This is a genomic window from Tardiphaga sp. (assembly GCF_041424195.1).
Taxonomy (GTDB): domain Bacteria; phylum Pseudomonadota; class Alphaproteobacteria; order Rhizobiales; family Xanthobacteraceae; genus Tardiphaga.
In genome coordinates this window covers 56,665-111,459 of the sequence record NZ_JBGMOE010000046.1, presented here as the reverse complement: position 1 = coordinate 111,459, position 54,795 = coordinate 56,665, and the positions used below count along the sequence as shown (strand labels likewise).

General features: G+C 61.5%; 57 protein-coding genes and 1 tRNA gene (2 of these 58 cut by a window edge). 33 read left to right on the top strand and 25 right to left on the bottom strand.

Annotated features, from left to right (window positions below):
* Positions 1 to 156, bottom strand: the start of a protein-coding gene (locus ACEK02_RS07175) for a DUF1036 domain-containing protein (protein ID WP_371421102.1). 453 nt of this gene lie to the left of the window's left edge; only the first 156 of its 609 coding nucleotides appear in the window; its start codon is at positions 154 to 156; its stop codon lies beyond the left edge, outside the window.
* 179 nt (positions 157 to 335) lie between these two features.
* Between ACEK02_RS07175 and ACEK02_RS07170 the strand changes: the two genes are divergently transcribed.
* Together ACEK02_RS07170 and ACEK02_RS07165 are read left to right on the top strand one after the other, a co-directional pair.
* Positions 336 to 638 (top strand): DUF1244 domain-containing protein, encoded by a 303-nt coding sequence (locus tag ACEK02_RS07170; RefSeq protein WP_371421101.1) that lies wholly within the window; start codon positions 336 to 338, stop codon positions 636 to 638.
* 188 nt (positions 639 to 826) lie between these two features.
* Positions 827 to 1,102: a DUF2312 domain-containing protein gene (locus tag ACEK02_RS07165; RefSeq protein ID WP_068728829.1), complete on the top strand. Its 276-nt coding sequence runs from the start codon at positions 827 to 829 to the stop codon at positions 1,100 to 1,102.
* Positions 1,103 to 1,270: 168 nt separating this feature from the next.
* Here the strand turns inward: ACEK02_RS07165 and ACEK02_RS07160 are convergent, their stop codons facing one another.
* From ACEK02_RS07160 to ACEK02_RS07140, 5 genes are all read right to left on the bottom strand, one after another.
* On the bottom strand, positions 1,271 to 2,920 hold the full coding sequence (locus ACEK02_RS07160) for a DUF882 domain-containing protein (protein ID WP_371421100.1): 1,650 nt from the start codon (positions 2,918 to 2,920) through the stop codon (positions 1,271 to 1,273).
* Between the two features lie 284 nt (positions 2,921 to 3,204).
* The gene (locus ACEK02_RS07155) at positions 3,205 to 5,394 is read right to left on the bottom strand and encodes a murein L,D-transpeptidase (RefSeq protein ID WP_371421099.1); all 2,190 of its coding nucleotides are present in this window, start codon (positions 5,392 to 5,394) and stop codon (positions 3,205 to 3,207) included.
* Positions 5,395 to 5,707: 313 nt separating this feature from the next.
* On the bottom strand, positions 5,708 to 7,210 hold the full coding sequence (locus tag ACEK02_RS07150; RefSeq protein ID WP_371421098.1) for a sigma-54-dependent transcriptional regulator: 1,503 nt from the start codon (positions 7,208 to 7,210) through the stop codon (positions 5,708 to 5,710).
* Positions 7,211 to 7,272: 62 nt separating this feature from the next.
* Complete coding sequence (locus ACEK02_RS07145; protein WP_371421097.1) at positions 7,273 to 7,923, bottom strand: TerC family protein; 651 nt, start codon at positions 7,921 to 7,923, stop codon at positions 7,273 to 7,275.
* A 123-nt stretch (positions 7,924 to 8,046) separates the two neighbouring features.
* Positions 8,047 to 8,388: a hypothetical protein gene (locus ACEK02_RS07140; protein WP_371421096.1), complete on the bottom strand. Its 342-nt coding sequence runs from the start codon at positions 8,386 to 8,388 to the stop codon at positions 8,047 to 8,049.
* A gap of 215 nt (positions 8,389 to 8,603) precedes the next feature.
* On the opposite strand from ACEK02_RS07140, the gene ACEK02_RS07135 reads away from it, so the two are divergent.
* The 9 genes from ACEK02_RS07135 (at position 8,604) to ACEK02_RS07095 (ending at position 15,205) form a co-directional block, all read left to right on the top strand.
* Positions 8,604 to 8,837 carry a helix-turn-helix domain-containing protein gene (locus ACEK02_RS07135; protein WP_371421113.1) on the top strand — a complete coding sequence of 78 codons (234 nt, stop codon included), beginning with the start codon at positions 8,604 to 8,606 and terminating at the stop codon, positions 8,835 to 8,837.
* On the top strand, positions 8,834 to 9,271 hold the full coding sequence (locus tag ACEK02_RS07130) for a hypothetical protein (RefSeq protein WP_371421095.1): 438 nt from the start codon (positions 8,834 to 8,836) through the stop codon (positions 9,269 to 9,271). Before ACEK02_RS07135 ends, ACEK02_RS07130 begins: the two co-directional genes overlap by 4 nt.
* A 25-nt stretch (positions 9,272 to 9,296) precedes the next feature.
* Complete coding sequence (locus ACEK02_RS07125; protein WP_371421094.1) at positions 9,297 to 11,207, top strand: M3 family oligoendopeptidase; 1,911 nt, start codon at positions 9,297 to 9,299, stop codon at positions 11,205 to 11,207.
* Between the two features lie 144 nt (positions 11,208 to 11,351).
* A complete protein-coding gene (locus ACEK02_RS07120; protein ID WP_315843852.1) occupies positions 11,352 to 11,576 on the top strand; it encodes an AbrB/MazE/SpoVT family DNA-binding domain-containing protein in 225 nt (74 codons plus the stop codon).
* A gap of 12 nt (positions 11,577 to 11,588) precedes the next feature.
* Complete coding sequence (locus ACEK02_RS07115; protein ID WP_371421093.1) at positions 11,589 to 11,981, top strand: type II toxin-antitoxin system death-on-curing family toxin; 393 nt, start codon at positions 11,589 to 11,591, stop codon at positions 11,979 to 11,981.
* Between the two features lie 118 nt (positions 11,982 to 12,099).
* Positions 12,100 to 12,252 (top strand): aa3-type cytochrome c oxidase subunit IV, encoded by a 153-nt coding sequence (locus tag ACEK02_RS07110; protein WP_092145749.1) that lies wholly within the window; start codon positions 12,100 to 12,102, stop codon positions 12,250 to 12,252.
* A gap of 82 nt (positions 12,253 to 12,334) precedes the next feature.
* The gene (locus ACEK02_RS07105) at positions 12,335 to 13,465 is read left to right on the top strand and encodes a Re/Si-specific NAD(P)(+) transhydrogenase subunit alpha (protein ID WP_371421092.1); all 1,131 of its coding nucleotides are present in this window, start codon (positions 12,335 to 12,337) and stop codon (positions 13,463 to 13,465) included.
* Positions 13,466 to 13,476: 11 nt separating this feature from the next.
* The gene (locus tag ACEK02_RS07100) at positions 13,477 to 13,791 is read left to right on the top strand and encodes a proton-translocating transhydrogenase family protein (RefSeq protein ID WP_371421091.1); all 315 of its coding nucleotides are present in this window, start codon (positions 13,477 to 13,479) and stop codon (positions 13,789 to 13,791) included.
* A gap of 10 nt (positions 13,792 to 13,801) precedes the next feature.
* Positions 13,802 to 15,205 (top strand): NAD(P)(+) transhydrogenase (Re/Si-specific) subunit beta, encoded by a 1,404-nt coding sequence (locus tag ACEK02_RS07095; RefSeq protein WP_371421090.1) that lies wholly within the window; start codon positions 13,802 to 13,804, stop codon positions 15,203 to 15,205.
* A gap of 78 nt (positions 15,206 to 15,283) precedes the next feature.
* On the opposite strand, the gene ACEK02_RS07090 is transcribed toward ACEK02_RS07095, so the two are convergent.
* On the bottom strand, positions 15,284 to 15,664 hold the full coding sequence (locus ACEK02_RS07090; protein ID WP_371421089.1) for a VOC family protein: 381 nt from the start codon (positions 15,662 to 15,664) through the stop codon (positions 15,284 to 15,286).
* 170 nt (positions 15,665 to 15,834) lie between these two features.
* On the opposite strand from ACEK02_RS07090, the gene ACEK02_RS07085 reads away from it, so the two are divergent.
* The 3 genes from ACEK02_RS07085 to ACEK02_RS07075 all read left to right on the top strand — a co-directional run bounded on the left by ACEK02_RS07085 (position 15,835) and on the right by ACEK02_RS07075 (position 18,247).
* Positions 15,835 to 16,935: a calcium:proton antiporter gene (locus ACEK02_RS07085; RefSeq protein ID WP_371421088.1), complete on the top strand. Its 1,101-nt coding sequence runs from the start codon at positions 15,835 to 15,837 to the stop codon at positions 16,933 to 16,935.
* A 20-nt stretch (positions 16,936 to 16,955) separates the two neighbouring features.
* Positions 16,956 to 17,243 (top strand): cupin domain-containing protein, encoded by a 288-nt coding sequence (locus ACEK02_RS07080; RefSeq protein ID WP_371421087.1) that lies wholly within the window; start codon positions 16,956 to 16,958, stop codon positions 17,241 to 17,243.
* Positions 17,244 to 17,407: 164 nt separating this feature from the next.
* Positions 17,408 to 18,247 carry a hypothetical protein gene (locus ACEK02_RS07075; RefSeq protein ID WP_371421086.1) on the top strand — a complete coding sequence of 280 codons (840 nt, stop codon included), beginning with the start codon at positions 17,408 to 17,410 and terminating at the stop codon, positions 18,245 to 18,247.
* A gap of 84 nt (positions 18,248 to 18,331) precedes the next feature.
* Here ACEK02_RS07075 and ACEK02_RS07070 read toward each other — a convergent pair whose 3' ends face one another.
* Entirely contained in the window at positions 18,332 to 18,991 is a 660-nt protein-coding gene (locus tag ACEK02_RS07070) for a tetratricopeptide repeat protein (RefSeq protein ID WP_371421085.1), read from the bottom strand.
* Between the two features lie 170 nt (positions 18,992 to 19,161).
* Positions 19,162 to 19,458: a 30S ribosomal protein S21 gene (gene rpsU, locus ACEK02_RS07065; protein ID WP_371421084.1), complete on the bottom strand. Its 297-nt coding sequence runs from the start codon at positions 19,456 to 19,458 to the stop codon at positions 19,162 to 19,164.
* Between the two features lie 284 nt (positions 19,459 to 19,742).
* Here rpsU and aqpZ point away from each other — a divergent pair, with 284 nt between their 5' ends.
* The gene (gene aqpZ / locus ACEK02_RS07060; RefSeq protein WP_371421083.1) at positions 19,743 to 20,465 is read left to right on the top strand and encodes an aquaporin Z; all 723 of its coding nucleotides are present in this window, start codon (positions 19,743 to 19,745) and stop codon (positions 20,463 to 20,465) included.
* A gap of 25 nt (positions 20,466 to 20,490) precedes the next feature.
* On the opposite strand, the gene ACEK02_RS07055 is transcribed toward aqpZ, so the two are convergent.
* The 6 genes from ACEK02_RS07055 to ACEK02_RS07030 form a co-directional block, all read right to left on the bottom strand.
* Entirely contained in the window at positions 20,491 to 21,588 is a 1,098-nt protein-coding gene (locus ACEK02_RS07055) for a 5-(carboxyamino)imidazole ribonucleotide synthase (protein WP_371421082.1), read from the bottom strand.
* 8 nt (positions 21,589 to 21,596) lie between these two features.
* Positions 21,597 to 22,085 carry a 5-(carboxyamino)imidazole ribonucleotide mutase gene (gene purE, locus ACEK02_RS07050; protein WP_371421081.1) on the bottom strand — a complete coding sequence of 163 codons (489 nt, stop codon included), beginning with the start codon at positions 22,083 to 22,085 and terminating at the stop codon, positions 21,597 to 21,599.
* Between the two features lie 420 nt (positions 22,086 to 22,505).
* Complete coding sequence (locus tag ACEK02_RS07045; protein WP_068728784.1) at positions 22,506 to 22,757, bottom strand: hypothetical protein; 252 nt, start codon at positions 22,755 to 22,757, stop codon at positions 22,506 to 22,508.
* Positions 22,758 to 22,815: 58 nt separating this feature from the next.
* Positions 22,816 to 23,088, bottom strand: a complete 273-nt coding sequence (locus tag ACEK02_RS07040; protein WP_371421080.1) for an EamA family transporter — start codon at positions 23,086 to 23,088, stop codon at positions 22,816 to 22,818.
* Positions 23,089 to 23,093: 5 nt separating this feature from the next.
* Positions 23,094 to 23,450 (bottom strand): EamA family transporter, encoded by a 357-nt coding sequence (locus tag ACEK02_RS07035; protein WP_371421079.1) that lies wholly within the window; start codon positions 23,448 to 23,450, stop codon positions 23,094 to 23,096.
* 114 nt (positions 23,451 to 23,564) lie between these two features.
* Positions 23,565 to 23,771: a YdcH family protein gene (locus tag ACEK02_RS07030; protein ID WP_068728782.1), complete on the bottom strand. Its 207-nt coding sequence runs from the start codon at positions 23,769 to 23,771 to the stop codon at positions 23,565 to 23,567.
* A 248-nt stretch (positions 23,772 to 24,019) separates the two neighbouring features.
* Here ACEK02_RS07030 and ACEK02_RS07025 point away from each other — a divergent pair, with 248 nt between their 5' ends.
* Positions 24,020 to 24,205, top strand: a complete 186-nt coding sequence (locus ACEK02_RS07025; protein WP_371421078.1) for a YdcH family protein — start codon at positions 24,020 to 24,022, stop codon at positions 24,203 to 24,205.
* Between the two features lie 169 nt (positions 24,206 to 24,374).
* On the opposite strand, the gene ACEK02_RS07020 is transcribed toward ACEK02_RS07025, so the two are convergent.
* Positions 24,375 to 25,478 (bottom strand): NAD(P)/FAD-dependent oxidoreductase, encoded by a 1,104-nt coding sequence (locus ACEK02_RS07020; protein WP_371421077.1) that lies wholly within the window; start codon positions 25,476 to 25,478, stop codon positions 24,375 to 24,377.
* A 190-nt stretch (positions 25,479 to 25,668) separates the two neighbouring features.
* On the opposite strand from ACEK02_RS07020, the gene ACEK02_RS07015 reads away from it, so the two are divergent.
* The 4 genes from ACEK02_RS07015 (at position 25,669) to ACEK02_RS07000 (ending at position 31,290) form a co-directional block, all read left to right on the top strand.
* Positions 25,669 to 28,335, top strand: coding sequence for an EAL domain-containing protein (locus ACEK02_RS07015; RefSeq protein ID WP_371421076.1), 2,667 nt, complete (start codon positions 25,669 to 25,671; stop codon positions 28,333 to 28,335).
* Positions 28,336 to 28,400: 65 nt separating this feature from the next.
* Complete coding sequence (locus ACEK02_RS07010) at positions 28,401 to 29,567, top strand: ABC transporter ATP-binding protein (protein ID WP_371421075.1); 1,167 nt, start codon at positions 28,401 to 28,403, stop codon at positions 29,565 to 29,567.
* The gene (locus ACEK02_RS07005) at positions 29,564 to 30,475 is read left to right on the top strand and encodes an ABC transporter permease (protein ID WP_371421074.1); all 912 of its coding nucleotides are present in this window, start codon (positions 29,564 to 29,566) and stop codon (positions 30,473 to 30,475) included. The genes ACEK02_RS07010 and ACEK02_RS07005 overlap by 4 nt, the downstream gene beginning before the upstream one ends.
* Positions 30,475 to 31,290 carry an ABC transporter permease gene (locus tag ACEK02_RS07000; RefSeq protein ID WP_371421073.1) on the top strand — a complete coding sequence of 272 codons (816 nt, stop codon included), beginning with the start codon at positions 30,475 to 30,477 and terminating at the stop codon, positions 31,288 to 31,290. Before ACEK02_RS07005 ends, ACEK02_RS07000 begins: the two co-directional genes overlap by 1 nt.
* Positions 31,291 to 31,298: 8 nt before the next feature.
* On the opposite strand, the gene ACEK02_RS06995 is transcribed toward ACEK02_RS07000, so the two are convergent.
* On the bottom strand, positions 31,299 to 33,227 hold the full coding sequence (locus ACEK02_RS06995; RefSeq protein ID WP_371421072.1) for an AsmA family protein: 1,929 nt from the start codon (positions 33,225 to 33,227) through the stop codon (positions 31,299 to 31,301).
* A gap of 265 nt (positions 33,228 to 33,492) precedes the next feature.
* Here ACEK02_RS06995 and ACEK02_RS06990 point away from each other — a divergent pair, with 265 nt between their 5' ends.
* The 3 genes from ACEK02_RS06990 to ACEK02_RS06980 all read left to right on the top strand — a co-directional run bounded on the left by ACEK02_RS06990 (position 33,493) and on the right by ACEK02_RS06980 (position 36,110).
* Positions 33,493 to 34,197, top strand: a complete 705-nt coding sequence (locus ACEK02_RS06990; protein ID WP_371421071.1) for a CoA transferase subunit A — start codon at positions 33,493 to 33,495, stop codon at positions 34,195 to 34,197.
* Between the two features lie 28 nt (positions 34,198 to 34,225).
* Positions 34,226 to 34,876 carry a 3-oxoacid CoA-transferase subunit B gene (locus tag ACEK02_RS06985; protein WP_371421070.1) on the top strand — a complete coding sequence of 217 codons (651 nt, stop codon included), beginning with the start codon at positions 34,226 to 34,228 and terminating at the stop codon, positions 34,874 to 34,876.
* Between the two features lie 169 nt (positions 34,877 to 35,045).
* Complete coding sequence (locus ACEK02_RS06980; protein WP_371421069.1) at positions 35,046 to 36,110, top strand: AI-2E family transporter; 1,065 nt, start codon at positions 35,046 to 35,048, stop codon at positions 36,108 to 36,110.
* 5 nt (positions 36,111 to 36,115) lie between these two features.
* Here ACEK02_RS06980 and ACEK02_RS06975 read toward each other — a convergent pair whose 3' ends face one another.
* The 3 genes from ACEK02_RS06975 to ACEK02_RS06965 all read right to left on the bottom strand — a co-directional run bounded on the left by ACEK02_RS06975 (position 36,116) and on the right by ACEK02_RS06965 (position 41,398).
* Positions 36,116 to 37,756, bottom strand: coding sequence for an ABC transporter permease (locus ACEK02_RS06975; RefSeq protein ID WP_371421068.1), 1,641 nt, complete (start codon positions 37,754 to 37,756; stop codon positions 36,116 to 36,118).
* 148 nt (positions 37,757 to 37,904) lie between these two features.
* Complete coding sequence (locus ACEK02_RS06970; RefSeq protein WP_371421067.1) at positions 37,905 to 38,921, bottom strand: Fe(3+) ABC transporter substrate-binding protein; 1,017 nt, start codon at positions 38,919 to 38,921, stop codon at positions 37,905 to 37,907.
* A 170-nt stretch (positions 38,922 to 39,091) separates the two neighbouring features.
* Positions 39,092 to 41,398 (bottom strand): TonB-dependent receptor, encoded by a 2,307-nt coding sequence (locus tag ACEK02_RS06965; RefSeq protein ID WP_371421066.1) that lies wholly within the window; start codon positions 41,396 to 41,398, stop codon positions 39,092 to 39,094.
* A 363-nt stretch (positions 41,399 to 41,761) separates the two neighbouring features.
* Between ACEK02_RS06965 and ACEK02_RS06960 the strand changes: the two genes are divergently transcribed.
* From ACEK02_RS06960 to ACEK02_RS06950, 3 genes are read left to right on the top strand one after another with little or no spacing between them, the layout of a single operon-like run.
* The gene (locus ACEK02_RS06960; RefSeq protein ID WP_371421112.1) at positions 41,762 to 42,427 is read left to right on the top strand and encodes a response regulator transcription factor; all 666 of its coding nucleotides are present in this window, start codon (positions 41,762 to 41,764) and stop codon (positions 42,425 to 42,427) included.
* Positions 42,424 to 43,758, top strand: a complete 1,335-nt coding sequence (locus ACEK02_RS06955; RefSeq protein WP_371421065.1) for an ATP-binding protein — start codon at positions 42,424 to 42,426, stop codon at positions 43,756 to 43,758. Before ACEK02_RS06960 ends, ACEK02_RS06955 begins: the two co-directional genes overlap by 4 nt.
* Positions 43,759 to 43,813: 55 nt before the next feature.
* Positions 43,814 to 43,942 (top strand): hypothetical protein, encoded by a 129-nt coding sequence (locus tag ACEK02_RS06950; RefSeq protein ID WP_371421064.1) that lies wholly within the window; start codon positions 43,814 to 43,816, stop codon positions 43,940 to 43,942.
* A 16-nt stretch (positions 43,943 to 43,958) separates the two neighbouring features.
* Here the strand turns inward: ACEK02_RS06950 and ACEK02_RS06945 are convergent, their stop codons facing one another.
* Complete coding sequence (locus tag ACEK02_RS06945; protein ID WP_371421063.1) at positions 43,959 to 47,213, bottom strand: PAS domain-containing protein; 3,255 nt, start codon at positions 47,211 to 47,213, stop codon at positions 43,959 to 43,961.
* 366 nt (positions 47,214 to 47,579) lie between these two features.
* Between ACEK02_RS06945 and ACEK02_RS06940 the strand changes: the two genes are divergently transcribed.
* From ACEK02_RS06940 to ACEK02_RS06925, 4 genes are all read left to right on the top strand, one after another.
* On the top strand, positions 47,580 to 47,951 hold the full coding sequence (locus ACEK02_RS06940) for a phasin (protein ID WP_371421062.1): 372 nt from the start codon (positions 47,580 to 47,582) through the stop codon (positions 47,949 to 47,951).
* A 269-nt stretch (positions 47,952 to 48,220) separates the two neighbouring features.
* On the top strand, positions 48,221 to 48,655 hold the full coding sequence (locus ACEK02_RS06935) for a phasin (protein WP_371421061.1): 435 nt from the start codon (positions 48,221 to 48,223) through the stop codon (positions 48,653 to 48,655).
* Positions 48,656 to 48,805: 150 nt separating this feature from the next.
* A tRNA-His gene (locus ACEK02_RS06930) sits at positions 48,806 to 48,882 on the top strand.
* A 255-nt stretch (positions 48,883 to 49,137) separates the two neighbouring features.
* Complete coding sequence (locus ACEK02_RS06925) at positions 49,138 to 49,368, top strand: hypothetical protein (protein ID WP_371421060.1); 231 nt, start codon at positions 49,138 to 49,140, stop codon at positions 49,366 to 49,368.
* Positions 49,369 to 49,398: 30 nt separating this feature from the next.
* Here ACEK02_RS06925 and ACEK02_RS06920 read toward each other — a convergent pair whose 3' ends face one another.
* Positions 49,399 to 50,046, bottom strand: a complete 648-nt coding sequence (locus tag ACEK02_RS06920; protein WP_371421059.1) for an SGNH/GDSL hydrolase family protein — start codon at positions 50,044 to 50,046, stop codon at positions 49,399 to 49,401.
* A gap of 257 nt (positions 50,047 to 50,303) precedes the next feature.
* Between ACEK02_RS06920 and ACEK02_RS06915 the strand changes: the two genes are divergently transcribed.
* Entirely contained in the window at positions 50,304 to 50,579 is a 276-nt protein-coding gene (locus ACEK02_RS06915) for a hypothetical protein (protein ID WP_371421058.1), read from the top strand.
* Between the two features lie 280 nt (positions 50,580 to 50,859).
* Positions 50,860 to 51,129 (top strand): hypothetical protein, encoded by a 270-nt coding sequence (locus tag ACEK02_RS06910; protein ID WP_371421057.1) that lies wholly within the window; start codon positions 50,860 to 50,862, stop codon positions 51,127 to 51,129.
* A gap of 52 nt (positions 51,130 to 51,181) precedes the next feature.
* Here ACEK02_RS06910 and ACEK02_RS06905 read toward each other — a convergent pair whose 3' ends face one another.
* Positions 51,182 to 51,304, bottom strand: a complete 123-nt coding sequence (locus ACEK02_RS06905; protein WP_371421056.1) for a hypothetical protein — start codon at positions 51,302 to 51,304, stop codon at positions 51,182 to 51,184.
* A gap of 34 nt (positions 51,305 to 51,338) precedes the next feature.
* On the opposite strand from ACEK02_RS06905, the gene ACEK02_RS06900 reads away from it, so the two are divergent.
* Complete coding sequence (locus ACEK02_RS06900; protein ID WP_371421055.1) at positions 51,339 to 52,019, top strand: AAA family ATPase; 681 nt, start codon at positions 51,339 to 51,341, stop codon at positions 52,017 to 52,019.
* Positions 52,020 to 52,112: 93 nt separating this feature from the next.
* Here ACEK02_RS06900 and ACEK02_RS06895 read toward each other — a convergent pair whose 3' ends face one another.
* Together ACEK02_RS06895 and ACEK02_RS06890 are read right to left on the bottom strand one after the other, a co-directional pair.
* Positions 52,113 to 54,500: an EAL domain-containing protein gene (locus ACEK02_RS06895; RefSeq protein ID WP_371421054.1), complete on the bottom strand. Its 2,388-nt coding sequence runs from the start codon at positions 54,498 to 54,500 to the stop codon at positions 52,113 to 52,115.
* A gap of 265 nt (positions 54,501 to 54,765) precedes the next feature.
* On the bottom strand, positions 54,766 to 54,795 hold the 3' portion of the coding sequence (locus ACEK02_RS06890) for a metal-sensitive transcriptional regulator (RefSeq protein WP_371421111.1). Its footprint extends 246 nt past the window's final position; 30 of the gene's 276 nt are visible here — the last part of the coding sequence; its start codon lies beyond the right edge, outside the window; it ends in the stop codon at positions 54,766 to 54,768.

Below are 54,795 nucleotides of genomic sequence, written 5' to 3'. Positions count from 1 at the left end.
CGCGATCCCGACCCGGCTCGAGGTGTTATTGCACAGCCGGAAATCAGCAGCCGCGGGGCTCGCCCACAGGCACGACAGGGCCAACGCCAGCATCGGCAAAAGGCCGGTGAAGGGGATGCGTCGAAACGGGCGGTGAAGGGAATCTCTTGCGGTCATGCGGCGAAGCTATCTCAATTCGTTGACGATTTCGCGTGACCCGGCGGGTCTGTCAACGGCCGCGGAACCAATTCTTCCCCCGTCAGCCAGTTTGCGCCGTGATATGGCAAAATCTGTGACAGGGCCCCATGTTACACAAAGACGGCAGTCCGGTATCGGGTGCAACAGCGAGACCATTCATGGCGATTGACGACAAGATCCAGATCGAACTCGAAGCCGCGGCCTTTCGCCGGCTGGTTGACCATTTGCGCGGTCGCACCGATGTGCAGAATATCGATCTGATGAACCTCGCCGGCTTCTGTCGGAACTGCCTGTCAAACTGGCTGAAGGATGCTGCCGATGCCAAGGGCGTGGCGATGACCAAGGATGAGAGCCGCGAAGCGATTTACGGCATGCCTTACGAGGCCTGGAAATCGCTGCATCAGGCCGAGGCCAAACCCGAACAAATTGAGGCCATGAAGAAAGCGCACAGCGGACACTGACGATTTCTCGTCTTTTCAGGCATGAAATCAAAGCTGTGGGGGCGCTGTGGATGATCGCGATGGCGCCTTGACGCAAGGCATGGCGATCTTGAGTGTCATTTCCTTAAGATTAATGCGCGCATAACGCTGCGCACCTAAAACTCACCCAACACCCATTCAAAGCAACATCAGTTCACCAGGAGTTTCCGATGGCCACCTCTGCTGCGTCCGTGCTGGACGATCAGGCGACACACTCTTTCGCCAAGGACCAGCTCAAGGCCATCGTCGAGCGTATCGAGCGCCTTGAGGAAGAGAAGAAGACGATCTCCGACGACATCAAGGACGTCTATGGCGAAGCCAAGGGTAATGGCTACGACGTGAAGGCGCTGCGCACCATCATCCGCATGCGCAAGCAGGACGCCAACGAGCGCGCCGAGCAGGAGACGATCCTCGAGACCTATCTGCAGGCCCTGGGTATGCTGTAAGGCGCTTAGCGCGCCAATACTCAGCCAAACACTCAGGTGTCATACGCGGGCAAAAGCGCGAAGCGCATCTTCGCGCCAGACCCGAGTATCCATCTAGCCACAAAATAGCGATGGATGGCCGGGGCAAACCCGGCCATGACACCATTGTAATCTGAGAAATTCGCGTTCTTAACGCAGCGATGCCGTGCGCATCACAAACGCAGTCGTCGCAAGCGAGGCCGTTGCCGAGCCAGTGAAGCGGTCGCAGACCAAGCCAAGCTGCGGGTCATCCGAGAAGTTCATCGCCACCACTGCCTTCGGCTTGACGAAATGCGCACGCAGGATGGTCATGTCACCGTCGCCCATCACCGATGCTGACATGGATGTGGTGGCGCTTGGCGCCAGGATCATCGCGCGCATCCAGACATGGTTGTCCGGAATGGCTGTGGCGGTCAGGCGGGTCGCGACTGCAATGGTGCTGCTCTGGCCCTGAGCGCCCTTTGCGACCACCGTGGTGATGTTGTTCACCGCCATTGGGTTCTTCGCCGCCGATGCCGGACGCATGCTGCGCGGGATCGGCGCGCTGGCGGCAACGACATTGGCGCGATCGACCGGGGAGTTCGCCGGCGGCGCATAGGCCATCGCCTTGGCGAAGCTGGACTCGCTAACAGCCGGCTGCGGATCGACCACATTGGCCAATGCCTGACGCGCGGTGATCGCGGCGACCTGCTGTGGCGTGGCCTGCTTCGGCGCCGGCATGTCATCCCAGAAACCGCGGGCATTGATGATGTCGGCAGGAGTCTGCGGCCGATTATCCGACTTCGCTGTGGGAGCGGGCGAGGGAATCGGCGCCTTCGGGCGCGGCAGCGGAATAGTCTCGGTGTCAGCCGATGCGAGCTGATAGGTCGCCGCTGCTGCGGGCTTGGAGCGCGGCATCGGAACGGCGTCCGAAGACTTCGCCTCGGCCTGTTTCGCATCAACCGGTTTCGCGGGCATCGCGGCGGCCATCATACCCACAGGCGACGGCTTGGCGGGCGCGATCGCGGCTGCCGCACTCTCGTCTTCGTCGTCATTCGACTTGCCGCCACGGAACAGCGAGGCGAACAGACCCGGCTTGCTCTTGGCCAGAGCGGCGCTGTCGCCATCGCCGCGCTTCTCGATGTCAGCCATCGCCAACTGATAGCCTGCCAGCGGACGGCCATCGGTCGGCACATGCACGGTGCGGCCGTCGGGGAAGACGCGCGCCAACTGGTCATGCGTCATGCGCGGCCAGTGCCGGATGCTACCGGTGTCGAGATGCACGAAAGGTGAGCCGGAGGTCGGGTAGAAGCCGACACCGCCGCGCTGCAAGCGTAGGCCGGCGAAGCGGATCTTCTCGAGCGCCACGCCGGGAATGAAGAAGTCCATCGCGTGGCCAAGCATGTGCTGGCTGGCACGAGCGACGCCGGACGAGCGGCGGCGGAGCATGGCGTTGGTGGCTGGAGAGCGATAGGCGGAGATGATCTGGATCGGCGCCTTGCCGTCGACGTCGCGGTAGACCTCCCAGAGAATGTCGAACAGGCGACGATCCATATTGGTCTGGTCCTGGCTGCGCCAGTCGCGGAGGAAGTAATTGATCTTCTTCATCGCGTCGTCGTCATAGCGGCCATTGCGCTTGAACGTGACGGTTAGATCTTCGCCGGAATGAGTATGGTGGAAAGAGAGAGTGCGGGTTTCGTCGAGAGCGGTGGCGTTATGGACAGAACTGGCGCCTGCCATCAGCAGTACCGCAGCGAGGCCGGCATGAAAGCCGGCGCGCGATGTGCGCAATCCCGTTTTGCGTGCGAAACCGCTCAGCACGTATGAACCCACCCAAGTCGACAACTCTCTCGCTACCCCATGCGGCGACAGAGAGTGAACGTACTCTTAAAACGGGAGGGTTAACCGAGATTTACAACCCATCCCCCCAAGCGGGCTTTTCAGCCAGCCATTAAACTTAACTCATTGAGTATGGCGAAAAATAGCCCGCTGCTGGGTTCCGGATGGACGATGGTTAACCTCGATGACGGGTGAAACGTAAAAAGGCTCCACCAAAAGGTGAAGCCCTTGATAACTATATCCAATTTTTACGGCAGCGTCGCTGCTTAGCGGGTTACTGTCCGGCGCGGCTTCTGGCCTGGTGCCATCGGCTGTGGTGCGGGGGCACCGCCGCCGAACAGGCGCTCGAAGAACGACAGGCCGTTATTGCTGGCCATGCGGGAGCCGTTGTCGTTGAAAGCCACGCCCTGTGGGATGTCCGCGCGCGGGCGTGAATAGCTCGGCTGGGCTCGCGCGACGACCTGCTCCAGATCCTTGTTCTTGCCGCTGCGCAGAAGCTGCATCATCTGCGCGTCACGTCCGTAGATGTCCTTGCGCAGCTGCAGCTTGCCCGCGTCATCGACGAAGGCGGTCTGATAGGTGATGTTCACCGGGATCGGTGTCGGGAATTTCAGATCGATCTCGCTGCGGCCATACATGCCGCGAACCTTCTCCGGCGTGTAGTGTTCGTTCGGCATCGTGATGTTCAGCAGCGTCGCGGCGTACTGATCCGGATTCTGCACGCGCATGCATCCGTGGCTGAAGGCGCGCTCGTCGCGGCCGAACAGGTTCTTGTCCGGTGTATCGTGCTGATAGACGAGGAACTTGTTCGGGAAATTGAAGCGGATGCGGCCCAGCGCGTTGGCTTCACCGGGGGGTTGGGCAATGTGGATGCTGCCGTCGGAATTGCGCGTCAGCTTCAGGCCCATGCGGTCAAGCACCGTCGGGTCCTGCTGCAGAGCAGGCAGGTATTCGTTGTAGATGATCGACGGCGGTACGTTCCAGGTCGGGTTGACCGTGATGTACTTCATCGTCTCGGTCATCAGCGGCGTGGCGTGATTGCCCGGCTTGCCGACGACGACGCGTGTGGTCCAGACCTGCGCGCCGTTCTGCATCACCTTCAGCGTATAGTCAGGGATGTTCAGCATCACATAGGCGTTGCCGACTGCGGGTGCGCCAAGCTGGCGCGGCAGCCAGCGCCAACGCTCCATGTTGACCAGCACTGTATCGATGTGGCGATCGCGCTTCGGCGAATTCATCGCGCGCACGGTGGCCTCGTCCAGCACGCCGGTGGCCTTCAGGTCATTGCTGGCCTGATACTTGCGAACGGCCTCGGCGACGGCAGCGTCGTATTTGGTCTCGGCCGGATTCTCGACATTGAGGCGAGCGCGCAGCAACGGCACGCGCGGGTCGTCCATTACGGTCGGGTTCGGATTTTTCTTCGTGGCCTTGGCAAAACGCAGAGCAGGGCCTTCGCCGATCGGCTGCACCGGCATTGCGGTCTCGCCGCGCAGTTCAGCGAGCTTCTTCTTCAGTTCCTGATAGCCCTTGTGCGGCGGGTTATAGGCGTCGAGGGCGGCCGAAGCGTTCTTCGCTGTGGAGATGTTGGCCAGGACTTCGCCCGGGTCGGTCGGATGTTCGGGATACATGATGTCGCCGGTCACCTGCGACCAGTGCATGCGGCCGCTCTGTGCCTGACGGGCATAGTCGAGCATGCTGGCGGTGAGCTTCAATTCGGCCTCGGCGAGCGCATCTGGCGTATTCGCCGCAGTGAAATCGGGCACGGGATAGTCGGCAGCGTCAAGGCCGTCAGAGCCTGCGTCCTTGAGGCGAGCGATCACGCCTTTTGCCGCCGCGGTCGCGATGCCGCCCTGGGTCCATACCGGTGCGAAGTCGCGTGCCGTGTAGAACTTCTCAACTGCGGCGCGTTCGCCCTTGCGGTCAAAATAGCGGGTCGACTTGGCGCCCAGCATGTCGCGCAGCTTCTCGGCGACCGGCTGATCGCTGGACGCAACGGTGGTCGAGGGTTTGGCGATGTCCTTGGCGACATCCTTCGCGGGCTCGGCCGCCGGGATAGCTGGCGCGACGGCGGTCGCTGCCGGCGGCGTTGTGGCGGCGGGCGCGGTTGCAGCCTCGCTCGGCTTCACATCCGCAGGCGCGTTCGTGGCTTCAGTCGCCTTTGGCGTATCCGTCGAGGTCGAGCCGATAGTCTTCTCTGACGCCTTGGTCGCATCGGGCACGGACGCCGTGGTCTCGGCCTTCGGCGCGTCGGCCTTGAAGTCGGCAGCGGTCGGCGGGGCTACGTTGGCGGGTTCGGGGCGCGGCACCGCCGCATCGATGGCGAGTTCGGAGACACTGTCGCGGGGCGTTGCGCTCTGGGCAGCAGCAGCGGCGCCAGCGGAGACCGTCAGGAATGTCGCGGCCACGGCCATCAGCACGCGGTCGAATCCGGAACGGCCCTTGGAATAGTCTCGCATTCTCGCACCTCGTTAGAAGAGCTGCTCCGGCATGGAACAGTTCCAGTCTGACGTCATCAGCTTCGGCTGAAGCAGTCGCGTTGTTGGCCTGCCAGCTCCGATTCAGAGCACTTCCTGTGCAGACGATACACGCGTCCGACACAAGCGCTAGCGCTTGCCGGACATGTCACAACAAACTGACTGCAACATCCCCGGTTTGCAACGCATACCGGGGTTTCACCAATGCTTTTGGCTTTGTGTGTCACCGGACCGCAACGGTTCAAGTTCCGTAGCGATCGTAACAACATGTTCAATCGCGTGCGACGCGAGAAGTTCAATTTGACGGAGCGGATTCCGTCATCGATGAATCCTTCTCCGCCGCCTCATCGAGCTTGCGATACAGCGTCGACCGGCCAATTTTGAGGCGCCGCGCGACTTCCGACATCTGGCCGCGGTAATACGCAATGGCGAAGCGGATGATCTCGGATTCGAGCTCTTCCAGGGACCTGACCTCGTTTTCGGCCGTCAGCATGGTCAGGCTGCCGGCGACGAGTGGCAACATGGCTGCGTCGATGCCGGGTACCATGGTCGGCGCGATGGCGTGAAAGGCCGGTTCTACAATCAGCGGCTCGGCGGCCGATGCCGCGATCGAGGGGGCGTATGCGTTGATTTGCGGGAAGTCGGCCAGTCCGAGCTGATCGCCTTCGCTCATCACCACAGCGCGGTAGACGGCGTTTTCCAGCTGCCGGATATTCCCGGGCCAGTCGAGTTGCGTGAGCATCGTCATGGCGTCGCCGGCGATGCTGGTAATCAGCCGCTTTTCCTCGGCGCAGAAACGCGCCAGGAAGTGTCGCAGCAGATACGGAATGTCCTCGCGACGCGCCCGCAGCGGCGGCACCGTCAATGGCAGCACATGCAGGCGATAGAACAGGTCTTCGCGGAATCGTCCGGCTTTGACGAGGTCGAGCAGTTTGCGGTTGGTCGCAGAGATGATGCGGACATCGACTTTCACCGGCTTGCGGCCGCCGACGGCCTCGACCGAACCTTCCTGGAGCGCGCGCAGCAACTTCACTTGTGCCGATAGCGGCAGCTCGCCGACTTCATCGAGAAACAGGGTGCCGCCATGCGCCTCGACGAACTTGCCGAGATGCCGGTCGGTGGCGCCGGTGAACGCGCCCTTCTCATGGCCGAACAGGATCGACTCCACGAGGTTGTCGGGAATCGCGCCGCAATTCACGGCGACAAACGGCTTGCTGCTGCGCTCGCCCGAGCCGTGGACGGCCCGTGCGATCAATTCCTTGCCGACGCCGGACTCGCCTTCGATCAGCACGGGGATGGTGGAAGTCGCAGCTTTACGTGCGGTGCGCAGCACTGCGTCCATGCCGGCGTTGCGTGTGACGATGTCGGCGAAAGTGAGCTTGCCTTCGCGGCTGTGCCTGATGCGCTGCAACTCGCCTTTCAAGGCGCTGGTATTCAGCGCATTGCGCAAGCTCACCTGGAGGCGCTCGACGCCAACCGGTTTGACAACGAAGTCATGCGCGCCGGCGCGCATCGCCGACACCACATTGTCGATGCCGCCATGGGCGGTCTGGACAATGACGGGGATGCTGAGGCCGGTATCGCGGATCTTGTCGAGCACGCCCATGCCGTCGAGGCCGGGCATCATCAGGTCAAGGACCAGGGCGTCGATAGCGGGGGCTTCGGGATCGTTCAGACGCGCGATGGCGGCATCACCGCTCTCGACAGTGATGGCCTCATAGCCGCAGCGCTGCACCATGTTCTCAAGGAGGCGGCGCTGGACGGCGTCGTCATCTGCGATGAGGATTCGTTCGGCCATGGCAACTCCAGAGCGGGTGTGTCCCGATTTGAGCCACCATGGCGATCAAAGCCTTAATGCTTTCATAACACCGGGGCGAGGTAAGCCGTCGCATAGGGCCAAACTTCACGGGCACCGCGATAGATCATGTCACCTGCCACATAGAGAATGATGGCGAGACCGACATAGGCGATCCAGCGGTGCTTTTGCAGCAGCCTGGCAATGAAGGAGGCGGCGAGACCCATCAGCGCGATCGACAGCACTAGGCCGAAGATCAGGATGGTCGGGTGTTCGCGCGCAGCGCCTGCGACCGCGAGTACGTTGTCCAGCGACATCGAGACGTCTGCGACAGTGATCTGCCAGATTGCCTGACCCAGCGTCTTGCGCGGGCCGGTAGACGAACCATCGGCATTGAGCTTTTCGAGTTCGTCGAGATCGTGCTCATGGCCGGCGCGCAATTCGCGCCACATCTTCCAGCACACCCACAGCAACAGGACGCCGCCGGCCAGGAGCAGGCCGATGATTTGCAGCAGTTGAACGGTGATGCTGGCGAAGCCGATGCGCAGGACGGTAGCGGCGATGATGCCGATCAGGATCGCCTTGCCGCGCTGTTCCTTGGGGAGGCCGGCGGCGGCGAGGCCAATGACGATGGCATTGTCGCCGGCGAGGACCAGGTCGATCATCACGACCTGGAAAAGTGCAGTCATAGCTTCAGCGGTGAAGAACTCAGTCATGTGGGCCACTCCGTATGAACGTCCAGTCCGACATCACAGTTCGGGTGAACTGCCAGAGGGGCCCGGGCCAGGACGTGCTTTGTTTAAAGGTTGCGGGTTTGATCCCGCGGTTGATCCTATCCGTTACTCGGGTTGATCCGTGAGAGTGATGAGCCGAACCATCTGGTCGGGCTCGATCAAAATGGTGATTCCGACCCCGATAAAGGTCAGGACGCCGGCGACATCGAACCAGGTTGCGCGCCGCGCGAAGTTCCGCGGAATCAGCGCGCCACCGGCCATCGATGCTGCAAGTGCGAATAGCAGGGTGGCGACCATCGGCGCCAGCGCGTCGAGCGAGACAAATGCGCGCAAGGCGAGTGCGGCGGTCAGTGCCAGCAGCAGGCTTGCGGCAAACAGCTCCTTGACCCGATGAGGGGCAGGAGGCGCATATTTGCGGGCAATGAAGCTGCGATCCGTGAACGCCATGATCGTCTCTTGCTGTTCCGTCCCGTGCATCTTGGGGCTGGCGACGTTCCTGCAGCCGGTTAGTTGTGCTACGGTAAAGTCGTCAGCTTGAGAAATTTGAAGTGGATAGTTTCGTAAAAATGAAACTTGGTCAAGGCGAAGATGCTTCCGCAGAAGAACGGCCGGGCAAACCCGTGCCGGAAGCGCGGCAATAGCGGAAACAGGCGGGGGATTGGCTGAAAGCCCGCAGGGCGGAGGCGGGCCTGTCGCAGGTCGATCTCGCCGCAAGACTCGGTCTCAAATATTACACCTTCATCTCGCAGGTTGAGAACGGCTTCAGTCGGGTGCCGACCGAGACCATGGAAGCCTGGGCTATCCAGCTCGGTCTCGAACCGGCGGCCTTCGCTAAACATTTGCTGGTCTATTACGAGCCGGAATTGCACCGGCTGCTGTTCGGAGCATCCAAATGAATGTCGTCGCATTTCGGCGCAAGCCGCTGCAGGGCGCGTGGAGCGAGACGGAACTCGCCACGCTCGCCGACACGATCAATCTCGGGCATCGCGGCCGCGAATGGGAGACTGGCGTCACCGAGAACGGCGATGCGCAGCTCTATCTGCTGGGGCCGCAGCCGGAGCGAGCTTGCACGTTGTGCGTCTCGCGAGTCGATGGCCGCTACATTTTGGAGGACGGCACGGGGCGCCTTCTGTTCGAGCATCGCAGTCTGCCGCTGGTGGCGGCGCATGCCCGCACGGCGCTACGCGGGACGCGATGGTGGCTTGTCGCACGGATTGTCATGGTGTGGTGTACGATTCGCCATATGATTCATGACAAGATCGAGCCCTTGATGACCGAGGGCGAAGAACTGCTTGTCCATTTCGCTCCGCAGCTCGCTGCTTTCGTGTGACGGCAGCATCCAACCGAAGGTGTTCATGACGAAATCTGCGATTGCCCGGACTGCCAAGCCTTCTCGAAAGACCGCTTCCCGCAAGACCGTTTCGCGCGAAGCCGCCCCAGGCAAAAAGGCGGCGCGCAAGGCTGCCTCGAAATCACCGACCAAGTCGCCGGGGGGCAAGCTGCCGGAATGGAATCTCGCAGATCTCTACACGGCGATCGATGCGCCGGAGATTACCCGGGATCTCGACAGGATCGACACCGAATGCGCGGCCTTCGAAGCGGATTACAAAGGCAAGCTCGCAGAAGAGACCGCCAAGCCCGGCGGTGGCGCCTGGCTCGCCGGTGCGGTGAAGCGCTATGAGGCGATCGACGATCTTGCGGGGCGGCTCGGCTCCTATGCCGGCCTCGTCCATGCTGGCGACAGTGTCGATCCCGCGATCTCGAAATTCTATGGCGATGTGTCCGAGCGCATCACCGCTGCTTCGGTGCATCTGTTGTTCTTCGGTCTCGAACTCAACCGCATCGACGACGGCGTGATCGAGCAGGCGATGCAGACGCCCGAGCTCGGCCATTACCGGCCGTGGATCGAGGACAGCCGCAAGGACAAGCCCTATCAGCTCGAAGACCGCGTCGAGCAGCTGTTTCACGAAAAATCACAGACCGGCTATGGCGCCTTCAACCGCCTGTTCGATCAGACGATCGCGGGTCTGCGCTTCAAGCTCGGCGGCAAGGAACTGGCGATCGAGCCGACGCTGACCATGCTGCAGGACCGCGCGCCGGCCAAGCGCAAGGCGGCGGGGCAGGCGCTGGCGAAGACCTTCAAGGCCAATGAGCGCACCTTTGCGCTGATCACCAATACGCTGGCCAAGGACAAGGAAATCTCCGACCGGTGGCGCGGTTTCCAGGACATCGCGGATTCACGCCATCTCAACAACCGCGTTGAGCGCGAAGTGGTTGATGCGCTGGTGTCGTCGGTGCGATCAGCCTATCCGCGGCTGTCGCATCGCTACTATCAGTTGAAGGCGAAGTGGTTCGGCAAGAAGAAGCTCGCCCATTGGGACCGCAACGCGCCGCTGCCGTTTGCGCCCACCGGCACGATTCCATGGTCGGACGCGCAGGACATGGTGCTGACCGCCTATGGCGCGTTTTCACCTGACATGGCCAATATCGCCAAGCGCTTCTTCACCGATCGGTGGATCGATGCGCCGGTGCGGCCGGGCAAGGCGCCCGGCGCCTTCTCGCATCCAACCACGCCATCGGCGCATCCCTATGTGCTGATGAATTATCAGGGCAAGCCGCGCGATGTCATGACGCTCGCTCACGAGCTTGGCCATGGCGTGCATCAGGTGCTCGCCGCCCGCAACGGTGCGCTGATGGCGCCGACGCCGTTGACCTTGGCAGAGACCGCCAGCGTGTTCGGCGAGATGCTGACCTTCAAGCGGCTGCTTTCGCAGACCAGGAGCGCCAAGCAGCGCCAGGCATTGCTCGCGGGCAAGGTCGAGGACATGATCAACACGGTGGTCCGGCAGATCGCGTTCTATTCATTCGAGCGCGCTGTTCACACCGAGCGTCGCCACGGCGAACTCACCGCGCAGCGGCTCGGCGAACTCTGGCTCAGCGTGCAGACCGAAAGCCTTGGGCCGGCGATCGAGATCAAGCCGGGTTACGAGAATTTCTGGATGTATATCCCGCACTTCATCCATTCGCCGTTCTATGTCTACGCCTATGCCTTCGGCGATTGCCTCGTGAACTCGCTCTACGCGGTCTACGAGAACGCTCAGGAAGGCTTCGCGGAACGCTACCTCGCGATGCTCGCCGCTGGTGGCACCAAGCACTATTCCGAACTGCTGAAGCCCTTTGGGCTCGACGCCAAGGACCCGGCTTTCTGGGATGGCGGCCTCTCGGTCATCTCGGGGATGATCGATGAGCTGGAGGCGATGGAGTAGGGAAGATTAGTCTGTAATACATCTGTTGAACGGAGCCAAAGGGCGTGTTATACAATTGTATAACGCGCCCTTTGGCTCTTTGAGAAGGGAGACGAGTCACGCGACTGCGCCGGCCGATTGTGGCCGCCTATCAGGAGATAAACCGTGAAGCTTGAAATTAAGAAAATCGGCAATTCCGACGGCCTCCTATTGCCGAAGGAATTGATGCAGCGACTCGATCTAAAGCGAGGTCAGGAGCTGCATGTGACGGAATTGGCCGGAGGCGGGGTCCAACTCACGCCCTACGACCCGGACTTCGAAGAGACAATCGAGATCGCCGATCGCATCATGGAAAAATACAAGGACACACTCGCCGCATTGGCCAAGTGACGAAACCATAAAATGACCGCCCCGATCGAGCCCCGGTGGATCACCTATGAGCAGGCGATTGCCATTCATAGCAAGCAGTTGCGCCGCTTTGGCGGGGCATCGGGCTTGCATGATGAGCGCATGCTACGCTCTGCGCTTGAGAGGCCAATCAACAAGTGGCGTTACGAGCGATCGGAGCTAGCCGAACTGGCCGCGGCCTATGCTTATGGGCTCGCGAGGAACCATGCGTTCGTGGACGGCAACAAGCGTATCGCGTTCATGAGCATGATGATTTTCTTGGATAAGAATCGCGTCGCGTTCAGTCCAGATCCCGCGCAATCTACGTCGATCATTCTCTCCCTCGCTGCCGGCGAAGTCAGCGAAGCGAGTCTCACCCGCTGGATTCGCGATAACTGGCCCGCATAGCGCGGTCGTGTGCACTGCGGTATGCAAAGATTGCCGTGGTATGCCAGTCGCCGTTGCTCTCCATATCCAATTGCGCTAATTCCGTGGCAACATACGAAATACGAGGCGGGAGACCCTGATGTCCGATCACAGCGAAGTCGCTTACACCACGGCCGATGGCAACGACTATCCGGCCCATGAGCAGACCTATGAAGGCTTTCTCATGCTGGTGAAGTGGGGCACCATCGGCGTCGTCGCCATCGTGGCCCTGATGGGCATCTTCCTTACCTGATCTGTCGCCGATTGCGCCGCCCGGCTCGGGTGGCGTCCTGTCCTGTTTGCTCACGCGCGTGCCTTGCGCCGCCGGAGGCCCCATGAAGATTGCCGTTGCCAAGGAAATCGATCCGTCTGAACCGCGCGTGGCGATCTCGCCCGACACGGTCAAGAAGTTCAAGGCGCTCGGTGTCGATGTCGCTATCGAGCCCGGCGCCGGCCTCAAGTCCGGCTTGCCGGATTCGGAATACACGGCTGTCGGCGCTACGATCAGCGCCGATGCGGTAAAAGACGCCGATATCGTCATCAAGGTGAAGCGTCCTGAGGCGTCCGAACTCGCCGGTTACAAGCGCGGTGCGCTGGTGATCGCGATCATGGATCCCTATGGCAACGACGCGGCGCTGAAGGCCATGGCCGATGCCGGCGTGTCGGCTTTCGCAATGGAGCTGATGCCGCGCATCACCCGCGCGCAGGTGATGGACGTGCTGTCCTCGCAGGCCAATCTCGCCGGCTACCGCGCCGTGATCGAGGCCGCCGAGAGCTTCGGTCGCGCCTTCCCGATGATGATGACCGCGGCCGGCACCATCCCGGCCGCCAAGGTGTTCGTGATGGGCGTCGGCGTCGCCGGCCTGCAGGCGATCGCGACCGCACGCCGTCTCGGCGCCGTGGTCACCGCGACCGACGTGCGTCCGGCCACCAAGGAGCAGGTCGAAAGTCTCGGCGCGAAATTCCTCGCGGTGGAAGACGAGGAATTCAAGAACGCGCAGACCGCTGGCGGCTACGCCAAGGAAATGTCCAAGGAATATCAGGCGAAGCAGGCCGCGCTCACCGCCGAGCACATCAAGAAGCAGGACATCATCATTACTACCGCGCTGATACCGGGCCGGCCCGCGCCGCGTCTGGTCACCGCCGAGATGGTGGCGTCGATGAAGCCCGGCTCGGTGCTGGTCGATCTCGCGGTCGAACGCGGCGGCAATGTCGAGGGCGTCAAGGCCGGTGAAGTGGTCGACGTGAACGGCATCAAGATCGTCGGCTTCACCAATGTCGCCGGCCGTGTCGCCGCCTCGGCGTCGAGCCTTTATGCGCGCAATCTGTTCTCGTTCATCGAAACGTTGGTCAACAAAGAGACCAAGACGCTTGCGGTGAACTGGGACGACGAACTGGTCAAGGCGACGGCTTTGACCAGGGACGGCGCCGTCATTCATCCGAACTTCCAGCCGAAGACCGCGTAAGGAGCACCACCATGGATCATGCCTCGCTGGTCAGCCCGTTCGTATTTCAGCTCTCGATCTTCGTGCTCGCCGTGTTCGTCGGGTATTTCGTGGTGTGGTCGGTGACGCCCGCGCTGCATACGCCGCTGATGTCGGTGACCAATGCGATCTCTTCGGTGATCGTGGTCGGCGCACTGCTCGCGGTCGGCGTCCATATGGTCGGCAGCGGCGGCGCCTTGGCGCGCGGCTTCGGTTTCGTCGCGCTGATCTTTGCATGCGTCAATATTTTCGGCGGCTTCCTGGTCACGCAACGCATGCTTGCGATGTACCAGAAGAAAAAGAAGTAAGGGCAGCCCGATGAACGCCAATCTCGCCGCACTGCTCTATCTCGTCGCGGGCATTCTCTTCATTCTGTCGCTGCGGGGGCTGTCCAGCCCGGCATCCAGCCGACAGGGCAATTTCCTCGGCATGGCCGGCATGGTCATCGCCGTGGGCACCACACTGGCCGCGCATCCGCCGGCCGATGCGCTCGGCTGGATTCTGGTGATCCTCGGCATTGCCATCGGTGGCAGCATCGGTGCGGTCATCGCCAAGCGCGTGCCGATGACCTCGATGCCCGAACTGGTCGCCGCCTTCCACTCGCTGGTCGGCATGGCCGCGGTGCTGGTCGCTGCCGGCGCATTCTACGCGCCGGAAGCCTTCGGCATTCTAGATCCGGTGACCAAGAAGATCGTCGGCGCGAGCCTCGTTGAAATGTCGCTCGGCGTCGCCATCGGCGCGCTGACTTTCACCGGTTCGGTCATTGCATTCGCCAAACTGTCCGGCCGCATGAGCGGCGCGCCGATCATCCTGCCGGCGCGTCACATCATCAATATCGCACTCGGCCTGGCGCTGGTGTTCTTCATCTTCGGTCTGGTGCGTTCGGGCAGTGCCGCCGACTTCTGGCTCATCACCGTCCTCGCGCTGGTGCTCGGCGCGCTGCTGATCATCCCGATCGGCGGCGCCGACATGCCGGTTGTGATCTCGATGCTGAACTCCTATTCGGGCTGGGCCGCCGCAGGCATCGGCTTCACGCTGGGCAACTCGGCGCTGATCATCACCGGCGCGCTGGTCGGCTCGTCGGGCGCGATCCTGTCCTACATCATGTGCCACGCGATGAACCGCTCCTTCATCTCGGTCATCCTCGGCGGCTTCGGCGGCGAGACCGCAGCGGCCGGTGGTGGTTCGGGTGAGCAGAAGCCGGCCAAGCTCGGCTCGGCTGACGATGCGGCCTTCATCATGAAGAACGCGCAGAAGGTCATCATCGTGCCCGGCTACGGCATGGCGGTGGCCCAGGCCCAGCACGCGCTGCGAGAAATGGCCGATACGCTGAAGAAGGAAGGCGTCGAGGTGAAATACGCCATTCACCCGGTTGCTGGCCGCATGCCCGGACATATGAACGTGCTGCTCGCCGAAGCGAACGTGCCTTACGACGAGGTGTTCGAACTCGAGGACATCAATTCGGAATTCGCACAGGCTGACATCGCCTTCGTGATCGGCGCCAATGACGTCACCAATCCGGCGGCGGAAGACGACAAGAGCTCGCCGATCTACGGCATGCCGGTGCTGCAGGTCTGGAAGGCCGGCACTGTGATGTTCATCAAACGCTCGCTGGCTTCCGGCTATGCCGGCATCGATAACCCGCTGTTTTATCGCGACAATACCATGATGCTGCTGGGTGATGCGAAGAAGGTGACTGAGAATATTGTCAAGGCAATGTAACTCGCACTGACGGTCCTCGTGAAAACGCCCGGCTGAAAGGCCGGGCGTTTTTTATGGCCGTTCGTCAGCGCCCGCGCATCACGAGGCTACGCGGTGAAGCGCGCAGAGTTTGTTGCCGACCGGGTCGCGCAGATAAGCGAGATAGAGCTTCATGCCGCCCATGTCGCGCACGCCCGGGGGATCCTCACAGGTGGTGGCGCCATTGGCGAGGCCCATTGCGTGCCAGGCATCGACCTCTTCGGTGGATTTGGCATTGAAGCCGATCGTGCCGCCATTGGCCGGCGTGGCGAAATTGCCGTCGATCGGCTTGGACACCGAGAAGGTGCCGGTCTTGGTGCGATAGAAGATCCGGTGACGGTCGACCACGGCAGGCGGGACGCTCAGCGTGCCAAGCAGCTTGTCATAGAAATCTTTCGCGGCATCCAAGTCATTGGTGCCGATCATGACATGTGAAAACATCTCGCTTCCTCTCCCTCTTTCTTGCAATCTCACCTTCGGGTGATAGCGCAATTATACGCATCATCAGCCGCTTGGCGAGGCGGCATCACGCAGCCGCGTAATCGATCGCGGAAGTGGCATGGCTGCGTTTCGCTTGTCGTCGATATGGTCGCAACGAGGATATTTGCTCAATGTCGGCACATCCCATACCCAGGTCGTCCTGGATATTCCCCGCGCTGGCCGTTTTGCTTTTTCTTGCGACGTCCATTCCCTCGCTCGGGATCGGTTTCACGCAGTCGCTCGCCGGCATCGCATTCGCTGTGCTGCTGCTGGTTGTCCTGTTTGGCACGGTGTTCGCAGCTGTGCATCATGCTGAAGTTATCGCGCACCGGATCGGCGAACCGTTCGGCACGCTGTTGCTGACACTGGCCGTCACCATTATCGAGGTGGCGCTGATCGCCACCATCATGCTGGGCGACAAGGCCGTCCCGACGCTGGCGCGCGATACTGTCTTCGCAGTGGTGATGATCGTCTGCAACGGGTTGGTCGGCATCTGCATCCTCGTCGGGGGCTTGCGTTACCGTGAGCAGGATTTCCAGGTCACGGGGTCGAATATCTATCTCAGTGTGCTGATTGTGATGGCGACGACCACGCTGATCCTGCCGAATTACACCCTGACCACCCCGGGACCTTTCTACTCGAACGCGCAGCTCGCTTTTGTCAGCGTCGCCACCATCATGCTCTATGCGGTGTTTCTCTACACACAGACCATCCGGCATCAGGACTACTTCGTCGCTGACGGGAATGACGAGGGCGATGCAGGCGGGCATGTTTCCAACCGTCTTCTGGCCTTCAGCGCCATTTTGCTGCTGGTCTCGTTGGTGGCGGTGGTGCTGCTGTCGAAGAAATTCTCGCTGGTGGTAGATGCCGGCATCGAACGGGTCGGCGCGCCGGAAGCCTTTGCCGGCATCCTCGTAGCGCTGCTGATCCTGCTGCCGGAAAGCGTCGCCGCCATTTCGGCGGCACGCGGCAACGATCTGCAGAAGAGCATCAACCTTGCACTCGGTTCATCGCTTGCCACCATTGGACTGACGATACCGGCGGTTGCAGTGGCGGCCTATGCGTTGAACAAGGAACTGGTACTCGGTCTCAGCACGCAGAAGATGGTTTTGCTGGTGATGACCTTCGTGCTGAGCATGCTGACCTTTGGCACCGGGCGCACCAACATCCTGTTTGGGCTGGTTCATTTGGTGGTGTTTGCGGTATTCATCTTCATGGTGTTCGTGCCGTGACCACTTTGGAGAATAAGACGATGCTCGCTGCCCAGTCCGACGTTCAGCAGGACACACCCGAAGTTCGCGTCACCGAATGGCGGCTCGCGCCCGGCGCGGCGACTGGCCGCCATACTCACGGAATGGATTATGTGATCGTGCCGATCACCACGAGTGTGATGACCATCGTTGCTCCGGACGGCACCCGTTCGCAGGCGCCGATCACCACCGGCAAGTCCTATTTCCGCAAGGCCGGCATCGAGCATGACGTGCTGAACGAGACCGACAAGGAAATCGTGTTCCTCGAGGTCGAGGTCAAGAAAGCTTAACCTTATCGGTCTCCAGCGATTGCCGGTTCATTGTGTAGCCGGCTGAGGACCGCCGGAAACATTTCAATGCGACGGATTGGAACTTTGCCTTCGATCTGTCGCGATTGATCCCTGAATCAGCCTCAAATTCCCAGCATGAAGCAGGTCGGGGAAGAGGCCGGTCCATGCTGCAGAAATATCTCTCGAAGTTCACCATCGATATCCTGCCATCAATTCTGGCAACGATCGTGGGTGCCTATATCGTCAATCACTACATCATCCCGAAGGCGAACCCGGATCGGCCCGCTGCGGCTGTTGCATCGACGCCTGCGGCGCCGAAGCCTGACACCAAGGCAGCGACGGCCAAGCCCGCCGAGAATTCTGCCGACCTCGCCAATCTGCCTGAATCGGCCCCGGCCAAGGCCGGCGACAAGCCGGTGGTCGAGAAGGCCAGCATCGAAAAGCCCGAAACGGTCAGTGTTCCTGAGTCGCGCCGTCATCAGCCGGTCTTGCGCGAGAAAGCTGCGGTCAAAGCCGCGCCAGCTCCGGCCACACCTGGGCCCGTGCCTGCCACCGTGGGGACTGTACCGGCGGCCAATGCCAGCGCCGATGAACGCCGCGACGCCAACGATCTCGCCCGTGCCGCCATCGAGCGCCTGAATCGCAGCGAGCCGCGCCCCCTGGAAGCTGCCCGTACGCCGGAGACCCCGCGTGCGCCGGAGGCGCCGCGCGTGCAGGAAGCCGCACGGACTGTCTCCCCTCCGTCGATGCAGCAGCTGCCTCCGCCGATCATGGTGGCGACGCCAAGCGTCGAGAAGTTCGATCCGATGCCTTCGCCGCAGTCCGAGCCTTCCGAGGTGCGGCGCATACGTCCGCCCGGTGAAATCCCCGCAGCGCAGCCGATGGATCTGCAGGCGAATGCCGCTGCGACGCCGCGACCTGAGCGCACCAACGTGGCCGAAGACGTGCTGTCTGCGGCGAAGTCGGTGTTCAATTCGGTCATCCCGCACCCGTTCGAGCGGTAAGGGAAGCGGTGGATTGTCTGCGCGTCGCTTTCACGCTTGCAGGGCGACGCGGTCTTGCCGCCAGCCTGCCCCCTCAAGCCTTGGTTAGCCCGCGCGCCCACCCATGCGGGTGAGGCCGTTGCGCGCGGCATCGTCCTTCGGGCGCAGGACGACAGCGCGGCTGTAGGAGTCCGCAGCCTTGGCCTTGTCGCCAAGCTTCTCATAGGTCGCGCCGCGGGTCAGCCAGACCTGCGCATTGCCCGGCGCCACCTGCGAAGCCTCGTCGAGATCCGCTGCGGCTTCCTGGTTCTTGCCGAGTGCGAGATAGCATTGCGCGCGGCCGAGCAAGGGATCGGCCTGCTGCGGCGTCAGGCCGTTGGCTGACGTAAAATCTGCGATGGCGAATTCGTACTTCTTCTCGGACTGATAGAGCAGCCCGCGTTGGTAGAAGGTCTGCGCGTTGTGCGGATCGAGGTCGAGGGCTTGATTGAAGGCCAGCAGCGCGTCGTCAGGTTTGCCGGACTGTGCGAGTGCCTGCGCGCGTGCAGCGTGGATCTGCGCATCCTGTGGATTGGTCTTGCCGGAATTCGCGGGCGACGGAGGCACCACGGCGGTCGTCTTCGGTTCGTCCCTGTCGGACCCTGGCGTGAGGGACGACAGGTTGAACGAGCAGCCGGTGCTGCACAGACTCGCAACGGCAAGCGCAATCGCGGTAAGGCCGCGGGCGCCGAAGCGGGACGAGGACTTGCGGACGGGACATTCCATGCAGGGCAAATCTCACGCAGCCACCAATGACCTATTGGTAGCGCGACATCGGGCAAAATGCACCCGATCAAGATCCACGCGCCCAAGGGGCTAGCCCGCGCAAAAAGCGACTGCGCAAAAAATAACGCGGGCTTGCGCCCGCGTTATCGAACTCAAATGATGAAGCGAGCTTAGCGCGGTGCGCGCGGAGCAGCGCCTGCGCCGGGACGGCCGCCACGATCGGCGCCAGGACCCGCGCCGAACACCGGCTTGGGCTTCATCGGCAGCAAGCCTTCGCGCTGCAGCTTCTTGCGAGCCAGCTTGCGTGCGCGACGCACAGCCTCAGCCTTCTCGCGAGCCTTCTTCTCAGAGGGCTTCTCGTAGTGGCCGCGGAGCTTCATCTCGCGGAAAATACCCTCGCGCTGCATCTTCTTCTTCAGCGCCTTGAGAGCCTGGTCGACGTTATTATCGCGAACGAGAACCTGCACGCGGCATCCTCTTCTCAATTGATCGGATTTGAATTTCGGTAAAGCGAAGGGCCGACAAAGGCCATGCCCTTAACCTCAAGGGCGCCGATGTACCAGATGAAATAGCGAATGTCCACCTTGCGGCGTGGTCATTTTAACCTCTTGGGCGGGGAAAGCGACGTGTGTTTCCGAGTTTTCTCTGGTGGGGGATAGGGCAGGTTCCCTGTCTCGACAGGTATTGGAGCACGGACGCATAATCCCCGTGGCGACTCAGCCGGGACGCCGATTCTGACCGGGAGAGCATGATGAATGGGAAAAAATACGCGGCCGAGTTGATCGGTACCTTTTGGCTCACATTTGCAGGCTGCGGCAGTGCAGTGATCGCGGCCGCATTTCCGCAGGTCGGTATCGGTCTCGTCGGCGTCTCGCTGGCCTTCGGCCTCAGCGTCGTGACCATGGCCTATGCCATCGGCCACGTTTCGGGTTGTCATCTCAATCCTGCGGTCACCGTGGGCCTTGCGGCGGGCGGACGTTTCCCGGCCGGCCAGATTCTTCCCTATGTGATTGCACAGGTCGTCGGTGCGGTTGCAGGTGCGGCCGTGTTGTATGTCATTGCCAGCGGCGCTGCCGGTTTCGACCTTGCCAAGGGCTTTGCCTCGAACGGCTACGGCGATCATTCGCCCGGCAAATACAGCTTGGTGGCCGGCTTCATCATGGAAGTGGTGATGACCATGATGTTCCTGTTCATCATCATGGGTTCCACCCATGGTAAGGCGCCTGCGGGCTTCGCGCCGCTGGCGATCGGGCTTGCGCTGGTGATGATCCATCTTGTCAGCATTCCGGTCACCAACACGTCGGTGAATCCGGCGCGCAGCACCGGGCCAGCATTGTTTGTTGGCGGCTGGGCACTGCAGCAGTTGTGGCTGTTCTGGGTGGCGCCGCTGGTTGGTGGTGTTCTCGGCGGCGCGATCTATCGCTGGCTGAGTGACGAGCCCACTGGCGTGGTGCAAGGCAAGGCGACCACCTGACGAACGCGAAGGTGAAGCCGGCTCGTTATGTCGCCGGCTTCACCTCAACCACATGGCCCATCTTGCGGCCGGGCTTCGGCGCACCCTTGCCATAGAGATGCACGGTGGCGCCGGGGACGGTGAGCCACTTGCCATAGTCGAGAATGTCGTCGCCGATCAGGTTGATCATGGTGACCTGACCATGGCGAACGGGTTTGGCGAGCGGCCAGCCGGCGATGGCGCGGATGTGTTGTTCGAATTGCGACACCGAAGCGCCATCGAGCGTCCAGTGGCCGGAATTGTGCACCCGCGGCGCAATTTCGTTCACGACAAGCGTCGCGCCGTCAATTGCGTCCTTTTGGCCCGGCACGACAAACAGTTCGACGGCAAAGACGCCCACATAGCCCAGTGCGGTGCCGATCTTCTCGGCGATCTCGCGTGCCTTCGCGGCAAGCGCGTCGGAAATGCGCGCGGGCGCATAGGAGAATTTCAGGATGTGATCGCGATGCTCGTTTTCGGTGACGTCGAAACATTCGACATGGCCGTCGGCGCCGCGTGCAGCGATGACCGAGACCTCGCGTTCGAAAGGCACAAAGGCTTCGAGGATCGCGGAGTTGGTGCCGAGATCGTTCCAGACCTGATCGAGATCGTCACCCTCACGGATGATCGCCTGGCCCTTGCCGTCATAGCCGAAGCGCCGCGTCTTGATGACGGCTGGCAGACCGATCTTCTTGACCGCTGCATGAAGCTCGCCAGCATTCGCAACGCCTGCGTAAGCGGCCGTGCCGATACCCAGCGACGTCACAAAATCCTTCTCGGCCAGACGATCCTGCGTGGTCTCCAGGATTGTCTGCGCGGGCAGAACCGGGCTCCGCGCGTCGAGGATCATCGCGGTGGCAGCCGGCACGTTCTCGAATTCGTAGGTAATGACGTCGCAATCATTGGCGAACAGTTCGAGCGCCTCGACATCAGCATATTCAGCACATGTCGCGTTCTGCACCACATCGAAAGCCGGTGAGTCCGGATCCGGTGAGAAAACCTGACAGCGGAGGCCGAGGCGTGCTGCGGACATCGCCAACATGCGGCCGAGCTGGCCGCCGCCGAGAATGCCGATCGTATCGCCGGGCTTGAGGACCTTCGTCACCACGGCACTCACGCCGCACCTTCCGGCTTTTCAGCCACTGCATCGGTCTGCGCTTTTCGCCAGGCGGCGAGTTTCGTCGCCAGCGCATGGTCATGCAGAGCCAATACGGACGCTGCAAGCAGCGCGGCATTGATGGCGCCGGGCTTGCCGATGGCCAGCGTACCGACGGGAATGCCGCCCGGCATCTGTACGATCGAATATAGCGAATCGAGACCTGAAAGCGCCTTGGATTCCACGGGTACGCCGAACACCGGCAGTTCGGTCAGCGCTGCCGCCATACCGGGCAGATGCGCCGCGCCGCCCGCACCGGCGATGATGATCTGGAAGCCAGCGGCCTTGGCGCCCTTGGCGAACGCGACCAGCCGATCGGGGGTCCGGTGGGCCGAGACGATGCGCGCCTCATGGGCGACGCCGAGCGCGGTCAGCGTTTCGGCGGCGTGGCGCATGGTTTCCCAGTCCGACTGGCTTCCCATGATGATGGCGACGGGCGCGGGCATTCCGTGTTTTCTTTCGCGAATCCAGAAAGATAGACTGGAAATACAAGGTCGTCTCCTTGCATGGCAAGGAGCGTGGCAAACATGATCTCGTCTTGGTGAAGACTGGCTAGCCTTGTAACAAATCCCATGCAAAAGAAAACCCGAGCGCCAGCCACAATGTCGGTCAAACGCTCCATGCCGCCTGCCTTGCAAGGGCCCAAGGCCTTGGTATCGCTGCCGAAAAGCCGTGCGCCTGCGGCTGTGCTGACGATCCGGAGGCTGGAGGCGCAACCTGGCTGAAGCACGGGCGAAGATTGCCGAATTGCGCGCTTCGGCCGCAACCGACTTCCTGCTCGACATTCCTAATCGCCTTGGCTTTGCTCTGCGCAAGACCGCGCGACGTGCGAAAATATAGCCGGTAAATCGTCGGAGTTGGCGCCTTTACAATGCGCTGAGGTCGCTGGGCACTTCGCCAAAGGCGCGGATCACCTGGGCGTCGCCGAACTCGCCGATCATTGGATCGCCGGTACGGCTGAAGGCCAGTGCGCCGATCGAGCCCGGTGCACGGGACAATAGTTCGGCGCGACGGATGGCGCCGGACGCGCTCTGACATTCCTCGGCGGCACCGGCGGCCGGCGAACCAGAGTCGTCGTGCAGGAATGGCAGTGCGACGTAATAGGTGATGTCGGCCATGGCGCCCTCACGAGTCGATTAATCTCGCCGCAAGCTTGTTCTCATTTTGTTCTTTTTGTCAAGTTCGGGCAGCGCCTCGTTTGTGGTCACGCCCCGTTCCGCTCCTCTCAGGCCGCCTGGCTGGCCTGCGCAGTGCAAGCGTCACGCCGCCCAGCGTGAGCGTCATGGCGATCAGTTCGCGCAGCCCCAGCGGTTCGCCGAGCAGTGCCGCAGCCCCGATCACACCCATGACCGGTACGATCACGGTACCCATGGCCGCCGTCGCGGGCGGCAGCCGGCGCAGCGTTGCAAACCAGGTCAGGTAGCAAACGCCCATCGGGCCCAGAGTCATATAGATCAGCGAGCAAGTCCTGCGAGACCGAGTAGAAGGGCCGCAGCATCACGCAGCGTCGGCCGTATGCCGAGGATCGGCCATGCAAATAATGTCGCCCAGATAGGCATCGTGTAGACGACTAGCGCGCCTTCACCGATGGTCAGTGTCTTCAGTGCGACGGCGGCGCAGCCCATCCAGGCAAAGACGTTGGTGAAGGATGCGAACAGCAGGCGGGGAACGATGTGCCGCGGCAGGAGCAAGCTCTCACCGCGCCACACTGCGATGCCGGCCAGTATCAGTCCGGCGGCGGTGCCGGCGATACCGCGCGAGAACAATGGCGGCCAGTCGCGCAGCAGAAGCTTCAGGATTGGCCAGTTCATGGCCCATCCCGCTGCCGTCACCGCAAGGCAAAGAAAGCCGATCCATCGTCATAGCGCGTTGAGTTCGCAGTCATGGCCGTTCTTCAACCCACAGCCACGGTGCGACGCGTTGTCTCAGGCAATAATATCCGGGGTGATCTGATCTTCGATGAAAGAGATTCTGTCTTTCAGCTGAAGCTTTCTCTTCTTCAACCGTTGCAGCCGCAAAAGATCCGGTGCCGGTGAATGCTGCAAAGCATCGATGGCGGCGTCGAGGTCGCGATGTTCCTGCTGTAATCTGGCGAGTTCTAACGGAAGTTCGCGATCTTCGTCGTCATTCATGTTTCTAGCTGACTGGCTTCGCAAATCATTTGCGAGGGATTTCTCACATGACTATCGCCGGTGCAGGCGCACCGCGCAAGCCGTTCGGTTCCGGGTTTTGCGGCGTGATCAGGTCACGATTCGTTTCGAACGATACACGAAATCCAAAATACACTTTTCAAGACCCATCGACAGATGTCCACTGTCATGTAGAATTCACGGTCCAACCGAACGAGTCCTGAGGTTCAATCCTACCGAGGAGTTTTCGAATGGCACTACAGGCGCATCTCGTCGAACTGGAACGCAAACACAAGGTTCTCGAAAGCGAATTGCACGACGCACTCGTGCACCTGTCCACCGACGATCTCCGCATCGTCGAACTCAAGCGTCGAAAACTGATGGTCAGAGACGAAATCCAGCGTCTCAAAAACGGCGCCAGCGAAACGCTGCACTGATTAACGGCTGCACTAACAGCGAACGATAAATCACAGCATCAACATCGCCGTTTACGTCACTGCTTTCACGTAGGTGCGGTGACGTCTTGCCCTGATCCCGCGATAGGTTTGCGACGAAGCATCCAGTTATTCGGTTGGCCTGGATCGCTTCGCCTGCAACCTTTCGCACTCAGTGTCCCACCATTTCGGCCACGTAGTCCGCGATGGCCAGAGATGATGTCAGCCCGGGTGACTCGATGCCGAACAGGTTGATCAGGCCCGGTACGCCGTGGGTCTGGGCACCCTGGATCATGAAGTCCTGCACCGCGACTGCGGGCGGCACGATCTTCGGGCGCATTCCGGAATAGCTCGGCATCAATGCGCCGTCCGGCAGACTCGGCCAGTAGCGCCTGATGGCCGGATAGAACCGCTCTCCGCGTGCCGGATCGACCGTGTAGTCGATGTGATCCACCCACTCGACGTCGGGGCCGAAACGCGCCTGGCCAGCCAGATCGAGCGTGAGATGCACACCGAGGCCGCCCGGTTCCGGCACGGGATAGATCAGCCGCGAGAAGGGTGCTTTCGCATTGCAGCTGAAGTAGCAGCCCTTGGCCAGATAGGCGGGCGGTATCAGGTCAAGCGGCATGCCGTCGAGCATGCGTGCGATCGCCGTCGCGGACAGGCCGGCTGAATTGATCAGCATGTCGCAGGCCAGCGTCATCGGCGCCTCACCGCCGACATCCAGTTCGAAACCGCCGGCAGTGACCCGGCCGCGTTCCAGTGGTGCCAGGAACGCGAAGGCCGCACCCGCCGCTTCTGCTTCCCCGCGCAGCGATAACATATAGCTGTGGCTGTCGACGATGCCGGTGGAGGGCGACAACAACGCGGCTTCGCACGCCAGTGCCGGCTCCAGCGCGCGCGCCTCGGCCCCGGATATTTCCTCGAGGTCAGCGACGCCATTGGCTTCGGCGTGCGCCTTGATTGATGCCAGTTTGGCTATCTCTTCGGGGCGCGTAGCGACGATCAGTTTGCCGGAGTTGCGATGTGGGATGCCACGATCCCGGCAATAATCATAGAGAGCCTGTTTTCCGGCGACGCAGAGCCGCGCCATCAGACTGCCGGCCGGATAATAGATGCCGGCATGAATGACCTCACTGTTGCGCGACGAGGTCACGGTACCAATCGCGTCCGCGGCCTCCAGCACGATGACCTCGCGTCCCGCTTCCGCCATTCGCCGGGCGATCGCGAGGCCCACGACGCCGGCGCCAACCACCACGCATTCAACCTTGTCCATGTCGCGTCCGATAGTTTGCTGCGCTGGTCATCCGCTGTCCAACCTTGCGGATGTGGCGCATTAGTAAAACATTAAGCATCACAGCCAATTACCACCAATTTTCGCCGCATTCTGCAGTTGCGACGCCACGCATTTACCTGATCCACATACCTGTAACCAAACACTCACGCTGCGAATACGCGGGTGTGTAATGACTGGCAAGATCGGGCGATCAGACAGCAAGGCGGCAGTGTCCGTCATCGCGGTCGCGTGCCTTCTCGGCGGCGTTGCCGGAGTCCACGCGCAATCCCCGGCGGTCAGTTATATCAGTGAACTCGACCCGCAAATGATCTGGCAGATCCTCATCGGCGGATTTGTCGTGCTGGCATTTCTTGTTGCCATTGTGCTGTGGGTCGCTTCGGCGCTGCGCAATGTGCGTCACGAACAGCAGCGCCGCAATGCGTTTGTCGGGTCCGCTCTCAATCATCTCGGCCAGGGCATCGTGATGCTCGATGCCCAGAAGCGGGTCGTGTTTTGCAACGATCGCTATCTTGAAATCTACGACCTGACGCGCGCCGACATCACCAAGGATATCACGGGCCCGAGACTGCGTGAATTACGCCGTCAGCGCGGTAAGCTCGATCTGGCCACCCAGAGCTTTTACGAGCAGAGCGTTCCCTCCGGCGAATACATCGCCGAGATGCCCGGTGGCCAATCCATTCACGTCAAGTTCAGCCGGCTTCCCAATGGCGGCGCGATCGGTATCCACGAGGATTGCACCGAGCAACGGTTCCTGCAACGCGAGCTTGCGACCACCAAGCAGTTCCTCGAATCCGTCCTCGATCACGTTCCGATCTGCGTTGCCGCCAAGACCATTGATGATGGCCGCTACATCTTCGCCAATCGCGCTTTCGAGACCTTCTCTCGTCTCTCGCGCGATCAGATCGTCGGCAAGCGAGCAGACCAGATATTTTCGGCAAGATCCGCAACGGCAATCGCCGAAGCCGATGCCCTGGCGGTGGAAACACACAGCCAGTGCCGCAGCGAACTCAACGTCGAGCGCGGTACGGAGATCCGCACGCTGGATAGTAATCGCGTGATTGCCCTCAACGAACGCAACGAGCCGGCATTCCTGATTGCGTTGTTCGAGGACGTGACCGACCGGAAGTCGCTGTCCAAGGAACTGGAAAGCACCAAGAAGTTCCTTGAAACGGTGCTCGACAATATTCCCGTTTCGCTGATGGTGCAGGAAATCACCACCGGCCGCTATCTGTTCGCCAACCGTGGCGCAGAGGTCATTTTGGGGCGCAAGCGCGAAGACGCTATCGGTCTGACCGTTCCCGAAATGCTTCGCCCGGAAGAAGCGAAGCTGATCGTCAGCCGGGACCAGGCCGCGATCAGAAGTCGTACACCGATTGCGGAAGAGCATCCGATCAGCACGCGCGACGGATTGCGGCTGTTTCTGACACGGCGGGTCACCGTGCTCGACGAAGCAGGCGAGCCGCAATATCTGATCAAGACCCATGAGGATGTCACCGACCGCCGCCAGACCGAGGCGCGGATGGCGCATATGGCCTATCACGACGGCCTGACCGATTTGCCGAACCGCCCGGCCTTCTTGCAGGCCCTGTCGCAGATGATCGACGCTTGCAGCGAGACGTCCGAGGAATTCGCGGTGCTGTCGATTGATCTCGACGGCTTGAAGGAGGTCAACGATGTCTTCGGCCATGGTATCGGTGACAAGCTGCTGGTCGAGGTGTCGCGTCGTATCGATGCAGCCGTCGGCGGCGGAGTCTTGGCGCGACTCGGCGGTGACGAGTTCGGCGTAATCATCGACGGCGTGCAGCCCGCGGCCGGGCTGTTGATCGCACAGAGGATCGCCGCGGCCCTTGCGGAGGAATTCCCCATCGACGGCAAGTCGGTGCGTACAGGCGTTACCACGGGCATCTCGCTGTTCCCGCGCGACGGCCATGACCCGGCCGCGTTGCTGGCGAATTCCGGCGCGGCGCTGTTCCGGGCCAAGTCGCAGTCGCGTGGTTCGATAAGCATCTTCGAACCGCAAATGGACCAGCAACTGCGCGACCGTCGCGTATTGCATCAGGATCTCTCGGCCGCAATCCGCAATGGCGAATTGTCGCTGCACTATCAGCCCCAGGCGCGTGCCGGCCAGACCATCGTCGATGCCGACATTACGGGCTTCGAGGCGCTGGCGCGGTGGATTCATCCGACGCGCGGCTTCGTGCCGCCCGGAGACTTCATACCACTGGCCGAAGAAAGTGGCCTCATTGTCGAGATGGGCGAGTGGATCCTGCGCCAGGCCTGCCTTGAGGCTGCCTCGTGGCCGGTACCGCTCCAGATCGCGGTCAACCTGTCGCCCGCGCAGTTCATGCACGGCGATCTCGTCAGCCTCGTGCATTCGATCCTGCTGGAAACCGGCCTGCAGCCCGGGCGACTTGAGCTCGAAATCACCGAGGGCGTGCTGATCGAGGATTTCGATCGTGGCGTCGCGTTGCTGCGGCGATTGAAGGCGCTCGGTGTGCGCATCTCGATGGACGACTTCGGCTCCGGCTATTCCTCGCTGACCTATCTGCAGGCATTCCCGTTCGACAAGATCAAGATCGACCGTGCTTTCGTGATCAATCTGGGGCTCAATCCGCAGTCCGCCGCCATCGTGCGCGCGGTCATCGGGCTTGGCCATGGCCTCGACGTCGCGATCGTTGCGGAGGGTGTTGAAACACACGAGCAACTCTGCTTCCTCGCCAGCGAAGGCTGCGATGGCGTACAAGGCTACTTTATCGGGCGTCCTGCCCCCATTGCGCAATATGCCGGGTTGGTTGGACGGATTGCCGCGACCTCTGTCGCTCGCAAGGCTGGTTGAGCGACAGACCGTTGAGAAGCGCTGATGCTGTTGAGCCCGCGGCGTTCCGCGGTTAGCTTGCCGTTATGACGAATCTCACTGCGACAATCGCGGACCCGGTCGCCAATGATGCGCCGGTTATCGCCTATCCCACGCCCTTGCTGCGGATCGACGGCGTCACCAAGGCATTCGGCGCGCATAGCGCAGTGGACAATCTCTCTCTGGACATCAAGGCCGGTGAATTCTTCGCGCTGCTCGGGCCGAGCGGCTGTGGCAAGACCACGTTACTGCGCATGCTGGCCGGTTTCGAAGCGCCGGACACCGGGAAGATCGAGCTGAACGGCGAGGACATCGCTGCGGTATTGCCGCATCAGCGGCCCGTCAACATGATGTTCCAGAACTACGCACTGTTTCCGCACCTCAATGTGCGCGACAATATCGGTTTCGGTCTCAAGAATGCTGGCTTGACGCGTCTCGGCATCGATACGCGGGTGGCCGAGATGGTGGCGCTGGTCAAACTCCAGGGATTGGAGAAACGCCGACCGGATCAATTGTCGGGCGGTCAGAAACAACGCGTGGCGCTCGCGCGGGCGCTGGCGCGACATCCGCAGCTGTTGCTGCTCGATGAGCCGCTCGCGGCCCTCGACAAGAAACTGCGCGAGGAGACCCAGGTCGAGTTGATGACGCTGCAGCGCCAGCTTGGCACCACCTTCGTGATCGTCACCCACGATCAGGAGGAGGCGATGACCATGGCCGACCGCATCGGCGTCATGAATGGCGGCCGCCTGCAGCAGGTGGCGACGCCGAGGCAGCTTTATGAGGCGCCGGTATCGCGCTGGGTCGCGGAGTTCGTCGGCGACGTCAACATCATCGAAGGCGGCATCACGCACCGCGACAGCCATCGCCTGACCATTGCCGGCCGCGATGTCGGAACGCTATTCGCGATCGAGCCGCGACAGCCTGTCGGCGATGCAGTCATCTGCGTTGCCATCCGCCCGGAAAAGATCAGGCTGTCACGGCGTGGACCGGCGACAGACCTGGTCAATAGCGGTGCGATGAACAGCCTCGAGGGTGTCATCGCCGATGTCGGCTATCTCGGCGGTCGTTCGCTCTATAAAGTGAAACTCGACCGCGGTGCGACATTGCGGGTGGCTCTCGCCAACACCGCACGGCTCGATGTCGATTCCTATTCGATGGGGGAGCGCGTCGCGGCATGGTTTGCTCCCGATGATTGCGTGGTGCTGGTTCAATGAGCGCGCGTCGCATCTTCACGGCGCCGGCGCGCCTCGCTGCGATCCCGCCTTACGTCTGGATGGTGCTGTTCTTTCTGGTGCCGTTCGGCTTCGTGCTGAAGATCAGCCTGTCGCAGACAGCGATTGCGCAGCCGCCTTATATGCCGGTGTTCGGACTGTCCGAGGGAATCGGTGGCCTGAAGGCCTCGTTTGCCGCGCTGTCGCTGGATAATTTCCGATTGCTCGTTTCGGACAATCTCTATCTTGCATCCTATCTGCGCAGTGTTCTCGTCGCGGTGGTATCGACCTTGATCTTGCTCGCGGTCGGTTATCCCATCGCCTATGGCATGGCGCGTCTACCCCGCCGCTGGCAAGGCATCGCGATGATGCTGGTGATCGTGCCGTTCTGGACCTCGTTCCTGATCCGTATCTATGCCTGGATCAACATCCTGCAGCATGACGGCTTGCTCAATAAGATACTTCTTGCGTTGCATATTGTATCGACGCCAGTCGTGTGGCTGTCCACCGACAGTGCCATGTATCTCGGCATCGTCTATTCCTATCTGCCTTTCATGATCCTGCCGCTCTATGCCACGCTGGCGAAACAGGACCCGTCGCTGATCGAAGCCGCGGCCGATCTCGGCGTCTCGCGCATTGACGCGTTCTGGCTGGTAACAGTTCCCTTGTCCTTTCGCGGTGTCGGTGCCGGCGCGTTGCTGTGCTTCATCCCGATCATGGGCGAATTCGTTATTCCCGATCTGCTCGCCGGATCGAACTCGTTGATGATAGGCCAGACGCTGTGGCTCGAATTCTTCACGAACAAGGATTGGCCGGTGGCGTCGGCTACCGCGATTGTGTTGCTCGGGCTGCTGCTGATCCCCCTGCTGATTTATGACCGGTTGCAGCGCCGCCAGCTGGAGGCACGCTGATGGCCGTGCATCCGCTTCGTCTGTCGCGCTTCAACGTCGCATCCCTGGTGCTTGGTCTTGCATTTCTCTATCTGCCGATCGTCATTCTCGTCATCTATTCGTTCAATGCCTCGCGGCTGGTGACGGTGTGGGGTGGCTGGTCTACGCGCTGGTACACCGAATTCTTCAACGATCGTGCGATGCTCGATGCTGCCTGGATGAGTCTTCGCGTGGGTGTCGTGTCGGCAACGCTGGCGACGCTGCTCGGCACGTTGGCAGCGATTGCGTTGACGCGTGGCGCGGGATTTCGCGGTCGCGCGCTGATGTCCGGGATGCTCTACGCGCCGCTGGTGATGCCCGAGGTGATCACCGGCCTGTCGCTCTTGCTGTTGTTCGTGGCGCTTGATGCCGGGCGCGGCTTCGTCACGGTGACCATCGCGCACACCACACTCACCATGTGCTTCGTCACGGTCGTGGTGCAGTCGCGGCTCGCGGGCATCGATCGGAGCCTCGAGGAAGCGGCGATGGATCTTGGCCGCGACCCGTTCCGCGCCTTCCTGGCCGTGACCCTGCCACTGATCTGGCCGGCCATTGCTGCCGGCTGGATGCTGGCCTTCACGCTTTCGCTCGATGATCTGGTGATTGCGAGCTTTACGACAGGACCTGGTTCGGCGACGCTGCCGATCCGGATCTATTCGGAAGTGCGTCTTGGCGTGAAGCCGGAGATCAACGCGATCTGCACGCTGATCGTCGGCTTCATCGCCGTGGTCATCTTACTGGCATCGCTGGCCTCGAAATTGTCGAGCGCCCGGGGCGAAAGCGCCGCGCCGTTATAAGGCAAAAGTCAGTTCGCCTTTGGTGCCGCATCCGCAGGTGCTGCTGCCGCAGGCGTATTGGCGGGTTTTTCCGGCTCTGGTGCCGGCGTCTGTTTGGGCACACCCGTAAAACGTTCGATCACCGAGCGTACCGCATCGCGGGTCTTGCGATCCTTGACGGCGTCAAGCAGGGGAGCTGCACCGGGCGAACGACGGATCAGGCTTTCCGGATCCGGGAAGATCAGCGGATCGTCCCACGGGCCCTGTATCACGAAAGGCAGTTCGAAGCCGCCGGTGCCGTTGGCCGCCGGGTTGAGGCTGGCGGTGCCCTTGAAGTCATATTCGCGCGACGGCACCGACGCGGTGCCGGTCAGCGTCAGTTTTGCCGCCGGGCCATCGATCCGGATATCCTGTGCGGTGGCGATGCCGTCATTGAATTTCACGGACATGTTGAGCGTGTTGAACGGTGTCGAACCCGAGCGGAAATTGCCGGCGCCGGACAGGGGACGTCGCTCCAGCCGCTTCAACAACTGTTCGACGTTGAAGCCGCTGATGGCGCCGTCATGACCGGTCAGCGTCGCGGTTCCGTCGAGCGATTGCGCGAGGCCGAACGGCGATGAACCCGAGGCCTCCAGCATCATGCTGAGATTGCCGCGTCCTGTGAGCTTGTTGACGCCGAACAGATCGCTGGCACAGGCCTGCAGGTCCACATCGCTGAACTGGAACTGGGCTTTCACGTCAGCCACGGCATCGGAATGCGCAACGTTGAACGACCCCCGGACGATGCCACCATAGATCTGCGCTTCACCCACTGACAGCGCCAGCGTGCCGCCGCGCAGGTTGGCGCCGAGCGCGGTACGGCCGAGCACGGACGAGCCGACGGTGACCTTGGCGGCCGATAGGCGCATGTCGAGATCGGTGGTGGACAGCGCGTTCAGATCGAACAACTGCCGGTTCCAGTCCCGCGCGCCGGAGGCCAGCAGTCGCACGGTGGATACATAGGGCGTGAAGTCGAGCGCGCCGGCAGCCAAGGTCGCCTGCAGCGTCTGACGGCCGGTGTTGCTGTAGGTCATGACGCCTTCGGCGCTGTTGCCGTCGAGCTCGACATTGACGTTGGTGAGGGCAATCGACGGGCCTACCAGGCTGGCGCGCGCCTTGAGGGCAAAGCGGCCGAAACCGCCGGAGCCGGGCGGCGCCTGGCCGACCCAGCGCAGTGCATTGCGGAGCGACATGCTGTCGGCGGTCAGCGTGCCCTCCATGACGAGGCTGGCGCGGTTGGCAACAGTGCCGTCAAAGGCGAGCTTGATCGGCGCACCGGCGATGCGTGCCTTTACGCCGGAGCGCTCGCCCGACAGTGCGGCAATGAAGTCGCTCACGCTGAGGCTGCCGTCGATCCGCTCGCCGCGCCAGTCGAACTGGCCGGTTGCAGCGAATGAGCGCGAGATGGATGGCCAGGCCAGCGACAGGTCGATGTCGCTGAGACGCTCGCTATTGTGCGAGTCCTGATAGTGCAGCACGCCGTCCTGGATGCGGATTTCGGAGAAGGACAGCGGTTGCTCGGCGCCCGGCTTCATGGTGCGGGCGATGGATTCGATGAACGGGGTCCAGTTGCTGTCGCCGGAGGTTTCGCGGATCACGCGGATGCGCGGCCGCAGCATCATCATGTCGGCGATTTCGAAGCGCTGCAGCAGGAGCGGAAGCAGCCGCAGATTGGCCGTCAGCACATCGACCGTCAAAGCGGGATCGATCGACCCGCCGCCCTTCAGGCCGACATCGTGAAACGAGACATAGCTGCCCGGAAAGACCGACACATCCACCGCGCCGTTGACGACGAAGTCGAGCCCCGTCACGGCGCGAATCTGCGACTCCACGGCATGGCGCAGCGTATCGCGGTTGAGCAACCACGACATGGCGAACAGCCCGATCACCGCAACACCCAGGAGCGCCGCAATCGGCATCCCCAGGCGTCTTATTCCTTGGGCACTCGTCAATGAACTATCCGGGTTGGTTGGTGGTCACACATAGCGGGGCGGCATCCATGTGCGCCCACGTCCAAGGTCCTCAATTTGAAGGGTTTTCTTGACGCTTTCAAGGCCATAGCAGGGGTGATGGGGTCGCAGTCCCCCGCGATTGACCTGCCGCGGAGTTTCCGCCTAATAATCCACGACATAGCCGCCCGCGCCCGCTGGGTTCTCAGCGCATTCCTGCATCAGGTCGATTCCCATGAACAAGGTCTACCCCGACGCCAAATCGGCACTCGATGGCATTCTCAAGGACGGCATGATGATCATGTCCGGCGGCTTCGGCCTCTGCGGCATTGCTGAGGACCTGTCGGACGCATTGCGCGACTCCGGGGTCAAGGACCTCACCGTGGTGTCCAATAACGCCGGTGTCGACGGCATCGGCCTGTCCCGCCTGCTGGAAACCCGCCAGATCAAGAAGATGATTTCGTCCTATGTCGGCGAGAACAAGCTGTTCGCCCAGCAGTATCTGGCCGGTGAGCTGGAACTCGAATTCTCCCCGCAGGGCACGCTGGCCGAGCGCATTCGCGCCGGCGGCGCCGGCATTCCGGGCTTTTACACCAAGACCGGCGTGGGCACGCTGATCTCGGAAGGCAAGCCGACCATGGAATTCAACGGCGAGACCTATATGCTGGAGCGTGGTCTGTTCGCCGACATCGCGATCGTGCACGCCTGGAAGGGCGATACCGCAGGCAATCTCGTCTACCGCAAGACCGCCCGCAATTTTAACCCGATGATGGCGACTGCCGCGAAGATCACCATTGCCGAAGTCGAGCATCTGGTGCCGGCCGGCGAGATCGACCCGGATCACGTCCACACCCCCGGCATTTTCGTGAAGCGCATTGTCGAGGTCGGTACCGGCAAGAAGCGGATCGAAAAAGTGACCTCGCGTCAGCGTCCCGCGTAACCGCCAAAAGCAAAAACAGGAGAGAACGATGGCTTGGACCCGTGATCAAATGGCAGCGCGCGCGGCTAAGGAATTGCGCGACGGATATTACGTCAATCTCGGCATCGGTATTCCGACGCTGGTATCGAACTACATTCCCGAAGGCGTCGACGTTCAGCTGCAGAGCGAGAACGGCATGCTCGGCATGGGTCCGTTCCCCTATGAGGGCGAGGAAGATCCGGACCTCATCAATGCCGGCAAGCAGACCGTCACCGAACTGCCGACCACCAGCTATTTCTCGTCGGCAGACTCCTTCGGCATGGTCCGTGGCGGCCATATCGATCTGTCGATCCTCGGCGCCATGCAGGTCGCCCAGAATGGCGATCTCGCCAACTGGATGATCCCCGGCAAGATGGTGAAGGGCATGGGCGGTGCGATGGACCTCGTCGCCGGCGTCAAGCGCGTTGTCGTGGTCATGGAGCATTCCGCCAAGGACGGCGCCAAGCTGCTGAAGACCTGCAACCTGCCGCTGACCGGCGAGCGTGTTGTCGACATGGTCGTAACCGATCTGGCCGTGTTCACCATCGACAAGCACGGCAATGACGGCATGGCCCTGATCGAGCTTGCCGACGGCGTGACGCTCGATGAGGTAAAGGCCAATACCGAAGCTGAATACCGGGTCGCACTGACCAATACGTGATGCCGTAGGATGGGTAGAGCGCAGGCGCGATCGCGCCGAAGCGAAACCCATCATCCCGGCGCACCGGGTGACAGTAGGATGGGTTTCGCTTCGCTCTACCCATCCTACGAATTCGGAGCTTTGGATGCCCGGCGACTGCCGGGCATTTGCGCATAGGAGCTACATTCGCATGCGCGCGAGTCTCGAAGACCGTTTCTTCCTGCTGCTGATCGTCGTGGTCACGCTGGCCTTCGGCTGGATCATGAGTTCGTTCTACAGCGCGATCCTGTGGGGCGTCGTGATCGCGATCATGTTCGCACCGATGCACCGGCGTCTGGAGCGCCGGATGCCGAAGCATCCGAATTCGGCAGCCCTGCTCACCGTCGGTCTGATCGTGCTGATCGTGATCCTGCCGCTGACACTGGTTGGTGCATCGCTGGCGCAGGAGGCGGCCGTCGTCGTCGGTAAGATGAAATCCGGCGAATTCAATCTCGCGCACTTCCTTCAGCAAATTCTTGATGCGGCGCCGCAATGGGCCAGGAGTCTGCTCGACCGCTTCGGGATCGCCAATCTCGGAGGCCTGCAGGAGAAGATCTCCAACGGGCTGATGCAAGGTAGCCAGTATATCGCCACGCAGGCGCTGAATATCGGTCAGAGCACTTTCGACTTCATCATCAATCTCGGCATCATGCTCTATCTGCTGTTCTTCCTGTTCAAGGACGGTGAAGCGCTGGCGCGGCGTGTGAAGGACGCCATTCCGCTGCGGTCGGAGCTGCGCGACGATCTGATGCAGAAATTTACGGTGGTGATCCGCGCCACCGTGAAGGGCGGCATTCTGGTTGCGCTGGCGCAGGGGGCGCTGGGTGGCCTGATCTTCTGGATCCTTGGCATCAATGCCGCGCTCCTGTGGGCGGTGCTGATGGCGTTCCTGTCGCTGCTGCCGGCGGTCGGCGCCGGACTGGTCTGGATGCCGGTCGCACTCTATCTGCTGGCCACGGGCTCCATCGTTCAGGGCGTGATCCTGATCGCCTATGGCTTCCTTGTCATCGGTCTGGTCGACAACATCCTGCGCCCGATGCTGGTGGGCAAGGACACCAAGCTGCCTGATTACCTGGTGCTGATCGCCACACTCGGCGGCATCGACGCCCTCGGTCTGAACGGCTTCGTTGTCGGTCCCGTGATTGCGGCGATGTTCGTGGCGGCCTGGGCGATCTTTGCGGAGTCACGCAAAAGCGTTCAGATCCCGATCGCGTAAACGCGTTACACCGGCCCCTGCGGCACATCTGCAAAGCGCGTCAGCCAGACCACCGGACCGATGCTTGCAGCGACGATCAGCAGTGCGGCGAGTGCGCCCTCTTCGAAACTGCCGCGACTGGCATATTGATAGATCGATGTCGCGAGCGTCTCAACGTTCAAGGGCCGCAGCAGCAGCGTCGCCGGCAGCTCCTTCAGGCAATCGACAAAGACCACGATGGCAGCGCCAAGCAGTGCAGGGCGCAGCAGCGGCAGTTGAATCACGCGTAGCGTGGTGATTGCCGGCGCGCCGGCGGCGCGGGCGCTGTCGTCGTAATCGACGGGGATGTGCTCGAAGCCGGCCTTGATGAAACCGGTCGGCACCGCCAGGAACCGGATCACATAGGCGGTCACCACGGCGGCCCCGGAGCCGACCATGACAAGCCCGGGTGATGCGAGACCGAGCCATCCGGCGAGCATGCTGAATCCATTGTCGATGAACAGTACCGGCGTCAGCAGACCCAGCGCCAGCACCGTTCCGGGCAGCGCATAGCCGGTCTGGGCGACAGCGACCGACAGGTTGGTCAGCCGCGAAACACGCCAGCGCTGGGCAACAATCACCACAAGTCCGAGAAGCAGCGCAGCTCCCGTGGCAATTGCGGCCAGTGCAATGGTGTGGCCGGCATCGCGCCAAACCGTCGTTTCGATCGACAGCAGGCCGCGGCGCAGGCTTTCGCGCAGCAGATAGAGCAAAGGCACGGCGAAGCCCAGCAGGGCGGGGATCAAGCAAGCGGTGAAGGCCAGCCAGCCTCGCAAGCCAGTCAGCGGGGTGCGCGGTGCCAGTCTCGGATTCTCCGATGAAAATTCCACGTTACCTTCGCGGCGCCCGAAACGCTCGATGGCGATCAGCACCGCGACGATGGCAAGCATGAACAATGACAGCTGCGCAGCACCGGCAAGGCTGCCGCGATTGAGCCAGGTCGTGAAAACCGAGACGGTGAGCGTACGAATGCCGAGATATTCGCTGGCGCCGATATCGTTCAGCGTTTCCAGCGATACCAGCGCGAGACCCACGGCGAGGGCGGGCCGCGCCATCGGTAGCGAGACACGGCGGAACGTCGTCCAGCGATCCGCACCGAGTATCTTCGCGGCTTCAGCAAAATCGGCGCTGCGATGCTGGAACATCGCGCGGGCAGAGAGATAGACGTAAGGATACAGCACGCTCCCGATCACGAAGATCGCGCCATGCAGCGAACGCAGGCTCGGGAGCCACCTGATCGCGTCTGGCAACGACATTGTCGTCGCCAGCGTGCGATGGACGAGGCCCAGTGGCTCGAACAGGTCCACATAGACGTAAGCGGCGAGATAGGTCGGAATCGCGAGCGGCAGCGGCAAGAGCCAGAGCATGAGCGCGCGACCGGGGAAATCGTGCGCCGAGATCAGCCATGCGGTGCCGGCACCGACTGCCAGCGTGACGATACCGACGCCGAGCAGGAGGGCTGCCGTGTCGCGCAGCGCCTGCGGCAACACATAGGTGATCAGATGCTGCCAAAGCTCTGGCTCCGGCTGTAGCGCGAGTAGCGCGATGCTGATCACGGGCACTGCCACGAGAAGTGCGGTGGCAGCGGCGATGATGGTCGCGGTGAGTTCGGTGCGGGAGAGGGTCACACTTCTTCCTTCCTTCTCCCCGGCGCGAAGCAGAGCTTCGCCAGGTGGGAGAAGGTGGCCCGGACGTAGTCCGCGACGGATGAGGGAGGCGGCTGGATTCGGAGTTTGCGGCTATCCCTCCCCCGTCCGCGCTCCGCGCTAATCACTTTCAATTATCGAACCCGACCTTGTCCACCAGCGTCGATGCGGCCTTGCGGTTCGCCGCAATCCTGGCGATGGGCATCGGATCGGCATTGAGCTTGCCATAGCCCGCGATGGTCGGATTCACAGGGATGCCGGCGCGTACCGGATATTCGTAGTTTGCGTCGGCATAGACCTGCTGGGCATGTTCCCCAACCAGCCATTCGATCAGCTTCATGGCATTGGCCTTGTTCGGCGCATGTTTGGCCAGCAAAACGCCGGACAGGTTCACATGGGTGCCGCCGCCTTCGAAGGTCGGCAGGATTACCTTGGTGGCTTCCGCCCATGGCTTCTTGTCGGGATCGGCATTCATCATCAGTGCCCAGTAATAGGTGTTGCCGATGCCGAGGTCGCATTTTCCGGCCGCAACGTCGCGGGCGGTCTCGCGGTCGCCGCCGGACGGCTTCTGTGCGAGATTGGCCTTCACGCCGCGCAGCCATTCTTCGGCCTTGGCCTCGCCGTGCTTGGCGACATAGGCGGCAAACAACCCGTTATTGTAGATGTGCTGACCGGAGCGGATGCAGATCTTGCCCTTCCACTTCGGATCGGCGAGTTCCTCATAGGTGATGGCGTCCTGCTTGACCCGATCCTTCGAGGCATAGACCACGCGGGCGCGCATCGAGATGCCCGCCCAGTGGCCGTCGGGATCGCGATATTGCGCCGGGACGATCTTCTCGATTACCTCGGATTTCATCGGCTGCGTCACGCCAGCCTGCACGGCTTCGTCGATGCGGCCGATATCCACGGTGAGCAGCACGTCAGCCGGGCTGTTGGCGCCCTCGGCCTTCATGCGCTGCTCAAGGCCGGAGCTGGCGGAGATCACATTGACCTTCACACCGGTGTCCTTGGTGAAGGCCTCGAAGATAGGCTGCACCAGCTTGGTTTCGCGATAGGTATAGACATTGACCTCTTCGGCAGCCTGCAGCGCGGATGCACCGAGGGCAGCGAAAACGACGGCGGTAGCAAGGGCGTGATGCTTGATCATGAAATGGCTCCGGCAAGGGGCGATATGCGATGGCAACTGGAATAACGCAGAGGTCTTTCGGACGTCAGCGACGTAACGTCGCGCGGCCCATATATTAGACCTATTCCAGATTGATGGGACGGACCGCAGGCAGGCAACGACTTACCTGCGGTCCGCTGTCATGCACAGTTCTAGAAGTTGGCAGTTGCCGACAACCGGAATACGCGCGGCGAGCCAGGCGTGATGTTGTTATTGCCGTCCGCAGTCGCGAAGTAGCGGTGGTCGAGCAGATTCTCGATGTTGAGCTGCGCGCGCCACATCTCGTTCAATTTGAAGAACACGGCCATGTCGACCCGGGTCCATTCGGGGAGCAGCACGGTGTTGTCTGACGACGCATAGAAATTGGCATAGTGGATGACGCCAACCGCGGCGGCCCACTGTGGCGTGAACTGGTACTTGTTCCAGAGCGAGAACGTATTGAGCGGCACCAGGCCGACGCGGTTGCCAGGAAGCACCGTTGTCGAGTTCGCGCCGGTGATCTGGGCGTCCGTATAGGCATAGCCGCCCGTCACCTGCCACGCATCGGTGATGTAGCCGGCCAATGAGGCTTCGAAACCGCGGGTCTTGGTCGCGCCGCTGGTAATGAAAAAGCCGGCATTGTTCGGGTCCGCCAGACGCTGGTTGGTCCGGTTCAGATCGTAGACGGCGGTGGCGAATTGCAGGCGTGGATGGATATCCCACTTCAATCCGACTTCGTTGTTCACGAATTTCTCAGGCTCGGCGATTACGAGGCCTGGTGAGAGCGTGCTGAATTGGTCACCCGAGCTCGGCAAGTAGGACACCGCATAGCTGTAATAGACCGAGACGTTGTCGACCGGCTTCACGATCACACCGGCGCGCGGTGATACGAGGTCGTCGGTACGGGTCTGGACAACGCCGGTGCGGCGATCCCGCGAGGACAGGTCGAAGTGGTCGAAGCGCAGGCCGCCGATCAGCTGCAGATAGCGGGTAATCTCGATCTGGTCCTGAACATAGAGGGCGCCGAGGTTCAGATTGTAGGTGTTGTTGGCGTCTGTCGCGGTGTTCCGGAAGGCGACGGGGTCGAAACGCGTCGGGCTCCGGGGATCCACAGATAGGCTGGTCTGCGCCGTGTCGCCGTTGAAATAGCCGCTCTGCCGGAAGGCAAGCCCGCTCTGATTGCCGACTTCGCCGCCGAACATCACGGTGTGGCGGATCGGGCCAGTACTCACGCGATAGGTGAAGTCCGTCTGGTTGAACAGATTCTGGCGGTCGGTCTCGTTGTTATAGGCGCTGAGATTGACCGAGGTGCCGGGAAGGTTCACCGCGCCGCCCGGATAGACGTTCTGATAGAACTTCCGGTAGTCCGCGAATTGCGACGAGTTTTTCACGGTCAGTCCGTTCTCGAAATCATGCTCGATCACGGCATTGGCGATGTTGACGTCGGAAATCGCATAGCTTGCATTCGGATTGCCGAAATAGGTCGAGGAGGCGGTATTGTAGGCGAATTGCGGCAGCGCTCCGCCCGGACGGACCTGCGAGGGAATGCCGCGATCGACCGTGCGGTTGTCGTGCAGATATTCGTAGCTGAGCTTGACCTTTGTGGTGTCGTTCGGCGCAAAGGTGACTGTGGGATTGAAGCCGTAACGTTCGAGATTGACGAAGTCGCGATAGCTGTCGGTGTTCTCGTAAAAGGCGTTGAAGCGCACTGCGAGGTCCTGGGTGACGGCCTGGCCGATATCGACCGAGGTCCGGCCGCCTGGATACGAGCTGCCTCCGACCGTTACTTCGCGAATCGTCGTGCCGTCGGCCTCCTTGAGCACGCGGTTAACGACGCCGCCACCGCCGCCGCGGCCGAAGATCATCGCATTCGGCCCTTTCAGAACCTCGAGACGCTGCAGATTGTAGAAGTCGCGGAAATACTGCACGTCGTCGCGAATGCCATTGGTGTAGAAGTCGGCATTGCTGCGCTGGCCACGGATAACGAGGTCGTCGCGATGCGACTCACCCTGATGGTAGATCACGCCGGGCACATAGCGGACGGCTTCACCGATCGAAGTGAAGGCCTGATCTTTGATGAAATCCTTGGTCAGCACCGATACCGATTGCGGCACGTTGATCAACGGCGTGTTGGTCTTGGTGCCGCTCGAAATGTTCTGGGTGATATAGCCGGACTGTCCGGTACGGGCATCCTGATTGCTGACCACGGGCGGCTGGCGAACCGGCTGCGGCGCAACGGGGCGCGTACGGGCGACGCGGCCGGATGCGGTGCGCCGCGGCTGGGCGCGGCGCACGCGAGGCGCGCTGGGAGCGTCGACCTGCACCGGCGGCAATGTCGATGCGCCGGAATTCGCATTCTGCGCAATCGCCGGCTCTGCGATGCAAAATCCCGTCGCGATCATGGCCGCCGCGCTCGTCGAAATCAGAAAAGCCTTGCGCGCCGCCGTGCTGCGTCCCCCGATCGAAGTCCTGGAAGTCATTACTACGCCCCTGAAATATTCTCCGCTCATGCAGATGCCGGCGGTCCTTGTGCTTCCCCGGAAACACTTGGACACATCTGCAATCCGGAGTATTAGGCGCGAATTAGATGGCGTTTAGAATCCATCGAACTTCGAGGGATATGCCCAGGGGTGTGTGATCTGTGCACCAACAGGCGTCGAGCTAATTTGTAATCGTTCTAAACGAGGTGTGGTGTCCAGCCTGCTCCAAACTAATAGTCACTGGACAAGCGCTGGTATTACCGATGCTTGGAGTAGGGGAATATCGGGATGCCTCCGATACTGTCTGACATGCCGAGAGCTGGCTTTCCAAATTTGCCGTAGGCACGAGCACGAGATTCAATGATGCGCGTTCTACTGATCGAAGACGACGCCATGTTCGGCAAGGCTCTGGTGCGCGGCCTGAGCGAGAACGGCATGAGCGTCGACTGGGCGCGCAACGGTCGCGATGGTCTGGCAGCCATGGACCGGTCGGAATATGCGGTCGCCCTGATTGATATCGGTCTTCCCAGGATCTCCGGCCTGGACGTGCTCAAGGCGCAGCGGCAGTCCGGCATGACGACGCCGGTGCTCATCATCACCGCGCGGGATGGTGTGTCCGATATGGTGGCGGGCCTCGATCTCGGCGCAGACGATTACATCGTCAAGCCGTTTGAACTTCCGGTACTGCTCGCGCGCATACGCGCAGTCACGCGTCGCGCGAATGGTCGCGTGATATCGCTTATGACGTCCGCGGAGATCACGCTGGATCCATCGACCCAGGTGGCGACATTCCGCGATATCGAGCATCTGCTGTCTGTCCGTGAATTTGCGGTGCTTCATGCCTTGATGGAACGGCCCGGGCAAATATTGTCGCGCAGCCAGATCGAGAGTCGGATCTACGGCTGGGGCGAGGAAGTCCAGAGCAATGCGGTCGACGTGCTGATCCACGGACTGCGCAAGAAGTACGGTAAGGATATCGTCCGCAATGTCCGCGGAGCGGGCTGGATGGTCACGAAGGAGGGGGCATGACGTCGTTGCGAAAGACCGTGATGACGTATGTCACGGGTCTGCTGATGGTCGTCGGCGCAGCCGCATCGGTCACGTCCTATTATTTCGTCAAGTATGAGGTGAACAGCTTCCAGGACAACGCTCTTCACGAGGTCGCGCTCACGGCAGGTCTGGTGTTCAGGCATGATATCGAGCCGCGGATTGATGCCGAGCTGGAAGATCAGCTGGTGATCCAGATCTGGGATCAGTCGAAACAGCCCATTCATCGTTCAGGCCCTTCGGTCGATATCCCGTTTCAGTCGGAACTCGGCTATGCCGACGTGACCGCGGGTGGGGAACGCTGGCGCGTGTTCAGGTCGCGCGACGCGACGCATGCGATCCAGGTCTCGCAGCGCTGGAGTGCGCGCGAGGAAGTCGCCGCCTATGCCGCCGCGGGCGCTGCCGTGCCGCTGATCGCCGCCATTCCGATCGCATGGTTGATGATCTGGTTGGTGGTGAAGCGCGTGTTGTCCGGCCTTGGAACGCTGTCGGCGGATATCGGGCAGCGAAGTGCCGATGCGAAGGATGCACTTGGCCTGAAAGGCGTGCCGGTCGAAGTCGCGCCGCTGGTGACAGCCATGAATTCCCTGATCGAACGACACCAAACGGCGCTGGAGACACAGCGCCGTTTCGTGTCCGACGCGGCACACGAATTGCGGACACCGCTCGCCGCCCTCCAGATCCAGATTGATAACCTGCGATCGCGTGAACTCGATGCGCCTGAACGTGAGATCGCGCAGGATCTGCTCGACGGAATTAGAAGGGCCTCCTATTCGGTCAACCAGTTGATGACCATGGTTCGCGCCGATGCCGGCATCGAAAGCGAAGCCGAAGTCGTCGATGCGGAGGCCTTCGTGCGACTGGTGGTGTCAGGTTTTGTTTCCATCGCCGAGGCCAAGGGCGTCTCGCTCGCGATCGTGCCGGGGACGCGTGATGATCTGAATGTTCGTGCCGCCGATCTCCGGCTGATCGTCTCGAACCTGCTCGACAATGCGGTGCGTTATACGCGCGCCGGCGGCACGGTCAGCATCAAGGCTGCGCGCCGGGGGGCGGATTTCGTCATCGAAGTGATCGACAGCGGATGTGGAATACCGGAATCCGCCGTGCCGTATCTCTACGACCGCTTCTTCCGTGCGGCGCCGATGGATATCGATGGCACAGGACTTGGACTGGCGATTGCCCGGACGGCGGCGGATCGTAACGGTTTCCGTCTCGATATCGGAAATCGTAGCAACGCACAGGGCGTGAGAGCGGCTGTTTCGATTCCGCTCGGCAACGTTTTGGACGATGTCAGGCAGCCCGAAGCCGCGTAGGCGGGTTACGCATCGCCGTCGCCATCGCCGGGCAGTGCATGCCTCACGCACCACGTTGCTGCTCCATGTTGCGGCATTGACGTGGGGCGCGGCCTTTATCGGCTTCGCCGTCTCATTCGGCCCGCTGCTGATCGGCTATCGCAAGCCGCGCCGTTCCGACGCGGCGATGGCGCTCAGCCGCTGAAACGGGTGACGGCCAATCAGGCCTTCACCGCGGCATTCGAAAAGGCCACCTCGATCAGCGTGCCTGAACTCGGCGCGGTCTTGATCTGGAAGCGCGCATTGTTGGCCTCGACGAGCGCCTTGGTCAGCGACAGGCTGACACCCGAACTGTCCGATGACTGATCGGACGGGGTCGTACTCCGGAACGGCTCCATCGCGGCGGCGAGCTCGTTGTCGTTGAGGCCGTGACCAGTGTCGCGGACGCGCAGTACGATCTCACCGAGATCCGACAATGCAGTGGAGACGATCACCTGGCCGCCGGCATTGGCGAGATGGATCGAAGTGCCGATCAGGTTCAGCGTGATCTGCCGCAGCGCGCGGGCATCGGCAACGACGGTCGGGAGCAGATGCGCCAGCGAGGTGCGGATGATGATGCGGCCGCGATTGGCCTGCGGTTGCATGACCGCAACGCATTGTTCCACCATCTCGTTGAGGTTCTGCGTGGTGAAAGCGAGGTCGATCTTGCCGGTCTCGATGCGTGACAGATCGAGCAGGTCATTGACGATGGCAATGACGCGCTCGCCCGAGGCGCGAATGTCTTTCATGTATTCGATATAGCGCTCGTTGCCGAGCGGGCCGAAACGCTGGTCGACCATCACTTCCGCGAAGCCGATGATGGCGTTCAGCGGCGTGCGAACTTCATGGCTGATCCGCGCCAGCACATCCGCCTTCGCGGTTGCCGCACGATCGGCCTGGCGGCGTGCATTCAGCAGTTCGGTTTCGGTCTTCTTCGTCTGTGTAAGATCGCGGAATACGGCAAAAAAGTTCGACCCATCCGAGCGTGTGCGGCCCATGGTCATCGACAGCGGCACGAGGCCGCCGGCGCGGATCTGGCCCAGGGCCTCGCGACCATGATCCATCAGGCTGGCCACGCCGGCTTCCCTGACGCTCTCGAGATAGTCCAGCACTACGCGGCGGCTTTCTGCTGCGAACAGGTCCGTCACATTGCGTTGCGTCAGTAATTCGCCGCTATAGCCGAACAGCGCCTCGGCGCTGCGATTGCAGGAATTGATGTTGCCTTCGGCGTCGAACATGATGACGCCTTCGGCCATCGTATCGAGGATCGTGGCGAGTTCTTCAGCGTCGATATGACCGCCGGGCAATGGCACATCCGCGACAGGTGCAGCGATTTCGGCAGGCTCCGCCCTGGGCGGAGAGAAAATCAGCGCGTGCGCCGGCTCGTTGTCCCATGAAATGGTGTACAGGCGCGCTTCGGCGGGCGCCATGCCGCCGGATTTGTCGCCGGCCGAAATTGTCACGGCGGTCCCATCATCGGAGGTGCTGGCCGCAGAAGAGACGTCAGCTCCGACATACAGCGCGTCGAGGCCACCCGCTTCCTCCAGCGCGTTCAGGGTCGGATAGTTCATGCGGGCGAGGAATGCGGGATTGGCAAACAGCAGGCGATCAAGCCGATAGATCAGAACGCCGACGGGCATCAGGTCGAGCAGGATCTTGTCGCGCATCATCTCGCCGCGCGGCGGCGCCGGTGGTGTTGTCAGCCACGCGGCCTGCGAAGTTGCACCAGCCGACGAGAATGAATCCTGCGCCGTCGCCGCATGATCATGCCCATCGTCTTCTGTGCTCTCCGGTTCGGACGTGTTTGTGTTCGTGATCAATCCCGTCTCCGACTCGAGCCGCGCCGACAATTGCCGCGCAAGCTCGTTGAAGGCGCTGTTCTCGACAGGCGTCAGTGCCGGCGATCTGGGATCGCCTGGTCGAAATGGCACGACGTTCTCGGGTGGTTGCACGGTGCTGTCCGGTGTGGTTGGCGGTGGTGTCGGCTTTGGTATGGGGGCGGTGGTAAGGGCAATCGGTTCATCGAGATTGTCGCCGACAGGGCCGGCCTGCGCGACATCGGCGGATAATGGTCGGGGCGGTGAATCGCCGATGTGATCACGTCGACGTTGCTCGGCGAGCCGCGTCATTCCATCGAGGTCGCGGCAAACACCGAAACCGCGGTAGCCGGTGAAATTGCGCCCGCGATCGAGCAGCGGCAGGCCAGAGAGTTCGACAGGCAGGCGGCCACCGCCATCTACCGGCCAGAGCAGCGTGATACCACTCCATGTCTGCTGCGTGGCCATCGCCTTGACGACGTGGCCATCGGGATCGAGATCGAACTCGGCTGTGAGATCGTTCCACTTGCGACCAAGACTTGCCGCTGTGCGCGGGCCGATCAGGTGGATGAATTCGTCAGAGTTCAGGGTGAAACGCTTCTCCGCATCGATTTGCCATACGAAACGGAGTGGTGTCGTGCGCGGTTCGATGTCGGGCAGCGCAACGGACGCGGGCTGGTCGGCAACCGCTTCGACAGCCGGCGACTGCGCATCAGTCGGTGCGTCGGCATGCGCGATGGTTTCGGCGATCACGTCTTCGAAATGCGCGGCGCGATCGGCATCGGTATTGCTAGATTCGATCGGAGCATCGATGTCGATGGTATGTTCGTTCAGGTGTGCCGCCTCGGGGGCCTGATCGAATTCGACGAACAACTCGCTTGGCTCTGCAGGGGCGCTCTGCGGTGCATCGCTGGCTTCCGGTTCTGCCGGAGCCTCGAGTTCTTCTTCGCGAGGTGCCGGATGGACAGCGCCCGGCGCGATCAGCGCGACCAGCCCGACATCGGCGCCGCTGCCCACGCGTTGCAGCACCATGCGGCCGAAACCGATCGGGGTTTCGATGCGGCCGTCCTTCAGCGCGCCGTCGCGTGCGTGATCGAGGCCGGCATCGGAGAGATTGCGAAAACCAAGCAGTGCCCGGGCCATTTCGTTGGCGCCGACGAACAGGCCGTCGCGTGCAAAGGCGGCGATCGGCGTGTCGATCCCCTCGACGAGGTTTTGCAGCCGTTCCACCAGCGGCATGCCGCGGCCACCGAGCGGCTCCACTGCGATCACGAGAATGCCGTTGCCGCCATCGGGAAATTCAAGCTGCGAGCAGGCGCAGGTCATCAAGCTGCCCAGCGCCGCGCCGAAGCCGCGCAAGCGCTCCAGTCGCATCGTGCCACTGGCCGGCAGCCGCGAGCCGAGGAGGGCTATCTGGCGGCGATGGGTATCGGCGGGCCCGAAAGTCCTGGCAAACAGGTCCGCTGCATTACGGGCACCGAACAGCCGCGCGCCGACCGGATTGGCCCACAGCACGCGGGTGCCGTCGAGCGACCACAGCCAGACCGGCTGGTTGCTGGTGGCGTGCACTGCCAGCCGTGCATCGCCGACGCCCCGCAACTGAAAATCCGCATTGTTCATCGGCACTTCATGACTGACTCGTTGGGCGTCCGTCCGGTATCCGCGTCACAGATTACGGGCCAAACGATGACATCGTTAATATTTCGTTAGTATCGCCCGCGGCGGCGCGCAGGTCCACGTCCGCCAGCCATTCCAGCAGGCTAAAGCAGCAATAACGTTAATCCGCTCCGAGGGTTCGCTATCCTGCCGAACCGAAAGGCAGCACCATGCGTTGACAGTTGCAAAACAAAAACAAAGGTCCACGATGGGATTGGACGAGGACGGGACCGCCGCGTCACACCGGCGATGCCAAGCTCGGCTAGATTGCAGTGGCGACACGGGAGACGGGGCTGTGGACGGCTCCGTCAATGCATAATGGAGCGGGACATGACCGACCAATTCGAGATTCCGAAGGAAATGCGCGCAATGGCCGAAGCCAGCTTTGACCAGGCCAAGCAGGCATTCGAGAAGTTTCTGGCCAGTGCACAGAGCACGGCTTCGTCGATCGAAAATCGCGGTGAGACCGTGCGCGCCGGCGCCAAGGATGTCAGCACCAAGGCGATTGCCTATGCCGAAAAGAATGTCGCAGCGTCGCTGGATTATGCCCAGCAGTTGCTGCACGCCAAGGATCTTGGCGACGTCATGCGGCTCCACAGCGAATATGTGCAGTCACAGATGAAGTCGCTGGCGGAGCAGGCCAGCGAAATGGGCCAGATCATGAGCCGCGCTGCGACGGAAGCTGCGAAGCCCAAGACCTGATCGAACCCATGCGCTCTCCGTTTTGCTGGCGGTGATCGAGCGACCGCGAGTTCCATGACATGGAGGCGCATGCGGGCCGGGTCTCATGCGATTCTGCGGTGCAATATTCTGTTGCGTCGCACAATTTCGACATGATATTGCGGTAAGCACAATGGCGCATCGCTGATGGCGATGCCGCTCTGTTTCCCGCCAGTTGATGAAAGGCACCGATGCCTTCCGCAGCCTCCGCGGGTTTATTGGTTTCACCCCCACCACGAAGGATGCACGTTATGGCCGAATCGACCGATCCGTTCTCGTCTTCCGTTATTCCGTTCCAGGTGCCGGAGCAGGTCCGCGCTTTCGCCGAAAAGGGCGTTTCGCAGGCGCGCGAGGGCTACGCCAAGCTCAAGGACGCTGCCGAGACCCATAACAGCACGGTCGAAGCCGTGTTCGGCACGGCCTCGAAGGGCGCTGCCGAATATTCGGCCAAGCTGCTCGACATTGCCAAGACCAACACCAATGCGGGCTTCGACTTCGCCCAGTCGCTGATCGGCGTGAAGTCGCCGTCCCATATGATGGAACTGTGGGCCGCTTTTGCGCGCAGCCAGCTCGAGACCTTTGCCGGTCAGACCAAGCAGCTCGCTGAACTCGGCCAGAAAATCGCCTCCGAGACCGCCGAACCGATCAAGACCGGCGCCTCGAAGCTGTTCCAGCCGGCCGCCTGAGCCGATTGCACCGTCAAATGACCGAAGCCCGGGCCGCAAGCCCGGGCTTTTGTTTGCGCAAAAATCGCGCATCGCGGCCTTGCCAAAGTGATGCGTTGCACCTAGTTTCCCGCCTGTTCGGGACCCCCTGTTTTGGGGCCGGTCAAGGATGCAGTTGTAGCTCAGTTGGTTAGAGCGCCTGTTTGTGGAGCAGGAGGTCGCTGGTTCGAGGCCAGCCAACTGTACCATACAAATCAATCATTTAGCTGATGATAGCGGAGCCGCTGTTTTGGGCTGCGCAATGTCTGGCCGTTCGGGTCAGGCTGGTGCCGTCGGAGCGCCGGTCAGATCATTCGGCGTGGCCACGATCTGCTCGGGCAGTAGGACTTCCGCACACAGCCCGCCCTCCGGTAACGCGACGTCGCAAATGCCGCGCGCTTCGGGCGGATCGTGGAACTCGATTGCCGTGGTCCCGTTGGCTTCCGAACGACAGGGAGGCAATCATGATCGACACTGACATCAGCAATGCAGGTATTGCGGTGATGTGCGACATCGCGCGCGCCTCCGGGCTCGATCTCGACGCCGATAAACGTGCGGTGCTTGACGGGCTGATCGCCCAGGGTCTTGTCGAGGTAGTCGATCAAGCCAAGCCGGCAGCGGGTCCGAAATTTGCGATCACGTCGAAAGGGCAACTGCTGCTCGACAAGCGCGGCGTGGGCGTCAACGAGGCCTGAGGCGGCGTCCTGCGTTCATCGCTTGCGCTGCTATTTGCCTTTGCAGAGGACCTCGCTGACCCCGCCAAGAACAGCCTTGGTCCAGATCGCATAGCCCACATCATTCAGGTGAACGCCGTCGGTTGTGTATTTCGCTGGCATGGACGGGATGGTGACAAGCCTCGCGCCAGCATCGCCGGCGATCGTTGGCAGCAACGCGTTGTAGCTGTCGATCGTTTGACCGTTGATGCGAGCGCTTTGGGATTTGCCGGCTTCAACGGGCGTCACGGTCGCAATGGCCATTCGTGGGGCCGTGGATTTCAGCGCCGCGAGCAAAGCGAGATAGTTGGTCCTGTACAAGTCGGCGTTCACAGGGACCGCAGCATCGTTGAGTCCGAGGGAGATGACGACCATGGCGGCCTGCTTCCCGCCAAGTGCTTTTGTCAGCATGGCGTCGAGACCGCTCGATGTCGTCGATCCGTCGATTCCGGCATTGACGATCGGCCGACCGCAAACTGCACGGGGGAAGGTTGCGCGCTGGACGATGCTGTCACCGAGGATGACGACGGGATCATCAACCTGTTTCAAAGCTGCCCTGATCAGCAACGGTCGTGGCGGAGTTGCGTCGTTGCCCTTTGGCCATGCCGCCCAGACGCACAATCCAACGAAGCCGACAATGCCAACACGGGTCCAGTTCACGATCGTGAACCGCCTGCGCAGGTTCGGAGTATTGCTTTTGTCTCAATGTTCATGCTGGACCGTCTCTCACGCGAGGTTGCGACGGGGCAAAGGTGTCGCGATGTCAGGGAGAAACTACAGGGCAGGAGCGAAGGCAAGCCCGATCGCTGCTGCGTCCGGCTTGCCAAGCGGGCAATCGTCTCCGACACTCCCGGGATAATGTGCAACCAGGGGGTCCTATGACGGTACGTCCAGGAATTTTGAGCGGGTGGCTTGCCATGTCAGTCATGATGGGTGCGTCGTTCTTCGCGACGCCGTCACAAGCCTATACCCAGGATCAACAGCAGCTTTGCAGCGGCGATGCCTTTCGGCTCTGCAGCGCAGCCATTCCCGATGTCGATCGCGTGACGGCCTGCATGGTGCAGAAGCGCGCGCAATTGAGCCCAGGCTGCACGCAATTCTTCCGTGAGCCGGCAGCCCGGGCGACGCCGGTCAGCGCGCGCAGACCCGCTGCCAAATCGCGAAAGGCGAAGAGAGCAGCCAGCGCGAGTTGACCAATCATCGCTTTTGCTTCTGCTGATGTTCAGTGAGCAAGTCGCAGCGCATGTCGCGGCGTAATCTTGCCTGTCGGGCGCAGCACCGCCGCCAATCGTGGCAAAAAAGTGAACCCGGGACAAATTGACACGTTGGGTATCACGGCACGACGCAACATCTCTGGACGATGAGGAGAGTCATTTTGAGCGGTGAAACCGATATCGACTACAAGGCAGAGCTCAATCGGCACCTTGCCTGGTTCGAGACCAAACTTCCGCCCGGCCCGGCTCGATCTGTAGGTTGCGCAAGCCCTCATCGAAGCTGGTTCGATTCCCGCTCGGTATTTTGCTCATTATCGGCGGGATTTTCAGCATTCTTCCTGTGCTTGGCCTCTGGATGTTGCCGCTCGGACTCATCCTCATTGCGCAGGATATCCCGCCACTGGAAAAACCGGTGGCGCAATTTCTCGGCTGGCTTGAGCGTAAATGGATCGAACGTCAGCGTGCGAAAGGCATTGTTATCAGTGGCCCCGACTCAACACGTTCGAAAGACGCTGATAGCAAGATTTGAGCGTCCAATTTGATACCAGAGTGCGACAAAGTGGCGGCAAGCGTACTACACCTCACTCATTTTGGGCCTGTTGCGCCGCACTGTGTGACTCAAAAACCAACATTCCAAACAAATCAGGCACATATCCTTGAAATGCGCCTAAATATGACTTTAACGAATCAGCAGACTGATTCATTTTCGCCTCCTGGGGTCAATCTGGAGGCCAACATATGAACGTCATAGTTTTCGCATCGCGTAAAGGCGGTTCAGGGAAGAGTACCCTGGCTGCACATCTTGCTGCTCAGGTTCATAAATCAACCAAGCCTTGCTTGCTCATCGACGCGGATCCGCAAGGTTCGCTGACGCTGTGGCACAAGCTGCGGGGCACAAATGAACCACCGCTGAAGAGCGCAAATCGCAGCGTGACCGAAATGGTTGCCGCAGCGAAGCGTGACGGTTTCGAATGGGTGTTCATCGACACGCCGCCGAATACATCGGCTGTAGTCGACGATGCCATCAAGAACGCAACCATGGTGATCATCCCCGCGCGCCCCGGCGTGTTCGACGTCGACGCGGTGCAGGCTACGATTCAGAGCTGCCGCTCCGCCCGCAAGCCCTATGCGGTTGTCATCAACGGTGCACCGGCACGCCGTGACGATTCCGAAAGCCGTATCGTGGCGATCGCCCGCGAAGCACTCGCCAAGTTCAAGGCTCCGGTGTGGTCGGGTCAGATCACCAACCGCGCAGATCTCCTGCTCGCACTTGGCGAGGGCGAGGGTGCTCGTGAATATCAGGCAGAAGGTCGCGCAGCCGGCGAGATCGGGAAGCTGTGGGCGGCGATCGAACGTTCGATCAAAGCTATTCGCGGCAACGGATCGGCGACGGGCGCGATGCACAAGCAGGCGGCCTGATCGCCGCTCTGATCTGTTGATCCCAGAAAAAGCGCGCGAGACCTTCGCGCGTTTTTTGTTGTTGGTGTGATCGGGACGGTGGGGCGCTCACGCCTATGCTGAAATAGCAATATCTCCGGCGGGCGAGGTCATCCCTTGGGTGACTTCAAGGAAGTTGTCTATGTCAGCCGGACGGCCGAGCAGATAGCCCTGCACCTCGTCGCATTTCTCGTCGCGCAGGAATGCGAACTCCGCTTCGGTTTCCACGCCTTCGGCGAGGACCGGCAGTCCAAGCCCGCGGCCGAGGCCGAGGACCGCGCGCACGATGGCCGCTGCCTGGCTGTTCGTATTGACCGACTTGATGAACGATCCATCGATCTTGATCTTGTCGAACGGGAATGCCCGCAGGTTCGACAGCGACGAATAGCCGGTGCCGAAATCATCCATGGCGATGTGAACGCCAAGCGCTTTGATACGGCGCAGCGTCAGCAGCGCGCGATCGAAGTCGCGGACCAGCGCGGTCTCGGTGATCTCCAGCTCCAGGCGGTCCGCCAGCAGGCCGGTTTCCAGCAAGATCTCATGAACGGTCGCGACAAAACTATCGTGATAGATCTGAACCGCCGAGACATTGACCGCAATGGTCAATGGCTGCTTCCAGGTCGCGGCTTCACGGCAGGCGGCGCGAAGCACCCATTCGCCGATCTCGAGAATGGCGCCGGTGTCTTCCGCGATCGGAATGAAAATGTCCGGGCGAATATTGCCGCGAACAGGATGGTTCCAGCGCAGCAACGCCTCGAAGCCGATCACGCGGCCCGACTCCATGGTGCCTTGAGGCTGATAGACCACTTTCAGCTGATTGGCGTCGATGGCGTTGCGCAGGTCGTGTTCGAGCAGCCGGCGGTCGCGCACGGCTTCCCCCATTTCAGGTTCGAAGAAACGCCAGGCCGCGCGCCCCTCGGACTTGGCGCGGTAGAGCGCGGTGTCGGCACAGGCGAGCAATGTATCACGGTCGCTGGAGTCGTTGGGATAGAGCGCAATGCCGACGCTGGTGGTGACGCTGCCGAGTTCGAAGGTCGCATCCTTGCCCCGGAATGCTTCCAATATCCTGTCGGCGAATTGACTCGCGGTTGCGGGCGAGGTCAGGTTCGGCAAGAGAATGGCAAACTCGTCGCCGCCAAGGCGCGCCATCATCTCGCCTTCGCCAAGCAGGGCGGTGATGCGCGCCGTGACGCTCTTGAGGACCTTGTCGCCAGCGGCGTGGCCGAACAGGTCATTGACCTGCTTGAACTGATCGAGATCCAGCGCGAGCACGGCGAGCGAGCGGCCCTTGGATAGTGTCGCAATCTCCTGATCGATGCGATCATGGAACGTGCCGCGATTGGGCAGTCCGGTCAAGGAGTCGTAATGGGCGAGATAGCGGATGTGCTGTTCGGCCTGTTTGCGTTCGCGAAGGTCACGTACGGCGATGACCTGATGTGGCGTCCCCGCAAAATCGATTCCACGCAGGATCAACTCAATCGGGATCGTCTTGCCGTTGCGCTGCCGCAGGCTCGCTTCCACCGATTTGTCCGGCTGGCTCATGATACGAGTTCGCGTCGCTCCATCGGGGAAGCAGTGCTCGAGCCGTTTTCCGATCAGCGAGTCAGCAGGTGATCCCACTAGTGCGGCGAAGGACGTATTGACCGTGACGATGGTCTCGCCGTCGCAGACCAGCAGGCCTTCGACAGCAGCATTGGCGAGACCGAGCATGCGGTCGGCTTCGAGATCGGAGCGGCGGCGATCACGGATATCCAGCACGATACCGGCCAGCGCCAGGCCAATGATGGCGAAGCTGATCAATGAGACGCCAAGCGCGAGCCATCCGGCAGGAATGGTCAGCGGCGAGACGGCGATGGCAGGATCAGGGATGATCGTAACCGCGCTCATGGCGGTGAAATGGTGGCTGCAGATTGCGAGCGTCAGCAGCAACGCGCCGCCGATCTTCTGGCGCAGGGTGGTTCCATGCAGCCCTACCGGAAGCGCGATCGCACCGAGGACGCCCCCCAATACGATCGAGACGATGACGAGCGGCATGTCCCAGTGAATGCGGGCCTGAAGTTCGAAGGCGGCCATGCCGGTGTAATGCATTGCCGCGATGCCGCCCCCGACGATGGCGCCGCCGATCCATGCGCCGGCACGAAAATTCGGGATCAGCGACACGGCAAGGCCGGCACCGGTCAGCAGCAGCGCGGCGATCAGCGAGACGACCGTGAGTACGATATTGTAGCCGCTCGGCATCCCCGGCGAGAACGCCAGCATCGCCACGAAATGCGTGGCCCAGATGCCGAAGCCCGTGGAGATCGCCGATACCGCGAGCCAGACGAGGCGCATCTGGCCTGTGGCGCTTCGGGCATAACGGAGCAGGTTGATGGCAGCGAGTGACGCGATCGCGCAGATGATGGCTGCGAGGCCCACGAGCCTGAAATCATGAGCATTGGCGATGCAGTTGTAGATCGTGAGCATGTACAGGTACCGCGCGCGGGGACTACCGCAATTGCGCGGGACGTTAGATATAAGTACGTAAAGACACGTAAATACCAATGCCTGGTGTTCTCACGCGCCTGCCGTCCTGCCGCCGCGCATGCTTAGCCAGTCGTAAATTATTCGAATATCCGCGAGTTCCTGGTGACTTAAGCGTGTGGTCGAATTCGACCGACACCCTCACCGCGCAAAAATCGTAACGATTGATCAACTGTCTTGCGACATCGCAGAAGGGCGGGCGTCGGCGTCACCGATCGACGCGGCTGACCACGTCCAT

Excerpts from the sequence above, each read along its gene's own strand:
- ACEK02_RS07170 (WP_371421101.1), top strand. The coding sequence starts at position 336 with ATGGCGATTGACGACAAGATCCAGATCGAACTCGAAGCCGCGGCCTTT.
- ACEK02_RS07165 (WP_068728829.1), top strand. The coding sequence starts at position 827 with ATGGCCACCTCTGCTGCGTCCGTGCTGGACGATCAGGCGACACACTCT.
- ACEK02_RS07155 (WP_371421099.1), bottom strand. The coding sequence starts at position 5,394 with ATGCGAGACTATTCCAAGGGCCGTTCCGGATTCGACCGCGTGCTGATG.
- ACEK02_RS07150 (WP_371421098.1), bottom strand. The coding sequence starts at position 7,210 with ATGGCCGAACGAATCCTCATCGCAGATGACGACGCCGTCCAGCGCCGC.
- ACEK02_RS07145 (WP_371421097.1), bottom strand. The coding sequence starts at position 7,923 with ATGACTGAGTTCTTCACCGCTGAAGCTATGACTGCACTTTTCCAGGTC.
- ACEK02_RS07140 (WP_371421096.1), bottom strand. The coding sequence starts at position 8,388 with ATGGCGTTCACGGATCGCAGCTTCATTGCCCGCAAATATGCGCCTCCT.
- ACEK02_RS07130 (WP_371421095.1), top strand. The coding sequence starts at position 8,834 with ATGAATGTCGTCGCATTTCGGCGCAAGCCGCTGCAGGGCGCGTGGAGC.
- ACEK02_RS07125 (WP_371421094.1), top strand. The coding sequence starts at position 9,297 with ATGACGAAATCTGCGATTGCCCGGACTGCCAAGCCTTCTCGAAAGACC.
- ACEK02_RS07115 (WP_371421093.1), top strand. The coding sequence starts at position 11,589 with ATGACCGCCCCGATCGAGCCCCGGTGGATCACCTATGAGCAGGCGATT.
- ACEK02_RS07110 (WP_092145749.1), top strand. The coding sequence starts at position 12,100 with ATGTCCGATCACAGCGAAGTCGCTTACACCACGGCCGATGGCAACGAC.
- ACEK02_RS07105 (WP_371421092.1), top strand. The coding sequence starts at position 12,335 with ATGAAGATTGCCGTTGCCAAGGAAATCGATCCGTCTGAACCGCGCGTG.
- ACEK02_RS07100 (WP_371421091.1), top strand. The coding sequence starts at position 13,477 with ATGGATCATGCCTCGCTGGTCAGCCCGTTCGTATTTCAGCTCTCGATC.
- ACEK02_RS07095 (WP_371421090.1), top strand. The coding sequence starts at position 13,802 with ATGAACGCCAATCTCGCCGCACTGCTCTATCTCGTCGCGGGCATTCTC.
- ACEK02_RS07090 (WP_371421089.1), bottom strand. The coding sequence starts at position 15,664 with ATGTTTTCACATGTCATGATCGGCACCAATGACTTGGATGCCGCGAAA.
- ACEK02_RS07085 (WP_371421088.1), top strand. The coding sequence starts at position 15,835 with ATGTCGGCACATCCCATACCCAGGTCGTCCTGGATATTCCCCGCGCTG.
- ACEK02_RS07080 (WP_371421087.1), top strand. The coding sequence starts at position 16,956 with ATGCTCGCTGCCCAGTCCGACGTTCAGCAGGACACACCCGAAGTTCGC.
- ACEK02_RS07075 (WP_371421086.1), top strand. The coding sequence starts at position 17,408 with ATGCTGCAGAAATATCTCTCGAAGTTCACCATCGATATCCTGCCATCA.
- ACEK02_RS07070 (WP_371421085.1), bottom strand. The coding sequence starts at position 18,991 with ATGGAATGTCCCGTCCGCAAGTCCTCGTCCCGCTTCGGCGCCCGCGGC.
- aqpZ (WP_371421083.1), top strand. The coding sequence starts at position 19,743 with ATGAATGGGAAAAAATACGCGGCCGAGTTGATCGGTACCTTTTGGCTC.
- purE (WP_371421081.1), bottom strand. The coding sequence starts at position 22,085 with ATGCCCGCGCCCGTCGCCATCATCATGGGAAGCCAGTCGGACTGGGAA.
- ACEK02_RS07045 (WP_068728784.1), bottom strand. The coding sequence starts at position 22,757 with ATGGCCGACATCACCTATTACGTCGCACTGCCATTCCTGCACGACGAC.
- ACEK02_RS07040 (WP_371421080.1), bottom strand. The coding sequence starts at position 23,088 with ATGACTCTGGGCCCGATGGGCGTTTGCTACCTGACCTGGTTTGCAACG.
- ACEK02_RS07035 (WP_371421079.1), bottom strand. The coding sequence starts at position 23,450 with ATGAACTGGCCAATCCTGAAGCTTCTGCTGCGCGACTGGCCGCCATTG.
- ACEK02_RS07030 (WP_068728782.1), bottom strand. The coding sequence starts at position 23,771 with ATGAATGACGACGAAGATCGCGAACTTCCGTTAGAACTCGCCAGATTA.
- ACEK02_RS07025 (WP_371421078.1), top strand. The coding sequence starts at position 24,020 with ATGGCACTACAGGCGCATCTCGTCGAACTGGAACGCAAACACAAGGTT.
- ACEK02_RS07020 (WP_371421077.1), bottom strand. The coding sequence starts at position 25,478 with ATGGACAAGGTTGAATGCGTGGTGGTTGGCGCCGGCGTCGTGGGCCTC.
- ACEK02_RS07015 (WP_371421076.1), top strand. The coding sequence starts at position 25,669 with ATGACTGGCAAGATCGGGCGATCAGACAGCAAGGCGGCAGTGTCCGTC.
- ACEK02_RS07010 (WP_371421075.1), top strand. The coding sequence starts at position 28,401 with ATGACGAATCTCACTGCGACAATCGCGGACCCGGTCGCCAATGATGCG.
- ACEK02_RS07005 (WP_371421074.1), top strand. The coding sequence starts at position 29,564 with ATGAGCGCGCGTCGCATCTTCACGGCGCCGGCGCGCCTCGCTGCGATC.
- ACEK02_RS07000 (WP_371421073.1), top strand. The coding sequence starts at position 30,475 with ATGGCCGTGCATCCGCTTCGTCTGTCGCGCTTCAACGTCGCATCCCTG.
- ACEK02_RS06995 (WP_371421072.1), bottom strand. The coding sequence starts at position 33,227 with ATGCCGATTGCGGCGCTCCTGGGTGTTGCGGTGATCGGGCTGTTCGCC.
- ACEK02_RS06990 (WP_371421071.1), top strand. The coding sequence starts at position 33,493 with ATGAACAAGGTCTACCCCGACGCCAAATCGGCACTCGATGGCATTCTC.
- ACEK02_RS06985 (WP_371421070.1), top strand. The coding sequence starts at position 34,226 with ATGGCTTGGACCCGTGATCAAATGGCAGCGCGCGCGGCTAAGGAATTG.
- ACEK02_RS06980 (WP_371421069.1), top strand. The coding sequence starts at position 35,046 with ATGCGCGCGAGTCTCGAAGACCGTTTCTTCCTGCTGCTGATCGTCGTG.
- ACEK02_RS06970 (WP_371421067.1), bottom strand. The coding sequence starts at position 38,921 with ATGATCAAGCATCACGCCCTTGCTACCGCCGTCGTTTTCGCTGCCCTC.
- ACEK02_RS06965 (WP_371421066.1), bottom strand. The coding sequence starts at position 41,398 with ATGACTTCCAGGACTTCGATCGGGGGACGCAGCACGGCGGCGCGCAAG.
- ACEK02_RS06960 (WP_371421112.1), top strand. The coding sequence starts at position 41,762 with ATGCGCGTTCTACTGATCGAAGACGACGCCATGTTCGGCAAGGCTCTG.
- ACEK02_RS06955 (WP_371421065.1), top strand. The coding sequence starts at position 42,424 with ATGACGTCGTTGCGAAAGACCGTGATGACGTATGTCACGGGTCTGCTG.
- ACEK02_RS06945 (WP_371421063.1), bottom strand. The coding sequence starts at position 47,213 with ATGAACAATGCGGATTTTCAGTTGCGGGGCGTCGGCGATGCACGGCTG.
- ACEK02_RS06940 (WP_371421062.1), top strand. The coding sequence starts at position 47,580 with ATGACCGACCAATTCGAGATTCCGAAGGAAATGCGCGCAATGGCCGAA.
- ACEK02_RS06935 (WP_371421061.1), top strand. The coding sequence starts at position 48,221 with ATGGCCGAATCGACCGATCCGTTCTCGTCTTCCGTTATTCCGTTCCAG.
- ACEK02_RS06925 (WP_371421060.1), top strand. The coding sequence starts at position 49,138 with ATGATCGACACTGACATCAGCAATGCAGGTATTGCGGTGATGTGCGAC.
- ACEK02_RS06915 (WP_371421058.1), top strand. The coding sequence starts at position 50,304 with ATGTCAGTCATGATGGGTGCGTCGTTCTTCGCGACGCCGTCACAAGCC.
- ACEK02_RS06905 (WP_371421056.1), bottom strand. The coding sequence starts at position 51,304 with ATGAATCAGTCTGCTGATTCGTTAAAGTCATATTTAGGCGCATTTCAA.
- ACEK02_RS06900 (WP_371421055.1), top strand. The coding sequence starts at position 51,339 with ATGAACGTCATAGTTTTCGCATCGCGTAAAGGCGGTTCAGGGAAGAGT.
- ACEK02_RS06895 (WP_371421054.1), bottom strand. The coding sequence starts at position 54,500 with ATGCTCACGATCTACAACTGCATCGCCAATGCTCATGATTTCAGGCTC.